At 69.6% G+C, this 55,179-nt stretch carries 51 protein-coding genes and 4 pseudogenes (2 of these 55 running past the window's edge); 30 read left to right on the plus strand and 25 right to left on the minus strand.

The annotated features are described in order from the left end of the window. From AC3AOF_RS30355 to AC3AOF_RS30380, 6 genes are all read left to right on the plus strand, one after another. A protein-coding gene (locus AC3AOF_RS30355) for an HdeD family acid-resistance protein (RefSeq protein ID WP_236993072.1) crosses the window boundary here: on the plus strand, positions 1–531 show its 3' portion. 57 nt of this gene lie to the left of the window's left edge; only the last 531 of its 588 coding nucleotides appear in the window; its start codon lies beyond the left edge, outside the window; its stop codon occupies positions 529–531. Positions 532–592: 61 nt separating this feature from the next. After that, positions 593–865: a hypothetical protein gene (locus tag AC3AOF_RS30360; RefSeq protein ID WP_236993071.1), complete on the plus strand. Its 273-nt coding sequence runs from the start codon at positions 593–595 to the stop codon at positions 863–865. Positions 866–1,243: 378 nt separating this feature from the next. Continuing rightward, entirely contained in the window at positions 1,244–3,358 is a 2,115-nt protein-coding gene (locus AC3AOF_RS30365) for an alkyl/aryl-sulfatase (protein WP_488349311.1), read from the plus strand. A gap of 136 nt (positions 3,359–3,494) precedes the next feature. Further along, the gene (locus AC3AOF_RS30370) at positions 3,495–4,247 is read left to right on the plus strand and encodes a CBS domain-containing protein (protein WP_488349312.1); all 753 of its coding nucleotides are present in this window, start codon (positions 3,495–3,497) and stop codon (positions 4,245–4,247) included. A gap of 79 nt (positions 4,248–4,326) precedes the next feature. Further along, positions 4,327–4,674 carry a phasin family protein gene (locus AC3AOF_RS30375; RefSeq protein WP_488349313.1) on the plus strand — a complete coding sequence of 116 codons (348 nt, stop codon included), beginning with the start codon at positions 4,327–4,329 and terminating at the stop codon, positions 4,672–4,674. 29 nt (positions 4,675–4,703) lie between these two features. Further along, entirely contained in the window at positions 4,704–5,684 is a 981-nt protein-coding gene (locus AC3AOF_RS30380; RefSeq protein WP_488349314.1) for a zinc-dependent alcohol dehydrogenase family protein, read from the plus strand. Positions 5,685–5,706: 22 nt separating this feature from the next. Here AC3AOF_RS30380 and AC3AOF_RS30385 read toward each other — a convergent pair whose 3' ends face one another. Beyond that, the gene (locus AC3AOF_RS30385) at positions 5,707–6,198 is read right to left on the minus strand and encodes an Hsp20/alpha crystallin family protein (RefSeq protein WP_488349315.1); all 492 of its coding nucleotides are present in this window, start codon (positions 6,196–6,198) and stop codon (positions 5,707–5,709) included. Between the two features lie 109 nt (positions 6,199–6,307). Beyond that, entirely contained in the window at positions 6,308–7,123 is an 816-nt protein-coding gene (locus tag AC3AOF_RS30390; RefSeq protein WP_488349316.1) for a universal stress protein, read from the minus strand. A 224-nt stretch (positions 7,124–7,347) separates the two neighbouring features. On the opposite strand from AC3AOF_RS30390, the gene AC3AOF_RS30395 reads away from it, so the two are divergent. The 3 genes from AC3AOF_RS30395 (at position 7,348) to AC3AOF_RS30405 (ending at position 9,767) form a co-directional block, all read left to right on the plus strand. Then, positions 7,348–8,415, plus strand: a complete 1,068-nt coding sequence (locus tag AC3AOF_RS30395; protein ID WP_488349317.1) for an ABC transporter ATP-binding protein — start codon at positions 7,348–7,350, stop codon at positions 8,413–8,415. 63 nt (positions 8,416–8,478) lie between these two features. Then, a complete protein-coding gene (locus AC3AOF_RS30400; protein ID WP_236993063.1) occupies positions 8,479–8,982 on the plus strand; it encodes a DUF892 family protein in 504 nt (167 codons plus the stop codon). Between the two features lie 140 nt (positions 8,983–9,122). Then, positions 9,123–9,767: a hypothetical protein gene (locus AC3AOF_RS30405; RefSeq protein ID WP_488349318.1), complete on the plus strand. Its 645-nt coding sequence runs from the start codon at positions 9,123–9,125 to the stop codon at positions 9,765–9,767. A gap of 31 nt (positions 9,768–9,798) precedes the next feature. Here AC3AOF_RS30405 and AC3AOF_RS30410 read toward each other — a convergent pair whose 3' ends face one another. Next, positions 9,799–11,220: a TAXI family TRAP transporter solute-binding subunit gene (locus AC3AOF_RS30410; protein ID WP_488349459.1), complete on the minus strand. Its 1,422-nt coding sequence runs from the start codon at positions 11,218–11,220 to the stop codon at positions 9,799–9,801. Positions 11,221–11,802: 582 nt separating this feature from the next. Between AC3AOF_RS30410 and AC3AOF_RS30415 the strand changes: the two genes are divergently transcribed. Continuing rightward, positions 11,803–12,261 (plus strand): hypothetical protein, encoded by a 459-nt coding sequence (locus AC3AOF_RS30415; protein WP_236993060.1) that lies wholly within the window; start codon positions 11,803–11,805, stop codon positions 12,259–12,261. 138 nt (positions 12,262–12,399) lie between these two features. On the opposite strand, the gene AC3AOF_RS30420 is transcribed toward AC3AOF_RS30415, so the two are convergent. Next, positions 12,400–12,627, minus strand: coding sequence for a hypothetical protein (locus AC3AOF_RS30420; protein WP_236993059.1), 228 nt, complete (start codon positions 12,625–12,627; stop codon positions 12,400–12,402). Between the two features lie 350 nt (positions 12,628–12,977). On the opposite strand from AC3AOF_RS30420, the gene AC3AOF_RS30425 reads away from it, so the two are divergent. The 3 genes from AC3AOF_RS30425 (at position 12,978) to AC3AOF_RS30435 (ending at position 14,522) form a co-directional block, all read left to right on the plus strand. Continuing rightward, the gene (locus AC3AOF_RS30425; RefSeq protein WP_236993058.1) at positions 12,978–13,328 is read left to right on the plus strand and encodes a GCG_CRPN prefix-to-repeats domain-containing protein; all 351 of its coding nucleotides are present in this window, start codon (positions 12,978–12,980) and stop codon (positions 13,326–13,328) included. Between the two features lie 161 nt (positions 13,329–13,489). After that, a complete protein-coding gene (locus AC3AOF_RS30430) occupies positions 13,490–13,915 on the plus strand; it encodes a hypothetical protein (protein ID WP_488349319.1) in 426 nt (141 codons plus the stop codon). A 178-nt stretch (positions 13,916–14,093) separates the two neighbouring features. Beyond that, on the plus strand, positions 14,094–14,522 hold the full coding sequence (locus AC3AOF_RS30435; RefSeq protein ID WP_488349320.1) for a hypothetical protein: 429 nt from the start codon (positions 14,094–14,096) through the stop codon (positions 14,520–14,522). 121 nt (positions 14,523–14,643) lie between these two features. Here AC3AOF_RS30435 and AC3AOF_RS30440 read toward each other — a convergent pair whose 3' ends face one another. From AC3AOF_RS30440 to AC3AOF_RS30455, 4 genes are all read right to left on the minus strand, one after another. Then, positions 14,644–15,204: a Spy/CpxP family protein refolding chaperone gene (locus AC3AOF_RS30440; RefSeq protein WP_488349321.1), complete on the minus strand. Its 561-nt coding sequence runs from the start codon at positions 15,202–15,204 to the stop codon at positions 14,644–14,646. Between the two features lie 236 nt (positions 15,205–15,440). Beyond that, positions 15,441–15,842: a hypothetical protein gene (locus AC3AOF_RS30445; RefSeq protein WP_488349322.1), complete on the minus strand. Its 402-nt coding sequence runs from the start codon at positions 15,840–15,842 to the stop codon at positions 15,441–15,443. Between the two features lie 205 nt (positions 15,843–16,047). After that, entirely contained in the window at positions 16,048–16,203 is a 156-nt protein-coding gene (locus tag AC3AOF_RS30450) for a hypothetical protein (RefSeq protein ID WP_488349323.1), read from the minus strand. A 170-nt stretch (positions 16,204–16,373) separates the two neighbouring features. After that, positions 16,374–16,604 carry a hypothetical protein gene (locus AC3AOF_RS30455; protein ID WP_488349324.1) on the minus strand — a complete coding sequence of 77 codons (231 nt, stop codon included), beginning with the start codon at positions 16,602–16,604 and terminating at the stop codon, positions 16,374–16,376. A gap of 329 nt (positions 16,605–16,933) precedes the next feature. Here AC3AOF_RS30455 and AC3AOF_RS30460 point away from each other — a divergent pair, with 329 nt between their 5' ends. Further along, the gene (locus AC3AOF_RS30460) at positions 16,934–18,052 is read left to right on the plus strand and encodes an AraC family transcriptional regulator (protein WP_236993051.1); all 1,119 of its coding nucleotides are present in this window, start codon (positions 16,934–16,936) and stop codon (positions 18,050–18,052) included. A gap of 181 nt (positions 18,053–18,233) precedes the next feature. On the opposite strand, the gene AC3AOF_RS30465 is transcribed toward AC3AOF_RS30460, so the two are convergent. From AC3AOF_RS30465 to AC3AOF_RS30480, 4 genes are all read right to left on the minus strand, one after another. Further along, the gene (locus AC3AOF_RS30465) at positions 18,234–19,121 is read right to left on the minus strand and encodes an NAD(P)-dependent oxidoreductase (protein WP_236993050.1); all 888 of its coding nucleotides are present in this window, start codon (positions 19,119–19,121) and stop codon (positions 18,234–18,236) included. Further along, the gene (locus AC3AOF_RS30470; RefSeq protein WP_236993049.1) at positions 19,121–19,447 is read right to left on the minus strand and encodes a putative quinol monooxygenase; all 327 of its coding nucleotides are present in this window, start codon (positions 19,445–19,447) and stop codon (positions 19,121–19,123) included. Before AC3AOF_RS30470 ends, AC3AOF_RS30465 begins: the two co-directional genes overlap by 1 nt. A 121-nt stretch (positions 19,448–19,568) precedes the next feature. After that, positions 19,569–20,930 (minus strand): NAD(P)H-dependent oxidoreductase, encoded by a 1,362-nt coding sequence (locus tag AC3AOF_RS30475; RefSeq protein WP_488349325.1) that lies wholly within the window; start codon positions 20,928–20,930, stop codon positions 19,569–19,571. Positions 20,931–21,105: 175 nt separating this feature from the next. Continuing rightward, the gene (locus tag AC3AOF_RS30480) at positions 21,106–22,011 is read right to left on the minus strand and encodes a LysR substrate-binding domain-containing protein (protein ID WP_236993047.1); all 906 of its coding nucleotides are present in this window, start codon (positions 22,009–22,011) and stop codon (positions 21,106–21,108) included. Between the two features lie 217 nt (positions 22,012–22,228). Between AC3AOF_RS30480 and AC3AOF_RS30485 the strand changes: the two genes are divergently transcribed. Beyond that, positions 22,229–23,254 (plus strand): TRAP transporter substrate-binding protein, encoded by a 1,026-nt coding sequence (locus AC3AOF_RS30485; RefSeq protein WP_488349326.1) that lies wholly within the window; start codon positions 22,229–22,231, stop codon positions 23,252–23,254. After that, a complete protein-coding gene (locus AC3AOF_RS30490; protein WP_488349327.1) occupies positions 23,251–25,119 on the plus strand; it encodes a TRAP transporter large permease in 1,869 nt (622 codons plus the stop codon). The genes AC3AOF_RS30485 and AC3AOF_RS30490 overlap by 4 nt, the downstream gene beginning before the upstream one ends. A 446-nt stretch (positions 25,120–25,565) precedes the next feature. Here AC3AOF_RS30490 and AC3AOF_RS30495 read toward each other — a convergent pair whose 3' ends face one another. From AC3AOF_RS30495 to AC3AOF_RS30505, 3 genes and pseudogenes are all read right to left on the minus strand, one after another. After that, positions 25,566–26,096, minus strand: a complete 531-nt coding sequence (locus AC3AOF_RS30495; protein WP_236993044.1) for a VOC family protein — start codon at positions 26,094–26,096, stop codon at positions 25,566–25,568. A 104-nt stretch (positions 26,097–26,200) separates the two neighbouring features. Continuing rightward, the gene (locus AC3AOF_RS30500) at positions 26,201–27,049 is read right to left on the minus strand and encodes an alpha/beta fold hydrolase (protein ID WP_488349328.1); all 849 of its coding nucleotides are present in this window, start codon (positions 27,047–27,049) and stop codon (positions 26,201–26,203) included. A 258-nt stretch (positions 27,050–27,307) separates the two neighbouring features. After that, positions 27,308–28,171 (minus strand): annotated as a pseudogene (locus AC3AOF_RS30505) (NAD(P)-dependent oxidoreductase); the annotation flags it as partial. Between the two features lie 166 nt (positions 28,172–28,337). Here AC3AOF_RS30505 and AC3AOF_RS30510 point away from each other — a divergent pair. From AC3AOF_RS30510 to AC3AOF_RS30520, 3 genes and pseudogenes are all read left to right on the plus strand, one after another. After that, positions 28,338–29,198, plus strand: a complete 861-nt coding sequence (locus tag AC3AOF_RS30510) for a LysR family transcriptional regulator (RefSeq protein WP_488349460.1) — start codon at positions 28,338–28,340, stop codon at positions 29,196–29,198. 261 nt (positions 29,199–29,459) lie between these two features. After that, a pseudogene (locus AC3AOF_RS30515) lies at positions 29,460–29,585 on the plus strand (IS481 family transposase); the annotation flags it as partial. Positions 29,586–29,676: 91 nt separating this feature from the next. Then, a complete protein-coding gene (locus AC3AOF_RS30520; RefSeq protein ID WP_488349329.1) occupies positions 29,677–31,680 on the plus strand; it encodes an erythromycin esterase family protein in 2,004 nt (667 codons plus the stop codon). 67 nt (positions 31,681–31,747) lie between these two features. On the opposite strand, the gene AC3AOF_RS30525 is transcribed toward AC3AOF_RS30520, so the two are convergent. The 4 genes from AC3AOF_RS30525 to AC3AOF_RS30540 all read right to left on the minus strand — a co-directional run bounded on the left by AC3AOF_RS30525 (position 31,748) and on the right by AC3AOF_RS30540 (position 36,387). Next, positions 31,748–32,590, minus strand: coding sequence for a universal stress protein (locus AC3AOF_RS30525; protein WP_236993041.1), 843 nt, complete (start codon positions 32,588–32,590; stop codon positions 31,748–31,750). 658 nt (positions 32,591–33,248) lie between these two features. Beyond that, entirely contained in the window at positions 33,249–34,526 is a 1,278-nt protein-coding gene (locus tag AC3AOF_RS30530) for an ABC transporter substrate-binding protein (RefSeq protein WP_488349330.1), read from the minus strand. A gap of 350 nt (positions 34,527–34,876) precedes the next feature. Continuing rightward, entirely contained in the window at positions 34,877–35,563 is a 687-nt protein-coding gene (locus AC3AOF_RS30535; RefSeq protein WP_488349331.1) for a cysteine hydrolase family protein, read from the minus strand. Positions 35,564–35,622: 59 nt separating this feature from the next. Then, the gene (locus tag AC3AOF_RS30540; RefSeq protein ID WP_488349332.1) at positions 35,623–36,387 is read right to left on the minus strand and encodes a GntR family transcriptional regulator; all 765 of its coding nucleotides are present in this window, start codon (positions 36,385–36,387) and stop codon (positions 35,623–35,625) included. Between the two features lie 361 nt (positions 36,388–36,748). Here AC3AOF_RS30540 and AC3AOF_RS30545 point away from each other — a divergent pair, with 361 nt between their 5' ends. From AC3AOF_RS30545 to AC3AOF_RS30560, 4 genes are all read left to right on the plus strand, one after another. Next, positions 36,749–37,852 (plus strand): BMP family ABC transporter substrate-binding protein, encoded by a 1,104-nt coding sequence (locus AC3AOF_RS30545; RefSeq protein WP_488349333.1) that lies wholly within the window; start codon positions 36,749–36,751, stop codon positions 37,850–37,852. A 25-nt stretch (positions 37,853–37,877) separates the two neighbouring features. Next, positions 37,878–39,017 (plus strand): ABC transporter permease, encoded by a 1,140-nt coding sequence (locus tag AC3AOF_RS30550; RefSeq protein ID WP_442919387.1) that lies wholly within the window; start codon positions 37,878–37,880, stop codon positions 39,015–39,017. Continuing rightward, complete coding sequence (locus AC3AOF_RS30555) at positions 39,014–39,937, plus strand: ABC transporter permease (protein ID WP_236993036.1); 924 nt, start codon at positions 39,014–39,016, stop codon at positions 39,935–39,937. Before AC3AOF_RS30550 ends, AC3AOF_RS30555 begins: the two co-directional genes overlap by 4 nt. Before the next feature lie 133 nt (positions 39,938–40,070). After that, entirely contained in the window at positions 40,071–41,099 is a 1,029-nt protein-coding gene (locus tag AC3AOF_RS30560; protein ID WP_488349334.1) for a formamidase, read from the plus strand. 8 nt (positions 41,100–41,107) lie between these two features. On the opposite strand, the gene AC3AOF_RS30565 is transcribed toward AC3AOF_RS30560, so the two are convergent. Both AC3AOF_RS30565 and AC3AOF_RS30570 read right to left on the minus strand, forming a co-directional pair. Further along, positions 41,108–41,425 carry a BrnA antitoxin family protein gene (locus AC3AOF_RS30565; RefSeq protein WP_488349335.1) on the minus strand — a complete coding sequence of 106 codons (318 nt, stop codon included), beginning with the start codon at positions 41,423–41,425 and terminating at the stop codon, positions 41,108–41,110. 59 nt (positions 41,426–41,484) lie between these two features. After that, positions 41,485–41,586 (minus strand): annotated as a pseudogene (locus AC3AOF_RS30570) (BrnT family toxin); the annotation flags it as partial. A 45-nt stretch (positions 41,587–41,631) separates the two neighbouring features. Between AC3AOF_RS30570 and biuH the strand changes: the two are divergent. Next, positions 41,632–42,348, plus strand: a complete 717-nt coding sequence (biuH, locus tag AC3AOF_RS30575; RefSeq protein WP_488349336.1) for a biuret amidohydrolase — start codon at positions 41,632–41,634, stop codon at positions 42,346–42,348. Then, positions 42,348–43,862 carry an ABC transporter ATP-binding protein gene (locus AC3AOF_RS30580; protein WP_488349337.1) on the plus strand — a complete coding sequence of 505 codons (1,515 nt, stop codon included), beginning with the start codon at positions 42,348–42,350 and terminating at the stop codon, positions 43,860–43,862. The genes biuH and AC3AOF_RS30580 overlap by 1 nt, the downstream gene beginning before the upstream one ends. A gap of 215 nt (positions 43,863–44,077) precedes the next feature. Here AC3AOF_RS30580 and AC3AOF_RS30585 read toward each other — a convergent pair whose 3' ends face one another. Next, the gene (locus AC3AOF_RS30585; RefSeq protein ID WP_488349338.1) at positions 44,078–45,502 is read right to left on the minus strand and encodes an amidohydrolase family protein; all 1,425 of its coding nucleotides are present in this window, start codon (positions 45,500–45,502) and stop codon (positions 44,078–44,080) included. 139 nt (positions 45,503–45,641) lie between these two features. Here AC3AOF_RS30585 and AC3AOF_RS30590 point away from each other — a divergent pair, with 139 nt between their 5' ends. After that, a complete protein-coding gene (locus AC3AOF_RS30590; protein WP_488349339.1) occupies positions 45,642–46,577 on the plus strand; it encodes an acetamidase/formamidase family protein in 936 nt (311 codons plus the stop codon). Between the two features lie 62 nt (positions 46,578–46,639). Here the strand turns inward: AC3AOF_RS30590 and AC3AOF_RS30595 are convergent. Together AC3AOF_RS30595 and AC3AOF_RS30600 are read right to left on the minus strand one after the other, a co-directional pair. After that, positions 46,640–47,212 (minus strand): annotated as a pseudogene (locus tag AC3AOF_RS30595) (MFS transporter); the annotation flags it as partial. Between the two features lie 140 nt (positions 47,213–47,352). After that, complete coding sequence (locus AC3AOF_RS30600; protein WP_488349461.1) at positions 47,353–48,321, minus strand: SphA family protein; 969 nt, start codon at positions 48,319–48,321, stop codon at positions 47,353–47,355. 639 nt (positions 48,322–48,960) lie between these two features. On the opposite strand from AC3AOF_RS30600, the gene AC3AOF_RS30605 reads away from it, so the two are divergent. Further along, complete coding sequence (locus tag AC3AOF_RS30605; RefSeq protein ID WP_236987753.1) at positions 48,961–50,202, plus strand: IS110 family RNA-guided transposase; 1,242 nt, start codon at positions 48,961–48,963, stop codon at positions 50,200–50,202. A gap of 109 nt (positions 50,203–50,311) precedes the next feature. Here the strand turns inward: AC3AOF_RS30605 and AC3AOF_RS30610 are convergent, their stop codons facing one another. Beyond that, positions 50,312–52,756 (minus strand): arylsulfatase, encoded by a 2,445-nt coding sequence (locus tag AC3AOF_RS30610; RefSeq protein WP_488349340.1) that lies wholly within the window; start codon positions 52,754–52,756, stop codon positions 50,312–50,314. Between the two features lie 29 nt (positions 52,757–52,785). Here AC3AOF_RS30610 and AC3AOF_RS30615 point away from each other — a divergent pair, with 29 nt between their 5' ends. The 3 genes from AC3AOF_RS30615 to AC3AOF_RS30625 all read left to right on the plus strand — a co-directional run. Beyond that, positions 52,786–53,040: a hypothetical protein gene (locus tag AC3AOF_RS30615; RefSeq protein WP_488349341.1), complete on the plus strand. Its 255-nt coding sequence runs from the start codon at positions 52,786–52,788 to the stop codon at positions 53,038–53,040. 652 nt (positions 53,041–53,692) lie between these two features. Further along, positions 53,693–54,481 (plus strand): crotonase/enoyl-CoA hydratase family protein, encoded by a 789-nt coding sequence (locus tag AC3AOF_RS30620; RefSeq protein ID WP_236993518.1) that lies wholly within the window; start codon positions 53,693–53,695, stop codon positions 54,479–54,481. Between the two features lie 466 nt (positions 54,482–54,947). After that, positions 54,948–55,179: the start of an HPP family protein gene (locus AC3AOF_RS30625; protein WP_488349342.1), read on the plus strand. Its footprint extends 902 nt past the window's final position; the window shows 232 of its 1,134 coding nt (coding positions 1–232); the start codon lies at positions 54,948–54,950; its stop codon lies off the right edge, out of view.

Here is a 55,179-nt window from a genome sequence, read left to right on the forward strand (position 1 = left end):
TGGTTCATCGCGATCGGCTGCGCCTTGCTGCTCCTCGGTGCCGCGGGCCTGTTCATGGTCACGACGCTGACGATCGCCAGCACGCTGTGGTTCGGCATCCTGTTGCTCGTCGCCGGCATCGTCGAGATCGTCGAAGCCCTCGCGCGGTCCGACGAGGCGGAAGCGCTCAGCTCCCGCATCGGGCGCTTCCTGGCCGGCCTGATGTATCTCATCGGCGGGCTCTACGCGGTCTTCCGGCCCCTCGAGGCCTCGCTCGCCCTCACGCTCGTTCTCGGGGCAACCCTGATCGCCTCGGGCGTGGCGCGGGCGATCTGGGCCGCCGCCCACGAGATGCGGACGTCCCGCGCCGCCGTGATCCTGTTCTCCGTGCTCTCGGTGCTGCTGGGCGCCGCCATCATCGGGCAGTGGCCGTATTCCGGCCTGTGGGCGATCGGGCTGTTCGTCTCCTGCGACCTCCTGGGCACCGGCCTGTCCTGGCTCGGGGTCGGCCTGTTCGGCGAGGCACAGGCCGCGCCGGCCCTCTCGCGGTGAGACGGCCCCGGTGGCGCCGCCATGCGGGTTCGACATGCAGTCCAACCAGGGAGTGAAGGCCATGGGATCGATGAAGGGAACCCGGGAAACGCTGTCGCGTCGTGCCGTCCTGGCGGGCTTCTCGTCCGCCGCCGTGGCGGCGGCCGGGCTCGCCGTCGCGGCGCGAACCGCCGAAGCCGCGATGCCGAGCGTTGGGATGGCGAGCCTGGGGCAGGTCGGCGGGCCGAACGACGACCCGCTCGTGCAGAAGGCCCAGGCCGTCATCGTGGCCCCACGGCGGCGGCGCCGCGTCTGCTGGTGGCGGGGCGGGCGCCGGGTCTGCACCTGGCGTTGATGGTTTGCACGGACGAGTATCCGGCGCCGACTACGGTACATGAGGTGCAAGAAGGCCGCGGTGATCCTCCGTCCCACCCGCAACCTCATCCTGAGGTGCGACTGAAAGGAGCCTCGAAGGAGGGATCCAGAAGTCTCGGCGATCCCTGGAGCCCTCCTTCGAGGTCAGCCGATCTTCGATCGACCAACACCTCAGATGAGGTCGCGGGTGGGAGAGGTGGGCCCCTCGGATGATCCGCCCCGGCGAGGACCGTGGGTGCCGACGACTTGGCACTTGCGATTCGTCACTAAAGACTTGGCACCAAAGACTTGGCGCGATTGCCTTTGCGCCGACCGAGCCGGGCCTTCCGGCTCGACCCGCCCGGAACGGAGCGAGCCGATGTCGACGAGACGCGCGTTCATCAAGGCGCTGCCGGGCGCGGGGGCCGCCTTCTCCCTCGCCGGCAGCGCCGTCTGGGGCGAGGGCGCCCCTCGGGCGGGGGACGAGCGGACCGTCCCGGCCTTCGCCGACCATTTCCACCCGCAGGGCAAGCCGCCCTCCGCCTTCACCCGGGAGGTGCTGCGGCGGGCGCGGTCCACCCTCCCCTTCTCGGACGAGCGGGACTTCGCGGAGCAGCGCAGGGGGCTGATCGCCCCGATGACCGCGATGACGATCCCGGCCGATGCCGGTCATCTGGCCTGGGACATGCGGCCGTTCCGGTTCCTCGACGAAGAGGACGCGTTCGACACCATCCATCCGTCCCTGCTCAGGATCTCGCGGCTCAACAACAATTACGGGCTCTACGAGGTGATTCCGGGCATCTACCAGGTGCGCGGCTTCGATCTTTCCGACCTCACCTTCGTGCGCGGCCGGACCGGGTGGATCGTGTTCGATCCGCTCGTCAGCCGGGAAACGGCGCGGGCCGCCCTCGCGCTGTTCCAGGAGCATGTCGGCGAGGGGCGGCCGGTCTCGGCGGTGATCTATTCCCACACCCACGGCGACCATTGGGGCGGCGTGCGCGGCGTGGTCGACGAGGAGGACGTGCGCTCCGGCAAGGTGCCGGTGATCGCGCCCGCGGGCTTCCTCGCCCACACCGTGGCGGAGAACGTCTATGCCGGCAACGCCATGAACCGGCGCCTGTTCTACCAGTACGGGCTGCTCCTGCCGTCCGGCCCGCACGGCTATGTCGGGCAGGGGCTCGGCCAGCGCGTCTCGGCCGGGGCGAGCGGGCTGATCGCCCCGACGCGCCACGTCGAGAAGCCGATCGAGGAATTCGAGGTCGACGGTGTCCGGATGGTCTTCCAGAACACGCCGGACACCGAAGCGCCCCGCGAGATGAACACCTACCTGCCGGACATGAAGGCGCTCTGGATGGCGGAGAACGTCATCGCCTCCCTGCACAACATCTACACCCTGCGGGGCGCGCCGGTGCGCGATCCGCTCAACTGGTCGAAATACATCAACGAGGCGCTCTACCGCTTCGGCCGCGAAGCCGAGGTGATGTTTGCCTCCCACCATTGGCCGCGCTGGGGCAACGCGCGGATCCAGGAGGTCCTGCGGGCGCAGCGCGACCTCTACGCCCACATGAACAACCAGGTGCTCCACTTGGCAAACCAGGGCGTGACGATCAACGAGATCCACACTGTCTACGCCTTGCCGAAAAGCCTGCAGCAGACCTGGCATTGCCGCGGCTATCACGGCTCGCCGGAGCACAACAGCCGCGGGGTGATCCAGCGCTATCTCGGCTTCTGGGACTGCAACCCGGCGACGCTGATCCCGCTGCCGGCCTCCGAGAGCGCACCGCTCTACGTCGAGATGATGGGCGGGGCGGGCGCGATCCTCGCCCGCGGCCGGCGCCTGCACGACGAGGGGAAGTATCGCCTGGCCCAGGAGATCGTGAACACGCTGATCCAGGCCGAGCCGCACAACCGAGCCGCCAAGGAACTGCTCGCCGACATCTTCGAGCAGATCGGCTATCAGCAGGAGAATCCCGGCCTGCGCAACAGCTTCCTCTCCGGCGCCTACGAGCTGCGCTCCGGCATCCCCGAGGGCGCGACCGCGAATTCGAGCAGCCCCGACGTGGTGCGGGCGATGACGACCGAGCTGTTCCTGAACTTCCTCGGCATCCGCATGGACAGCCGCAAGGCGGAGGGACTGCGCTTCACGATCAACCTCGTCACGCCGGACAACGGCGAACGGTTCGTGATCGAGATGGAGAACGCGACGCTCACCAACATCGCGGGCTTCCAGGCCGAGAATCCGGACCTGACGCTCACCATCGACCGGGCCGAGCTCGAGCGGACGATGACCGGCGAAAGGACCCTGGAGGCGCAGATCGCCGACGGGACCGCGCGGGTCGAGGGCGATGCCGGGATCCTGGCGCAGCTCGCCGCCACGATGGTCGCGTTCGATCCGCGCTTCGAGATCATGCCGGGCACCAAGCCGGGCGCCCCCCACGGGCAGAGGCAGGCCGACGCCTACCGGGCCGAGCCCCGTGCCGTGATCGCCGAGTAGCCGGACGGCCGGGCGCCGGGGCCGGTGGACCCTGATCCAGATCAAGGCCCGTCAGCCCGGCCCGTCCAGAGTACGGGGCGACGCCGCTCGGGAGCCGATCGGCGCAACGCCCCGGAGGCCGTGAGCGGAGGCCGTGATGATCGTGCGTGACGTGATGACCCGCGAGGTCGCGACCGTGCAGGACGATGCTGCGATCGAGGCGGCCATCGCCCTGATGCTGGAGCGGCGGGTCAGCGGCCTGCCCGTCCTCGATCGCGCCGGCGCCCTCGTCGGCCTCGTCAGCGAGGGCGACTTCCTGAGGCGCCGCGAACTCGACACCGCCCCGCCGCAGCCCGGCTGGATCCAGTACATCGTCGATCCGGGCCGCCTGGCCGAGACCTATGCCCGGGAGCACGGGCGGCGCGTCTCCGACGTGATGACCCGCGCCCTCGTCACCGTCTCGCCCGAGGCGACGCTCGCCGAGGCCGCCGCGCTGATGGCGCGCCACCGCATCCGGCGCCTGCCGGTCGTCGCGCAGGGACGGCTCGCCGGGATCGTCGCCCGGGCCGATCTCCTGCGGGCCCTGCATGCGGCCCTCGGGCGATCCCGCGCGACGACGCCGAGCCCATCCGCCCGGAGCGATGCCGAGATCCGCGCCACCGTCGAAGCGGCCATCGCCGAGACGGGCCTTTTCCCCGCAGGCCGGATCTCCGTCGCGGTGGTGGACGGCACGGTCACCCTGCACGGGACGCTGGTCGGCGAGCGCCAGCGCGCCGCGATCCGGGCGGCGGCCGAGTCGGTGTCCGGGGTGCAGATGGTCCGCGACGGGCTGGCCTCCATCGATGCCCGGACGAACGGCGCCGATCCGCCGCCGGGCGACGGACCGGATGGCGGCGTGCGCGCCGCCTGACAAACCCGTGCGGCGTTCCCAGCGTCCACCCCGCGCGGCAGGACGTCCACCCCGGACGCGACGCGACCAGGAGATCACCATGGCATCCAGAACTATGGGCAGCGAGACGCCCCGGTTCGCCGGCTTCGGCGACATGTCCGCTCTGCTGACCACCGAATCCAAGCTCTGGCGCAGCCTCGGCGTCGACCTGCCGCTGCGGCTCACCGCCGAGATCCTGAGCTTCGGCAGCCGGCGCCTTCAGGCACAGGCCGAGCACGTCGCGGCGCTCGGCCGCTGCGGCTCGCCCGCCGAGACGCTCAAGCTCCAGGCGGACTTCGTGATGAAGACGCTCACCGACTACCAGCGCGAGGCGGACACGCTCTCCCGCGACGTGGTCGACACCGCCGTGCCCGAATCCGGCAAGGCGGCCCGGTCCGTCACGGCCTGAGCCGCGCGAGTGCCGGAGAGGCCGAAACAATGGACGCGATGGTCCTGCACCGGATCGACGGCCCGCTGGTCCGCGAGACCCGGCCCGATCCGGTGCCGGGTCCGGGCGAGGTCCGCATCCGGGTCGAGGCCTGCGCGGTCTGCCGCACCGATCTCCACGTCATCGACGGGGACCTGCCGGACCTCCGCCTGCCGATCGTGCCCGGCCACGAGATCGTCGGCCGGGTCGAGGCCGCGGGCGCCGGCACGGCCGGGCCCGCGATCGGCGCCCGGGTCGGCCTGCCCTGGCTCGGCCATACCTGCGGACATTGCGCCTATTGCGCGGCGGGCCGCGAGAACCTGTGCGAGGCAGCCGGCTTCACCGGCTATACCCGCGACGGGGGGTTCGCCTCCCACGTCCTGGCCGAGGCCGCCTACACCATCCCGTTGGGCGACGGCATCGACCCGGTCGCGACGGCGCCGCTCCTCTGCGCCGGGCTGATCGGCTGGCGCACCCTGCGGATGGCGGGCGAGGCGGCGGCGATCGGCCTCTACGGCTTCGGCGCGGCGGCGCACATCGTCGCCCAGATCTGCCGCCACCAGGGCCGCGTCGTCCACGCCTTCACCCGGCCGGGCGACCGCAAGGCGCAAGACTTCGCCCGCGACCTCGGCGCGGCCTGGGCCGGGGATTCGGATGCCCCGCCGCCGGTCCCGCTCGACGCCGCGCTGATCTTCGCGCCCGACGGCGCCCTCGTGCCGACGGCGCTCAAGGCCGTGCGCAAGGGCGGCAGCGTGGTCTGCGGCGGGATCCACATGAGCGACATCCCGTCCTTCCCCTACGCGCTGCTCTGGGGCGAGCGCCGGATCCTCTCGGTGGCGAACCTGACGCGGGCGGATGCCAAGGACTTCTTCGCCCTGGCACCGCGGGCCGGGATCACGACCCGGACCCGGGTGTTCCGCCTGATGCAAGCCGAGGCGGCCATCGCGGCGCACCGGGCCGGGATCGAGGGAGCGGCGGTGCTCGTGCCGTGAGCGCCGCCGCGGATGTCCGGCCTCACGCCGCCTTGATCTCGATCGCCTTCGGGGTGACGGCGGCGGTCTTGGGCTTCGGCAGCTTCAGGGTCAGGACACCCTTGTCCATCCGGGCGTCGATCTCCTCCGGCCTGGTGCCGGGCGGCAGCTCGATCGTGCGCGAGAAGGCGCCGTAGCTGCGCTCGGTCACCTTGCGGGCGCCGTTCGTCTCCTCCTTCTCCTGACGCTTCTCGCCGCGGATGAGGAGTAGGTCGTCGGCGAGCTCGATATGGACGTCGGCGCGCTCGAGGCCCGGCAGCTCGGCCGTCACCTCGACGTGGTCGTCGCGCTCGACCACGTCCATCCGCGGGAACGGCCCGGCCTGGAGGAAGGCGGGCATGCCCGACAGGACCTTGCCGGACCAGACGTCGCCCAGCATCCGGTCGATCTCGCGCTGGAACGGGAACGTGGCCGGCAGCGCCCGCTCCGCCGCGTCGTCGCCCCGGTTGAAGGCGAGGAGGGATTTGAGGTTCATGGCGGTCTCCCTGTTCGAGGCCGGCCGGGGCACGGCCGGCAGAATCAGAGGAGGCCACCACCGCGACGCGCCCGCGTTGAGGTGCATCAAAGGCGACCGGGACGGCCCGTCAGCGCGACATCAGCACCGGGACCGTCATCGAGGCGAGAATCGTCCGGCTGGTCCCGCCGAGGATCGCCTCGCGCAGGCGCGAATGGCCGTAGGCGCCCATCACCAGGAGATCGGCCCCGCGATCGGCGCAGTGCGAGAGCAGGGCCTCGGCCACCGGCACCCCGCCGGGGATGGTGTGGACCGTGGCCTCGATCCCGTGCCGGGCGAGATGGCGGATCGCCCGCCAGCGCGTCGCCTCCGGCACCGGCTCGTCGGTCACGCCGACGAGTTCGACCCGGGCGGTGCGGCGCAGGATCGGGATCGCGTCGCTCAGGGCGCGCGCCGCGGGCGCGCTGCCGTCCCAGGCCACCACCGCGCAGGCGAGCCGGGGCGGCGCCTCGTGGATGTAGGGCACCACCAGCACCGGGCGCGCGCCCTGGAACAGGAGGTCGTCCAGATAGGCGTCCGCGGGCTTGGGCGCGGTGTCGTCGGCCTGCTCGATCACCGCGAGGTCGCTCAGGTGGACGAACTCGGCGAGGCGCCGCGGCGCGAGCGGGGCCGAGGTGCAGATCACGCTCGTCTCGCAGGACAGGCCCGCGGCCTGGGCCGCGGCGGCCACGGCCGCGACCGCCGCATCGGCCTGCTCGCGGGCATCCTGCTCGGCGGCCACGACCAGGTCGTAGCGGATTTCGGCCTGCGCGAAGGTCTGGAACGGCACGAGCGGCAGGACGCTCACGGCGGAGATGCAGGCCTCGAACTGCGCCGCGAGCCTGATTCCGTACGGCGCGGCGCGCCGGCCCACCCCGTCGACGACGATCGTCAGATCCTTGATCACGGCTGCTGCTCCCGCTGGATGAGGCGCGCTCAGGATCGGCCCGATCGGGCGTCGCCACCTTGATGCAGCGCAAGCCGGGGTTGCCGATCTTGGCCGATCTTGGCCGATCTTGATCCGCCTCAAGGCGGCGGCGGGCCGCCGACGGGTAGACGAGCGCTCGCCGGGGGCGGCTCTCGCCGAGGGTTCGTCCTCGCTCCCGGGGGCGACGGCATCGGGGACGACGCATGCCGACGAGCCTGCATACGGACTTGGCCGACCTCTCCCGGACCCGGCGGCCGGAGCCGTCCGACACCGCCTCCCCCGCCCCGCGCCGCACGGCGCCCAGTCTCCTCGCCTTCATCTGGCGGGAGAGCGCGCTCGCGCAGGCCGGGCTGGCGCTGCTCGCCGTCGCGGTGTTCCTGGCGGGCCTCGCCCCGATCGAGCTCCAGCGCCGCGCGGTGGGCCTCGCCGTGCGCGGCGCCGATCCGCGACCGCTCCTCGGCCTCGCCCTGCTCTACGTGCTGGCCGCGGCCGGCCTCGGCGGGCTCAAGCTCGCGCTCAATCTCGGCCGCGGCTTCGTCGGCGAGCGCGCCGTCCGGCGCCTGCGCGCCGCGATCATGGCGGATGTCCATGCCGCCTCCGGCCCGGATCGGGGCATCGAGATCGCGATGGTGCTCGACGAGGCCGAGCCGGTCGGCAGCTTCGTCGGCGTGTGCCTGTCGGAGCCGCTGCTGCAGGCGGGCGTGCTCGTCTCCACGCTGACCTACCTGGCGCTCCTCCATCCGCCGATGGCCCTGGTGACGCTCGCGGTGTTCTCGCCCCAGCTCGTCTTCGTGCCGCTGATGCAGCGGGCGATCAACCGCCGCGTCGCCACCCGGGTCGGGCTGCTGCGCCGGATCAGCGGCGGGCTGGTCGAACGGCCGGCGGCGCTGCCGGGACCGACGCCGGCGGAGCTGGACCGCCTCGACGGCGTGTTCCGCCTGAACATGGGCATCTTCGGCTACAAGTTTTCGATGAACTTCCTGATGAACCTGTCCTACCACCTCGGCGTCGCCGGCATCCTGGCGGTCGGCGGCTACGCCGTCGCGACGGGCGGGGCGGAGCTCGGCACGGTGGTGGCCTTCGTGTCGGGCCTCGCCCACATGAACGACCCGTGGGGCGACCTCGTCGGCTGGTTCCGGGACGTGAGCGTGACGCGCACGAAATACGACCTGATCGCCCGGGCGACGGCGGGCCCCGCCGAAGGGCCGCTCGCCACGGGACCACTCGGACGTGTCACCTCCGATCAAGCGGGCCGCCGCGAAGCGACCTAGCCTCCAGGGTGGCGCCCGGATCGAAAGCCGGGCCGTCTGTGGAGGTCGTCTTCGGAGGTTACAATGCCGGTCAAGACACCAAGGGAACTCTTCGTGCGGATGCTGAGCGACGCGCGGCACCATGCCGAGCGGGCGACGAAGGTCTACGACGAGCTGAGCCAGGTCGCACAGGATCCGGCCATCCAGGAAGCGCTGCAGTCGCGCGCCTTCATCCAGGACAAGATCATCAAGTCGCTCGACCGCTGCTTCGAGCTGATCGGCGAGAAGCCGATCACCGCCAATGGAAGGCTGCAGGAGGTCTTCATGGAGGACTTCCGGCGCGAGCTCTCCGAGATCCAGGCACCGGCGGCCAAGGCGCTGTTCATCCTCGTCAAGGCCAACCACCTGATGCACCTGCGCATCGCCGAGTACCGGGCCCTGATCGCCATGGCCGACGTGAGCGGGCATTTCGGCGTCGGGGTCCTGCTGGAAAGCTGCCTGGCCGACAAGATGGCCTTCATCGAGCGGACCGGCCGCCTGATCCGCCGCACCATCGAGAGCAAGCACGCGGTCAAGCTCGCGGCCTGAGCCCGACCGGCGAGGCCCCGCGCCGCACCCTCGGCGCGGGGCCTTCGATCGTGGGCGGGGATCGGGCTCGTCCATGCGGGCCGGCGCAGGCCGAAGCCCGGAAGCCGCGCGAGGAGACGGGACCTCCGGAGATTCACGCCATGCCCGCCGCATCCCCCCGACAGGCCGCCCTCGACCCGCAGGACCGTGCCGGTGCCGGCCCGCCGAGGCCGACCCTGGCGCAACGGGCCGCCCGCGAGGCCGGGCGCTACCTGGGCTTTGCCACCTATCTCCTGGTCATCTTCGGCACCCTGATCCTGTTCAGCGTCAACATCTACGCGAGGGCCGACCAGGACGTCCCGCATTTCCCAAGCTATCATTTCTACGCGCTCGGGCTGATCAACGCCCTCGTCCTGGCCAAGTTCATGCTGATCGCCGAGGCGGCGAAGCTCGGCTCGCTGACCGTGGGCCGGCGCCTCGGGGAAGGGCCGCTCGTCTACGCGATCCTGTACCGCTCGCTCCTGTTCACGGCAGTCCTGATGGCCGCCTACGTGCTCGAGGAGCTGCTGGTCGGGGCCTGGCACGGGAAGGCGCCGCGCGCCGTCCTGCCCGAGATGGCGGGCGGCCCGCGCGGCTTCGCCTCCTTCGCCTGGGTGATATTCGTGGCCCTGATCCCCTACTTCACCTACCGGGAGATCGACCGCGCGACCGGCGGGGCGAGGCTGCGCGCGCTCCTCCTGGAACCAGCCGGGCGGCGGGCGGATGCGGCGGCGACGGGCCCCGACGCTCCCCCGGCGCGGACGTGACAGGCCGCGTCGACCGGACATCCTCGCCATGTCACCCGGACCGGGCCGGGGTCGCGGCCGGCCGGGAGGGGGCCTCGGGGCCGAGGACGGCGCGCCGGCTGTCCAGGGCGTGCCGGGCATGCGCGAGCGCCGTCGAGAAGGCCGACAGCCGGTCGGTATCCGCGGCGCCGGGCGAGCGGCCCAGGACGGACGAGACGAGAGCCCGGAACTCGCTCTCCAGCACCGCCAGTTCGGGGCCTGCGGCCCGCGGCGCCTCGTCGGCGATCGCGACCAGCCGCTGGATCGGCCGCCAATCCTGGGCCGACCGCCGCCTCGTCCAGTAGCTCGACAATGCGGCAAACAGCGAGCCGGCGAGGCTGACGACCAGGCCGCCGACGTAGAAATATTGCTGCGCTTGATCGAAGAAGCTCTCGTCCCCGTTGCTGAGATAGGCGGCGACGCCCGGGTGGAGCGGCAGGATCGGGCTCTTGTCGTCGGGATCGGGCGCCTCGATCTGGGCGGCGAGCGGCGTGACCGCCACGAGCTTGGCCTTCGTGGTCAGGATCGAGCGTGCGATCGCGGCCGCGACCACGTTGGGCATCAGTTCCGACGCGGCGAAGCGGTAGGTGACCGCGAGGGTGGTGGTGGTGTCGCTCGGCGTGGCCGGTCTCGCCCGGAGCGCCCCGGCGGGCACGTCGATCGACTCGAAGCCCGGGAAGCGCTTGCCGATGGCCTCCGCCTCGTCGAGGGCGAGGAGGCCCGGCGTCCCCCTGGTCGCGCGCGCGACCGCGGCGACCGCGTCGACGGCCTCGCCCGGGGCGATCGGGCCGACCGCCAGGATGGCGGCCAGCTTCTTGTGGCTCACGGCCTGGGCGAGGTCGTCGAGCGGCATGAACACCCGTCCGACCTCCTTCGCGGGGACGTTGAAGAAGCTCAGCACGGTGTCGAGGATCCGGGCATTGTCGGCCTGCAGCGGGCCGGAGGGGATGCCGACCGTCCGGCCGGCCAGGTTCGCGACCGCGCCGACGGGGCTGTGGGGCGGCAGGACGAAGGCGACCACGTCCCGGCGCAGGATCACGATGGTCTGGGCATTGGCGGGCGGGGCCGCGTCGCTGCGCAGGATCGCGAGATCGGTCCGCCGCTCCTCCAGCGCCTTGGCGCTGCCTGCGAGGCCGTCCACCTGCACCAGTTGCAGGGCGACGCGGGGGTGCTGGACCTTCGAGACCGACGCGAAGGCCGTGATGAAGCGATAGGCCGCGCTGCCGGGCGGGCCCGTGGTGATGCGCAGATCGGCGTGGGGCGACCAGACATGGGCGAGCCCGAACCCGGCCGCCGCCACGAGCAGCACCCCGATCACCGCGATCGTGCGGCCCCATCCCCGCCGCGGCGGCACGACGGGATCGGGGCGATCGGGATCGGGGTGATCGGCCCCCACCCGATCGGGATCGGCGGGGATGAGCCTTGCCTCGTCCATCATCAGCTCGCCTCCGGCTCACCGGCCGCATCGCGCGGCTTTCTCGGCCGCGACCCCGGCGCCAGACGGAGCGGCGCAGATGGCCCAGACTGGCCCGGACGCGCCTCGCCGACTTGATCCGAGGGGACATGATCCGAGCGCACTTGATCCGAGCGCGCTTGGACGATGCGGCAGGCGGCAGTCTTCGGGGTGGGCCCGGCGACTGGGCCGGCAGGACGGCAAGGTCGATCGGCCAAGACCGGATGGGAAAGACCGGATGGGAAAGACCGGATGGACAAGTCCTGCCGGGCCTTCGCACCATCGCGAGCGATTCGACCGGATCATCCGTGCCGCAGGAAGACTGCGCGCGAGATTGTCCTGTTCGATCAAGCCTCTGCCTGCGAGGCGTGCTCCAATCCGATCGATTTCTCAAGACCGAAGCGTGCATGACATCGAATACATCGAATACCGATCGGTTGAATTGTCAAATTTTGTCCGATCGGACAGTATTTTATAAATACCTAAAGATATTTCAAGGCCGATATTTCGATGGCGAATTGCGCGCCTGAAAAAAGACCGAAGCCGGAAACCGGGAGGCTACTCATGATCCTCGACATGCGACGAATGGTGGCCGCTGGGGCGCTCGGATCTGCGATCGCGCTGGGCTCCGGCGCGCCGGCCGGTGCCGGACCGTTCCCGGTCGTGTCCGGCGAGCAGATCGCCGGCCGGTCGATCACGGAATCCGTCTATTGGTACGGATGGGGGCCTGCCTGGGGCGGCGCCTTGGCGGCGGGGGCCATCGTGGGCGGCGCCGTGGGCCTCGCGGCGGCGGCCACCGCTCCGCTCAACCCGTACTGGTATGGATACCCGGCCTATTATCCGGCCTACTACTCCTATCCAGGATATTATCGCCCCTATCGTCGCGTCTATTGGAGAGGATACGGCGGCCCTGGATATTATGCGTATCCCGTCTATCGCTACGGTTACAGACGGTCCTATTGGCGCACAGGCTACCGATGGGGATATCCTCGCGTCTATTATCGTCGGGCATACTGGTATTAGAGCATTTTTCGACGAAGTGGATACCGGTTCGTCGCAGAAAAATGCGCCACGATCGACCACCTGGAGCGGCAACCAGAATCCGGTCCCGCGTATCGGCGCGGGCCGAAGCGGCGGGGTCGGATCCAGGCAGGGCCGCGATCAGGCGCGTTCGACGTCGGAGACGACATCCGCGAGGTAGAGTTCGAGGCGGCGGACGGCCTCGCCGTCGCGGCCGATCACCGCGACCGCGATGGCGGCGCCGCGGGAATGGGCCCGGCGGATCAGGGTCTCGGCCTTGGTGGCCACCGCGCGCTCGGTGGCAGCGCGCAGGATCGCTCCCGCGGCTCCCGTCATGATCCTGATCTCGTAGAATCCGTCATCGGCCATGGTCGGATCGATGCTGCGCCGGGCCGGGTGGCGGCCGCGGAGTCCATCAATGAAATCGTGGCGATCGACGGCGCAAGACCGTCACATCGCCAGCGGTTTTCGACTTTCTGTGCTGTATGACGCTAACTCTTGGCATCCTATATTGCAATCGATCTGCGGCGTCCGTCAGTGATATTGACAATGCCATTCGATCGGGCGCGACCGTCACGCGCCCTGCCGATCGCGTTGCGGGGTCGCGACAGCGCACGATCCATCACGGCGATCGGCGATGCGAAGCTTGATCTCGATCAAGGGCGGCTCGGCGAGATCGCAGTGAACTCGACCGACGACCGAGACAGGGAGGCACGGTCATGAAAACATCCATTCCGACTGCCATAGCCGCGCTCCTCTTCGGGGCATGGCTCGGATTCGGTGCCGCGCCGGCGCAGGCCGCCCAGGGATGCGGCCCGGGATTCCACCGCAACGTCTACGGCTATTGTCGGCCGAACGCCGGCGGATACTACGGCGCGCCGGGCTACTACAGGGGCGGCTACGCCTATCGCGGCGCCTACGGCCGGCGGGTCTATGGCGGGCGCGTCTACGGGGGGCGCGCTTATGCCGGTCGCGCCTATGGCGGCCGTGCGTATGGCGGCCGCGGCGGCTACGGGTACCGGGTCGGCCATTACGGCGGGCGCGGCGTCGGCGGGCGAGGCCGGCGGTAACCGCCCGGCGGGACATCGCCCTGCGGCCCCGATCGCGGCCCGTCCGATCAAGCATGCGCAAGGTCCCGACGCTACCGTCCGACGGAGCCGGCGCCGACGGCCCACGGCCCACGCCGCCGGACGGGCGACCACCATCCGGACACGAGGAAGGAGACGAACCGATGAGACGCTTCATGATCGCGGCATCCTCCCTGGCCGCACTGCTCCTCGCGACCGCCGCCGAGGCGCGCGGTGGCGGCTTCCATGGCGGCGGCTTTCATGGCGGCGGCTTTCATGGCGGCGGCTTTCATGGCGGCGGCTTTCATGGCGGCGGGTATCGGGGCGGCGGGTATCGGGGTGCGGCCGGCTACCGGGGCGGACGCGTGGCCGGTTACCGGGGCGGCTACGGCTATCGCGGGGGCTACGGCTACCGGGGTGGATACGGTCGCTACGGCTACGGCTACGGCCGGTACGGCTACCGGCCCTACGGGCTCGCGGTCGGCGCCGCCGGGGCCGCGGCCGCGGCAGGCTATTACGGCGCGACCCGCGCCAGATGCGGCCCCTACCGGTACTGGGACGCCTATACGGGCCGGTGCCAACCGTATTGAGAGCCCGCTTGACGGGTCGCGCCGATGATCCGGCGCAGAGGCCGACACGTCTCCCCGTCATCCCGGGTTCCGCTTTCGCGGCCCCGGAACGACGGGGAGGGTTTCCCGAGTTTGCAGCATCGTCCGACGAACCGGCATCCACGGCATCGGACGATGCTCCAGTGCCGGAGCGACATTCATGCACACACCGATCGCGATTCTGCTGTTCGCCACGGCCGGGCTGTCCTGTTTGTCCTGCGCGCAGGCGCAATCGAACGGGCACGGGGGAGATCCGTCTCTCCTCGTGCATGGCAACTATTGCGGCCTGGGAAACCGGTTCCCGCTCCCGCCGGTCGACGCGCTCGACGCGGCCTGCGCGCAGCACGACGCCTGCACGCCGGCGGGCGGCCTTCCGTCCCGCTTCTGCAACATGCGCCTGTTCCGGAAGGCGGATCTCATCTCGCGCGACCCGCACCAGCCCGACGACGTGCGCGCCGCCGCCGGCTTCATCGCCTTCGGCGCGTCGGTGATGCCGTTCGATCCCGCGCCTCCCGTGCCCCGCACGGTCGTCGCGGCGCCGTGGTGGGAGGCTCCGGCTCCCTACCGCCGGGCACGGCTCGCATACTGAACAGTCCCGCGGGAGGGCGTCCCGACCGATGACGATCGCAGCGATCCGCAAGGTGTCCCGCGTGCGGGATTCCCCGCGGATCGTCATCGCAACAGGTCGCCCGGTTCGGCGCGGCCGAGGCTCAGCCCTCGTCGTCCTCGTCCTCGATCATCTCCCGCCGGCGAGTCTCGACCACCTCGCGCACCCCGCCGATGATCCGGGCCGCGACCAGCCGCATCCGCTCCTTCTGGTCCGGGCCGAGGGCCTGGTAGAGGGGCTGCCATGCATCGGCGAGCCGCTTGAGCTCGGCCGAGCGCTGGCCGAGCGAGTCGGCGCGCGCCCGCATCAGGGCGACCGGATCGACGTCACCCCGCTGCTGCAGGTGCCCGACCACGGTGGACAGCCGGTGATACCGCCCCTCCGCACGGGCGCGGATCGCCTCCTCGACGGCCGGCCAGTAGCGCTGCTGCTCCGGCGTCAGCTGGAGCACGGCCTTCACGACGCCGATCCGGGCATCGGTCAGGACCTTGAAGTTGGTTTGGCTCAGGGTTCCGTTCTCGCCGATCGCGCCGGTCGTCGACACGTCCGCGGCCCGGGCCGCGGACGATCCGGCCCAGGATCCCGTCCGAGATCCCGTCCAAGATCCCGTCAAGGATCCCGTCATGACGATCGCGATGGCGATGCCGATCATGCTCTTGTGCATCGTTGCCTCCTGATGGGCGGTGTCGGACGCGGGAAGAAGGCGGCCGCCGACGGCTCGGGCGTCCGTTGTCCGAATCGTCTCGCAGCGGCGCGGAGGAGGAGATCGCACGATCGCGAATCCCCTCGATCCGGCCGCGAACGAGGCCGCCTCGATCGATCGGGTGCCGCGCCGGATGTCTCGCCTTTCCGGCCGATGCGGCCCGCGAAAGGCTCGTCCGGCGCGACGGCCGGGTTCGTTCAATGGTTGATGACTCGCATGACCCGGCGGGAACCGAGATCGACCACCACGGCGTGATCGTCCGGCGAGATGTAGTAGCCGTAATATCCGACCGGGTTCAGGCCGGGGATCGAGACGTTCTGGAACGACCCGAGCTCGAGCCAGTCGGGAATCACGCTCCCGCGCCCGACGCGCACGCCGCTCGGCTCGGAGTAGCGGGGCCCCGAATCGAACAGGGTGTCGATCGTGCCGGGCGTGCCGCCGGACATCAGCACGCCGCCTTGAGCGAGTTGCGGGTTGACGCGCACCACCAGCGGCTGAGCCGACGCAGCCGCGCAGGCAAGGCCGCTCGCCAGCGCCAATCCGAATCCGGCAGTCAGGCGCGTCCTGCGCCCGATCCTGCGCCACGTCCATGACAGCATCGTGCTCTCCCTCGTCATGCCATCCGGTCGATCGGACGGTCGCGAGCATTGTGGCGGGTCGCCGGCAACGCGCTTGATCTGTCGAGACAACGGGGCCGGGGGACGGAAAATTTCGACCGCATGCCCGCAATATCGCAAAGCAACAAGACCACGAGACACAGCCGAACCGTGATCTGTGCCTCGGGTCGGCCGGGATGAGGCCGTATCATCGCTTCATCGCTCGCGACGGCGGCGCTTCATCGGCGACGAATTCTTTGTCGGCGAAGAAGTCTTGCACGTCAGAATGCACCGCGCGGCCGACTGCGATCCGAAGCAGAGCGCGACCCTCGATCAAGCACGAGAGGACATCGGCCAGGATCATCGGGCGGGTTGCCCGCCGCGAGCGTGGCACGGCATCCGATCCCCGCCCGGCTTCGGCACCCTCGCGCCAGACTCTCGCCCCGAGGCATCGCAGTCGGCGGAATACGAGCCCAGGCAGGCCTCGCCCCGCCAGCGGTCGCAGTTTCAGCGGGCATCGGATCCACTTCCAGACTACAAAACAACAATACCTTGTTCATTTCCTTGCAATGAAACGACTTTATCGCACATCCTTGCTGCGGATAGCCGCGCCTGAGCAAGATAGTTCTTGATCCATGTCAACGCCGATTGTGCCGTGTCGGCTACCGTTTCGGCATCGAGGAGCAGGCAGGCCGTCGCTCGCATCCCCGCCGAGACAACCGATGGCACGAGCCGCGCAGCATCCGCACGCACGGGCACAGGCATCGGCGACCACGATCGCGACATGCACTCGACATGATATCGCAATCGTCTTACAGTAATTACAGTCCATATTATTTGAATATGTAACAAATTTAAACGAAAGTCAAATCATAATATTCATTTATTCTATAACAGAGGCTCAATTTGAAAGACGAGACATACATCACACCCTGATAGTCCGCCAATTTCGGGCGCCGGCGACGGGACGCCTCGTCGATCGTGCCGGCCGGCATGGCGGCGACCGCGATCGGATCCGGCACACGGCGGGACGGTCGGGAGGCAAGGCTTCGGGAGGCAAGGATTTGGGAGGCAAGGATTTGGGAGGAACGAGCATGACGACGTCGCTCTCCGCCGGCCGCGAGCGATCGCCACGGGAGGCCGAAGGCGACGGCACCCAACGGCCGCCGATGGCCGTCGGCTTCGTCTCCGGCAGCGCCGTCGAGGCGGTCTGCGAGACCCTGGCCGCGCTCGGGATCGAACCGGATCGGGCGCTGGCGCAGAGCGGCATCGATCCGTTCGGCCCCGGGCCTGCCGATCCGATCTCGTTCGCCGCGCTCGGCCGCCTGATGGCCGTCGCCGAGCACCGGAGCGGCTGTCCCCATATCGGGCTCCTGGCCGGCCAGCGCACGAGCCTGGCCTCGCTCGGCGAGCTCGGCCTGCTGATGAGGCATTCGGACACGCTCGGCGATGCCCTGCGGACCCTCGAGCGGCACCAGGGGCTCTTCGACCGCGGCGCCGTCGTCGACGTCGGGGTCAGCGGCTCGGTCGCCATCGCGAGCTACGCGCCCTACGAACCGGATGCGGACGGCATCGCGCTGCATTGCGAGCGGGCGCTCACCGCCCTGACGACAGTCATGCGCGCGCTCCAGGATGCGGACTGGGCGCCCGACGAGGTGCTGGTACCGCGCCGGCAGCCGCCGGACGCGAAGCCCTACGCCGAGTTCTTCCGCGCTCCCGTGCGGTTCGAGCAGGAAATCGCCGCGCTGGTGTTTCCGGCAACACTCCTCGACCGCCGGATCGGCGGCGCGAACCCCGTCCTGCGCCGGATCGCCGAGCGGCGCCTGCGCCGGTTCGAGGGCGGCGACCTCACGGAGGTACTGCGCCGCCACCTGAGGTCGACCCTGATCCGCGGGCGGCTCAGCGCGCAGCAGGCCGCGGAGACGATGGCGGTGCACCGGCGGACGCTGAGCCGGCGCCTGAAGGCCGCGGGGACCTGCTACCGCTCGGTGGCGAACGAGACCCGCCTCGCCGTCGCGAGGCAGCTGCTGGCGGATACCGATCTCGGCCTGGCCGAGATCGCGTCGGCCCTCGAATTCTCCGAGCCCGCGGCCTTCACGCATGCCTTCCGGCGCTGGACCGGCACGACCCCGAGCGCGTGGCGCCGCGATCGGCGCAGTCCCGTGACCGTGGCGGAACGGTTCGCCCCGGGTCAGGGCGGCGAGGCGCCGTGACGGTCGGGATGCCGCTCGCGGAAGGGCTTGATTCAGGGCAACCGCCCCCCGGCGCGGAGCACCTCGGCCGTCTGGCGGCGATACTCCGCCGGGTACGGGGGACGGGTTCTCGGCATGGCAAACACACCTCACGCGAAAGCGTTCTCGGTGCCCGCCGATGGTTCACAATCCGTGGCGCCGCCTATGGAAGAGGCAGGCCGTTGCGGCGGTGAAGCTCGCGGAGGACGGCGCTGTGGTCGAGATCGCCGTCGCCGTGCGCGACCATGTCTGAAAAGACCTGATCGACGAGGGACAGGACGGGAAGCGTCAGACCGAGCGTCGCGGCATGGGCGAGCGCCGTTCCGGTGTCCTTGACCTGGTACTTCGCAGGGCCACCGGGCGCGAAATCGCGTTCGATCATCCGCAGGGCGTGCTGCTTGAGGATCGTCGAGTCGGCGAAGCCACCGAGGAGCGCCTCGCGGACCTTTGCCGGATCGGCGCCGCCGCGCTCGACGAACGTGATCGCTTCCGCCACCGTCAGAATCGTCGAGGCGACGATGGCCTGATTTGCAAGCTTGGCCAGCTGTCCGCAGCCCGCCGGGCCGACATGGGTCGGGCGCCCCATCGCGGCGAGAAGCGGCTCGGCCCGCCTGAACGCCTCCGGGCTTCCACCGGCCATGATCGCCAGCGAGCCGGCGATCGCACCCCGCTCACCACCCGAGACCGGTGCGTCGAGGTAATGGAGACCGGCCTGCGCTGCGGCCGCGGCCTGGCGTTGCGCCGTCTCGACGGGGATCGAACTCGTCACCACGAGCAGGCTGCCATGCGGCATCGCGGAGAGCGCACCGTCCGGGCCGAGCAGGATCTCGTCGCAGACCGGACCGGAACTCAGCATGCAGATCACCGCGTCGGCGCCGCGCGAAGCTGCGCGCGGATCGGCCGCGATGCTCGCCCCCGCCTGCGCGAGCGCGGCGGCCTTGCCGGGCGAGCGATTCCAGGCGCGCACGGCGTGTCCGGCCCGGCACAGATGGCGCGCCATCGGGCCGCCCATGATACCGGTACCGAGGAAGCCGACCGTCAGCGGTGCCATCACGGGGCATCCGTTCCGCTCGACGTGCGGGTGAGGAAGCGCACCGGGCGCTCCTCCTCGATCAGGGCCGGGAAGCCGGCCCGGAACCGGGCGAGGTGCGGGGTCTCGAGATGCGCGTCGAAGGCGGCGCGGCCGTCGTAGACCTCGTAGAACACCACCGTGAGGGTGTCGCTCTCGTCGACCGCGACATCGAAGGCGCGGCAGCCCGGTTCGTGCGCCACCGAGGCGCGGGCATCGTCCCGGGCAAGGGCGAGGAAGGCGTCGAGGCAGCCGGGCTTCACCCGGAACTCGGCGATGACCACGAAGGGCCGGGGTGAGGACGGCATGGCTGGACTCGGCTTGCAGGGGTAGATCTTGCAAGGATAGATCTTGCAGGGGTAGATCTTGCAGGGGTAGATTTGGACGAGCGGGGAGCGGCGCCGACCGGCCGGCGCCGCCCGTCTCGCGTCAGGCCGCCTTCGGTGCCGCCATCTGCCGGGTCGTGTCCTCCATCTGACGGCGCAGCGCCACCACGTCGAGGTCGTTGACGAGTTCCACGTCGTCGACGCTCACGATCGTGTCGCGGGCCACCGGGCGCTTGAGCTTGACGTTGTGGGCGAGCCCGATCGGCAGGGCGCCGAGCGCCAGGCTCCTCGAGGCGGGAATCGCGTTGGCCCAGACCGCGTAGCCGCCTTCACCGTCGAGCATCTCGCCGGGCTGCAGGTCGCGCTTGGCGGTGGCGACCGCATCGCCGCGGAATTCCTTCGAGCAGCCGGTCGGCTCGCCGCGCAACACCGCCGAGAGCACGCTGACGCTGGTCTCGAGCCCGATCATGTGGAACGGCCGCCACATCGAGCCGTACCAGCCGGACGGATCGGTCAGCAGGCCGTACTGCTTGAAGCAGGCCCTGGTATACTCGCTCGTCGCCTTGAAGGTCACGAACACGCCGTAGCGGATGTTGTTGAACACCTCGCGCCCGTCCGGCTCCTGGCTCGCCGCGATGTCGACGAGGCCGCTGCGGGGCAACCGCCCGCCGTCGCTCACCGGCCGGAAGACCCGGGCGAGGTCGTGCAGGCCGGTCGGCGGGAAGGCGAGGCCGTCGTCGGGGCAGTCGAGCCCGGTGCCGTTGGCCACCGCCGCCATCTCGATCGCCGCCTTGGTGCCGTCGGTGAACGAGTTGTACATCTTCGGGTTGAAGTCGCCTTGTCTCACCTCCTCCTCGGACCAGCCGAAGAAGCCCCACACCGTGTCGGGGGTCGAGTAGCGGTAGCGCGGCTCGAAGTTCATGCCCTTGCCGGCCGAGGTCAGCTCGAAGCCGCAGGAGCGAGCCCAGTCGACGAGCTCGCAGATGATCGCGGGCTGGTCGCCGTAGGCCATCGAGTAGACCACGCCCTGGCGGCGCGCCCGCTCGGCGAGCAGCGGGCCGCACAGCACGTCGGCCTCGACGTTGACCATGACGACGTGCTTGCGGGCATCGATCGCCTGGATGGCGTGGCGGATGCCGGCGATCGGGTGGCCGGTCGCCTCGATGATGCACTCGATCTCGTCGCAGGCACTGAGCGCGCCGGCATCGTCGGTGACGAAGGTGCGGCCGCTCTTGACCGCATCGCCCATCGAGGTCGCGGCGTAACGCTCCTCCGGCCAGCCGACGCGGGCGAGCGAGGTGCGGGCGCGGCCCACATCGAGGTCGGCGACGGCGACGACGTGCATTCCCTCGATGCGCTGGGCCTGGGCCAGCACCATCGAGCCGAACTTGCCGGCGCCGATCAGGCCGACGCGGACCGGGCGGCCGGACGCTGCGCGGGCAAGGAGCAGGGTGGAGAGATTCATCGGTTTCCTCCTTTGCCGACCGGCTCTCGCCGCCGGTCCTCGAAGGATGGCGGGGCCGGTCTCGGCGCGATCCCGGCGGCGCGAGCGATCGGCTCGGCGGGACCCAACGGCCGGGAAGCTAGAAGCCGTATCCGTGAAGGACAATCCAGTTTTCCGAGCCGATCATGAAGCAACGCTAAAGGCTCGCGGCGTCCCGCTCCATGGCCCAAGCGTCTCGCTCGCGGCGAATCCAGTCGAGGAAGGCGCGGACCTTGCGGTGGCGCAGGTGGTCGGGCGGGCACGTCACCCACTGGGTGACGAGGGTGATCCGCGGCGGCGCGGCAAGCGGGCAGGCCAAGCGTCCGGCCCGCAGGTCGCCCCACAACATCAGGTCGCTCTCGAGCGCGATGCCGAGGCCGCCGGCGGCCGCGTCGATCGCCATGTGGGTGCGGTCGAACAGAAGCCGGCGCCACCGCGTCGTCGGCACCATGCCGGCGAGCTTGAACCAGTGCGCCCACTGCACCTGCGACTTGACCGAGTGGATCAGGAGGTGGTGGGGCAGGTCGGCCGCCGCGAGGCTGCCGGGCGCGGCCAGCGACGGCGCGCAGACCGGCCGGAAGCTCTCCTCGACCAATCCCTCGGCGAACAGACCCGGCCAGCCGCCGCTGCCGTGGCGGATCTCGACGTCGACGCTCTCCTTCAGGAAGGCCGTCGGCTCGTTGGTGCCGTCGAGGCGCAGTTCGATGTCCGGATGCGCCTCGATGAAGCCGGAGAGACGCGGCAGCAGCCACTTCGTCGACAGGCTCGGGGTCGCCCTGACGGTCAGCGTCGTCACCGAGCGGAAGCCCTGGATGCGCTGCGTCGCCTCCATGATCCGGTCGATCTCGCCGCCGATCATCTCGAAGTAGCGCTCGCCGGCCTCGGTCAGCACTACGTTGCGGCCGGCCTTGGCGATGAGCGCGGTGCCGAGGCCGACCTCGAGCGCCTGGACCTGCTGGCTCACCGCCGAGGGCGTGACGCCGAGATCCTCCGCCGCCCGGGTGATGCTGCCGGAACGGGCGACGGCGTGAAAGACCGTGATGGCGCGGAGCGGGACCGACATCGCAACAGTTTAGCAGCGCTTCATGGATGCGCAAATAATCTGGATTGTCCTACATGGACCTCGTTCCATAGTGTCGCCTCCCAGCGAGACGGGACGCCCCGGAACAGGGGTGCCGCTTACGGAGGATGACGAGCGAACAGCCTCGCGCCTCCTCCGCCTCGACCTGAACGATGCCGCACCGCATGCCCCGCGGATGCCGGCACGCCGGAGGAAACCCATGACGTCCAAGCCCGAATCCGGACCCTCGCGCCGCCTGTTCCTGGCTGGCGCCGCCGCCTTCCCGCTCGTCGCCATCCGCACGGGCCCGGCGCGGGCGGCCGAGTTCACCTACAAGCTCGCCACGGGCCAGTCCCTGACCCAGCCGATCAACGCCCGGCTCGATCAGGCCTGCCAGCGCATCCGCGAGGCATCCGGCGGACGGATGGAGCTGAAGTTCTTCCCGGCGAGCCAGCTCGGCTCCGACACCGATCTCATCACCCAGGTGCGCAGCGGGGGAATCGAGTTCCTCAACATCGCCGGCTCGGTGATCTCGACGGTGGCGGCCGGCGCGGCGATCACCAATGTCGGCTTTGCCTTCTCCGACTACGACCACGTCTGGCGCGGGGTCGACGGGCCGATCGGTCAGTACGTCCGGGTCCAGATCGAGAAGGCCGGCCTCGTCGTCGCGGCCAAGGCCGCCGACAACGGCTTTCGCCAGATTACCTCCAACGCCAAGCCGATCAAGACGCCCGACGACCTCAAGGGCTACCGCATCCGCGTGCCGGTGGCGCCGATCTTCACCTCGCTGTTCTCCAGCCTCGGGGCGAGCCCGACCTCGATCAACTTCAACGAACTCTACACCGCGCTTCAGACCCGGCTGGTCGACGGCGAGGAGAACGGGCTGGTGACGATCGAGGCCGGCAAGCTCTACGAGGTCCAGAAATACGTCTCCGAGACCAACCACATCTGGGACCCCTTCTGGATCGTGGCCAACCGGCGCGCCTTCGGGAAGCTGCCCGAGGCGCTGCAGGAGATCGTCCGGCGCGAGCTCGACCGCGCCGCGATGGAGGAGCGCGAGGACATCGTGCGGCTGACCGGCACCCTGAAGGGGCAGCTCACCGCCCGCGGCCTGGCCTTCGAAGCCGCCGACAAGCCGGCCTTCCGCAAGGCCCTGACCCAGGCCGGCTTCTACCGCGACTGGAAGGAGAAGTTCGGGCCCGAGGCGTGGAAGGCGCTCGAGGCCGTGACGGGGGACCTGGCATGAGCGCGCTCGCCCAGGCCGATGCCACGCCCGCAGCCCTTCCCGCCGACTGGCTCTCGTCGGCCGAGCGGGCCCTGCGCCTCGTCGTCGAGGTGCCGGCGGCGATCCTGGTCGCCGCCGAGGCGGCGATCCTGTTCGCCGGCATCGTCTCGCGGGCGATCGGGCACTCGATCATCTGGAGCGACGAGCTCGCCTCGATCCTGTTCCTGTGGCTCGCCATGCTGGGCAGCGTCGTGGCGGTGCAGCGGGGCGAGCACATGCGGCTGACCTTCGTGGTCGGCTCGCTCTCGCCGCGGGCCCGGGCCTGGTGCGAGGCTCTGGCCGTCGGCATGATCTTCGCCTTCGTGGTCCTGCTGATGCACGCGGCCTACGACTACACCGAGGACCAGTCCTTCGTGGAGACGCCGGCCTTGGGCTGGTCGGGCACGGTGCGGGCGCTCGCCGTGCCGGTCGGCTTCGTGCTGGCGCTGCTGGCCTGCGGCTTGCGCCTCGCGCGCCACCGCCCGGCCGACCTGATCGGCGTCGGCGCGGTACTCCTGGGCCTTGCCGCGCTCCTCGCCCTTGCGGCGCCGGCGCTCGCGGGGATGGGCAATTGGGCGCTCCTGGTGTTCTTCGTCGGGCTGCTCGGGATCGGCATCCTGGCCGGCGTGCCGATCGCGTTCTCGTTCGCGCTCGCCACCTCCGCCTACCTGCTCACCACCACCTCGACGCCGCTCACCATCGTGGTCGGGCGGATGGACGAGGGGATGAGCAGCCTGATCCTGCTCGCCATCCCGCTCTTCGTGCTGCTCGGCCAGCTCGTCGACGCGACCGGGATGGCGCGGGTGATGGTGGCCTTCCTCGCCTCGCTGCTGGGCCACGTGAAGGCCGGCATGTCCTACGTGCTGCTCGGCGCGATGCTGCTGGTGTCGGGCATCTCCGGCTCGAAGACCGCCGACATGGCGGCGGTCGCGCCCGTCCTGTTTCCCGAGATGCGCAAGCGCGGGATGAAGGACGGCGAATTGCTGTCGATCCTCGCCGCCTCGGGGGCGATGAGCGAGACGATCCCGCCCTCCATCGTGCTGATCGCCATCGCGTCGGCCACCGGCGTGTCGATCGCCGCCCTGTTCACCGCCGGGATCCTGCCGGCCCTGGTGCTCGCCCTGGTGCTGGCAGCCGTGGCCCGCTACCGCGCCGGTCGCGAGGAGGACGCGGTCGCGATTCCGCGCGCGCCGATGTCGGTGGTGGGCAAGACCCTGATCGTCGCGCTTCCGGCCATATTGCTCCCGTTCCTGATCCGCACCGCGGTGGTGGAGGGCGTCGCCACCGCCACCGAGGTCTCGACCATCGGGATCGTCTACTCGTTGGTGCTCGGCCTCGTGATCTATCGAGGCGGGCTGAAAGCTCGGAACGTCGTCCCGATACTGGCACGGACCGCCTCGCTCTCCGGAGCGATCCTGTTCATCGTCGGAGCGGCGAGCGCGATGGCCTGGGCGCTGACCCAGTCGGGCTTCTCGCACGATCTCGCCCGCGCGATGGCGGCGGTGCCGGGCGGCAAGACCGGGTTCCTCCTGATCTCGGTCGTGGCCTTCATCGTGCTCGGAAGCTTGCTCGAAGGTATCCCGGCAATCGTGCTGTTCGGCCCGCTGCTGTTCCCGATCGCGCACCAGTTCGGGATCCACGAAGTCCACTACAGCATGATCGTGATCCTGGCGATGGGCCTCGGCCTGTTCGCCCCACCCTTCGGCCTCTGCTATTACGCCGCCTGCATCATCGGCGGGGTTCCGCCCGAGGCAGGGATGCGCCGGATCTGGATCTATCTCGGCGCGCTGTTCCTCGGCCTCCTGGTCCTGACCTTCGTGCCGTGGTTCTCGATCGGGTTCCTGTAAGACCAACGGTCGTTGAAAACGACCTCCGGTTCCGTTCGCGAATTGTCGCCAAGTCTCTGGCTCGGGATCGAAAATTCGAGATGGATCGACGGCCCCGTCGATCTCGGGCCTGCCCGAGATCGAATCGATGCGTCAGCATCTTGGGTTGTTGGCATAAGAGCGTGTTTGACCTGATCGACGGTCTTCATACCCTCCTCGTCGTTCCGGGGCCGCGCGGCGGAGCCCCGAATGACACGGCGGGCTCAGACTCTGTACAAACCAATCAAACAGGCCCCGGGTGATGGGCAACGCGCCTACGTCGCGCGGTGGTGGACTGACGCGACGTCCTTCTCGCGCCCTGGCGATACGGCTTCGGCGGATTCCTTCCGGAAGCCGTATCACCAGCCCGCGCGGCGCGTGAGCGAAGCCGGTTTCCGCATCGCGAAGCGATCAATCGGAAAACCGTATCAGTCCCCGTCCTGCCACCTCCGCAGATCCGTCTGGTCACGATAGCCCATGCGGTCGGGTGTGGTGATGAATTCCATCGTCGTGCCCCAGGGCATCCGGCAGTAGCAGACCTTGTTTCCCGGACCTTTTTCAGTCGCGTAAGGAATGGCGCGCGGCGCGGTCAGGGGCGTGCCGCCAGCCCTCTCGAAGCGCGCGACCGACGCCTCGATGTCGTCGGTGTAGAGCGCGAAATGCGTGATGCCGAAGTCGCTGGCGCGGACCGGCTCGGCCTGTTCGGGGCCGTGCATCTCGAACAGCTCGATGTCGGCCCCGGTGCCGATCTTGACCATCGCCTGGGCACGAACGACCGTTCCGGGGAACGCGCCGACCGCCCGCTCGAATTCGGGTCCCTGACGCGGCGGATCCTGCGGTCCGAAGGACTGGTAGATCACCTGGCCGCCGAAGGCTTCCACCAGGAACGATTGCGCCGCCTCGATGTCGGGCACCGTGATGCCGATATGATTGACGCCGCGAATGACGGATGCGGACATGACGGTCTCCTTGTCTTGACTGGATCCTTCGCGACCCGTCGACCGGGCCTTGCCCGGAGGGTCGCGACCGGCTCGGGCCCGCACTCTCTCGCGGGCGCCGATCCTCAGTCGGTCTCGAGGAACGCGATCAGAGCGGCCGCGACGTCGTGCGGCCGCTCGTCGGCGACATAGTGGCCGCATCGTGCAATCGAACCGCCCGTGACGTTGCCGGCGAATTCTCGCAGCATCGGTACCATCTGCGCCCCGAACCGCTGGTCTCCGCCCAGGCCAAGCACCGGTATCGTGAGCGGTTGCTTCTTGTATTCGAGGGCCGCCGCATGATCGACGGCGAGGGTGCGATACCATTCCATGCCGCCGCGCGTGCGGCCGGAAAGCGCCATCGCCCTGGCGTAAATCTCGATGTCCGCCGGATCGAAGGTGCCGTGATCGTAGAACCGCTCGGCCATGAACGTCGAAACATAGTCGTACTCGCGACCGTGGATCAGGCGCTCGGGCAGATCCCGGTTCATATGGAAGCCGAAATGCCAGAGCCTCGCGGTGGTCGCCTCCCATCCGGTCCAGCCGGGAAGCGGCACGTCGAGCACGGCCAGATGCGTGACCGCCTCCCGGTAGGTCGTCGCCTGCGGCAGCGCCACCATGCCGCCGATGTCGTGCCCGCACACCGCGTAGCGCTGGTGCCCGAGGGCGACCATGACCTCATGCGCATCGCGCGCCATCGTTGCCTTGTCGTAGCCGTCGGGCGGACAGTCGGAGAAGCCCGCGCCGCGCAGATCGATGGCCACCACGCTGAAATGCGCGGCCAGCAGCGGCATCACATGGTGCCATTCCCACCAGGTTTCAGGCCAGCCGTGAAGCAGGAGAACCGGCGGGCCGGCGCCTCCGGTGACGGCGTTGAGCCTGATGCCGTTCACGGGCACGAGTTGCTGGGTAAATCCCTGCAAAGCTGCGATCATGATCGCACTCCGGTCGGATGGTGGGGATAGTATGGCGCTGGCGGCGGGCGCTCAGGGCCGATCGAAATCCGTGGCGATCGAGAGTTCGCGCCAGGCATCGATATCGCTGCGAAACGCCGCCAGCTTCCGCTCGGCGATCGCATGCGCGATCGGGCCGAGCGGCAGATGAAGCGGAGCGTCGTCGGCGTCGACTGCCCGCAGGATCACCGCGATGGCCTTGTCGGGATCGCCGGTCTGGTTGCCGTCGTATTCTTCGAAGCCGCCGCGAACCGTCATGTCGGCCATGATCGACCAGTCCTTGTCCCCGAGGCCTGCCGAGACGGCTCGGCCGAGCCCGTCGTGGACGGCTTCGAGCAGCACAAGCCTGCGTCCGATCTCGTCGCCGGCCGCGATCGCCAGGCGCATGTCCTTGAGGGCGAGCTTGGCTTTGAAACCCGGCTCGAAGGATCGTTCGGTGATCTGCGCGCTGTAGCTCTCGTAGGCGCGGCCCGAGAACAGGGTGCCCAGGATGAGGTCGAAGAAATCCGCACGGTCGAGGCCGACGCTCTCGGTCAGCACGACGCCCTCGGCCATCGCCGCGATCGCCGCGATCGCCATGGCGATCATCATGTTGCAGGCGAGCTTTGCCGCATTCGCCCGAGCGGGGTTCTCCCCCAGCTTCCAGACCTTCTTGCCGAGGGGGGCGAGCAGCGGCTCGATCGCCGCAACGGCATCGGCCTTCCCGGCCGCCAGGATGTTGAGCTGACCGCTCGCCGCGACGGTCGGTCGACCGAGGACCGGTGCGGACACGTAGCCGAGGCCCGCCTCGTCGTGCAGGCGTTCCAGTTCCCGTGCGAAAGCGACCGAGATCGTCGATGTGACGACATGGATGATTCTCGGTTGCGCACTCGCCAGCAGGCCGGCGTCAATGATTATTTCCCGAATGGCCGTGTCGTCGGACAGCATCGTGAAGACGGCGTCCGCCTCGAATGCATCCGCCGCGCGTTCGACCAGCGTGACCCCGGGAACGCTGTCCTTCGCGACCTTGCTCCGGTTCCAGGCCCGCACGTCATGGCCGGCATTCACCAGGTTGATGGCCATGACCGAGCCCATGCTGCCGAGGCCGATGAATCCGATCTGCATGGTCCGTCTCCCGTCGTTCGGGTGGAGCCCGAGCGGCCGTCCTCATGGGCCGGACGATCCAAGACAGGACGCGTCGTCCGGCGATGGCGGCAATCTAGATGATCGGATTTGTACTGAAACTGACATCATTGTACTCTCGCCGTTCATTTTTGTGCGGGTGGTCGCGATGGAATGGAGCGACGTCAGAATCTTTCTTGCCGTCGCGCGATCCGGCACGCTCGGCGGCGCCGCGCGTTCTCTCCAGACGAGCCATCCGACCGTGGGCCGGCGCCTTCGCGCATTCGAGCAGGCGATCGGTCACACGCTCTTCCAGCGCACGGCGGACGGTCTCGTACTGACCGACGAGGGTCACGGGATCATCGCGCTGGCCGAGCAGATGGAAGAGGGAGCCCTGGCCATGGAGCGCCGGCTCGCGGGGCAGGAGCAGAACCTCAAAGGCAGTCTGCGGATTTCGTCGGCGGACTGGTTCGGGGCCTATGTCCTCCCTCCCATCCTGGCGGATTTCTCGAAGGCCTACCCCAATGTCGACGTCGAGATCCTGACCGGCACGCGCCTGTTCAACCTTGCCCAGCGGGAGGCCGACGTCGCTTTTCGGATCGTTCCGTTCGATACGGCCGATGTCGTTCAGCGGCGGCTGTTCAGGCTCGAATACGGTGTCTACATCGCCGAGGAGGCGGCCGACCCCCAATATGGCGACGGGACCGGTTTTCGGCTGATCACCCACGACACGTCCACGGGCCACTTCCCCGACATCGCATGGCTCACCGAGAGTTTCCCCAACGCGAAGCCGGTCCTGCGATCGAACAACCGCAACGTTCAGGGGCGCATGTGCCGGCAAGGCGTCGGCATCGCCGTCCTGCCCCGGGTGGTCGGCGATCAGATTCCGGGTCTCCGCAACCTGGAGATGCCGACGCCGCCGCCGGCACGCGACATCTGGATGGGATATCACCGGGACCTGCGGCGTCTTCAGCGTCTTCGTGCATTCATCTCGACCGTATCGGACCATCTCGCGAACGCCACCGCGTGATGCCGACTTGGGAGAATGTCGACTTGGGAGAATGCCGACTTGGGAGAATGCCGACTTGGGACGACGCGGGTTCGAGCGGTCCGCTCGCAGCCTGTCGGGTTGGGGCGAGATTTCGCGGCTGGCGCATTGCCTGACGAAACAAATGCCGGTTCGTCGAAGAAAATGCGGACAAATCAAGGATCCAGAGAGCTTCGCGATTGCCGCGCGATCGTGACGTGCGCGAGCACAGGAGCGGGCGTGTCGAGCCGGGGCGGCGGGGCAGCCTGCAACTTCGCCGGACACTTCGAGGCGCTGCGCTGGAGGACCCCGTTCCAGACCATCCGTCAGGCCTGGACCAAAGACCCGGACCGGTTCAAGATCGACCCGCACCACGTCATTCCGGGACCATGCAGCCAGGCTGTCCGCCCGACGCGAGTTGGCCCGAGAATGTGGCCCGTGCGGGCGGGAGCCCGACCGCGATGTCAGGCTGGAGGCAGGCATGCGCAAACCCGTCTTTCAGGATCGTGCCGATGCGGGCCGCGCCCTCGCCGGCCGGCTGTCGGCCTACGCCGCCGACCCGGACGTGAGCGTCCTGGCGCTGCCGCGCGGCGGCGTCCCGGTCGCGGCCGAGGTCGCCCGCGCGCTGCATGCGCCCCTCGACGTGTTCGTGGTGCGCAAGCTCGGCGTGCCCGGCAACGAGGAACTCGCCATGGGGGCGATCGCGAGCGGCGGCATCCGCACGCTCAACGCCGACCTCGTCGCGGCTCTGCGGATCCCTCCTTACGCGATCGATGCCGTGGCGGCGCGCGAGCAGCGCGAGTTGGAGCGGCGCGAGCGCCTCTACCGGGGCGGCCGGGCGCCGGCCGACCTGCGCGGCCGCACGGTGATCCTCGTCGACGACGGGCTCGCGACCGGCGCCACGATGCTGGCGGCGATCGAGGCTCTGCGCTTGCGCCGGCCGGCCCATCTCGTCGTCGCGGTGCCGACGGCCTCGCGCGAGACGCTGGCGCGGCTCAAGGGCGAGGCCGACGTCGTGGTCTGCGTCGACAGCCCCGAGCCATTCCACTTCGTCGGTGCGGCCTACGCGGATTTTACCCAGACGAGCGACGCCGAGGTCCGGCGGCTCCTCGGCGACGAGGGCGCGGCGCCCGACGGCGACCCGGTCCCGGCGGAGGATCGCGACATCCTCGCCCTCCTGCGGCAGGAGGCGATCCGCCTGACCGGCGAGGCCCGCGACTACGATCCTCTGATGGCGATGATCGGCGAGGCGCGGCTGGTCCTCCTCGGCGAGGCGACGCACGGCACGCAGGATTTCTACCGTGAGCGGGCCGAGATCACGAAGCGCCTGATCCGCGAGAAAGGCTTCGGGGCCGTCGCGATCGAGGCCGACTGGCCCGACGCCTGGCGGGTCAACCGCTACGTGCGCGGCGAGAGCGAGGATCTCGACGCGGTCGAGGCGCTCTCGGGCTTTTGCCGCTTCCCGACCTGGCTCTGGCGCAACACCGAGATGGCCGCCTTCGTCGAGTGGCTGCACCGTCACAACGCGACGCAGCCGGAGGGAAGCCGGGTCGGCGTCTACGGCATCGACCTCTACAGCCTACACGCCTCGATGAAGGCGGTGCTGGCCTATCTCGACGCGATCGATCCGGCGGCGGCGGCGAAGGCCCGCGACCGCTATGCCTGCTTCGACCGGTTCGGCGACGACAGCCAGGTCTACGGCTTCATGACCGGCATGGCGCTCGCACCCTCCTGCGAGGCGCAAGCGGTCGCGCAGCTCGCGGCGCTGCGGCGCCGGGCCGCCGACAGCCTGGCCTGGACCGGCAGCACCGAGCGCGACGAGCTGTTCTGCGCCGAGCAGAACGCAGGCGTGGTCCGGACCGCCGAGGAGTATTACCGGACGATGTTCCTGCGCGAGGTCTCGTCCTGGAACCTGCGCGACACCCACATGGCCGACTGCGTCGGGGCGCTCGTCGCGCATCTCGGCCGCACGGGCCGCGCCACGAAGGTCGCGGTCTGGGCCCACAATTCGCATCTCGGCGATGCGCGCGCGACGGGGATGGGCGAGCGCGGCGAGATCAACCTCGGCCAGATCCTGCACGAGCGCCACGGCCGCGCCGTGGTGCGGATCGGCTTCACCACCCATTCCGGCACCGTCGCGGCCGCCGCGGACTGGGGCGCGCCGGTCGAGCGCAAGCGGGTCCGCCCGGCCCTGCCCGGCAGCCACGAGGCCCTGTTCCACGCCCTCGGCCTCGGCCGCTTCTGCCTGATCCCGGCGCCCGGGACGCGGGCTGCGCAGGCCCTGCGCGAGGGCCGGCTCCAGCGGGCGATCGGGGTGATCTACCGACCCGACACGGAGCGGGAGAGCCATTACCTCCGGGCTCGCCTGCCCGACCAGTTCGAGGCGGTGGTGCATCTCGACGAGACCCGGGCGGTCGAGCCCCTGGACGCCGGTGCCGCCTGGGAGCCCGGCGAGGTTCCGGAGACCTTCCCGGCCGGCCTGTGACGCCGACGCGCCGCCGGACGGGTCCGTCCGGCGGCGCGTCCGTCGATCGTCTGGAGTCCGATCCGGCTCAATGCGCCATCAGGAGCGGGACGGGGCAGGCGCGCAGCATCTCCTGCGTCACCCCGCCGAGCACCGTCTCGCGCAGGAGGGAGTGGACGAAGGCGCCCATCACGACCATGTCCGCCCCGGTCGCGGTCGCGTGGCGGCGCAAGGTCCCGGCGACATCGCCATCCGCGGCCGGCAGATCGGTAACGGTCACGGCGACGCCGTGATGCGCCAGGCCCGGCGCCGCCTCGACCCCCGGGACCGAGCCGGACAGATCCTTCTCGCCGGTCACCGCGACGATCTCGACGATGTCGGCCTGTCGCAGGAACGGCAGGGCGTCGCGCAGGGCGCGGGCCGCCTGGGCGCTGCCGTCCCAGGCGACCAGGATGCGGCGCACCGTGAACGTCGCGCAGCCCGGCGGGACGACGATCAGCGGGCGTCCGCTCTCGAACAGGAGGGTCTCGATCAGGCCGCGATCCCCCGTCAGCGCCCGCGGCTCGGCGTCGATCACCGCGAGGTCGTGCAGCCGCCCCTCACCCGCGAAGCGCGCGAGCAGGCGGTCGTAGGACAGGTGCTCGGCCTCCGCTCTGCACAGGATGCCGGCGGCGGCCGCGTCGCCCCAGGCCCGCTCGGCCACCTCCTGCGCCAGCTCCCGCAGCCGCCGGTTCTCGGCGGCAACGACCATGCCGACGAAGCGGCTGATCCAGGCATGCGGCAGGACCAGCCGGACCGAGACCGCCTGGACCGTCACCCGCGCCTGCGCGCGCTCCGCCAGCGACAGGCCGTAGGCGAGCGCGCTGGACGGCATCTCGTCGCCGAGCCGCTCCGTCAGGGCGATCAGGATGGTCCGCAGGTTCTCGATCATGGCCGCCCCGCCCGTGTCCAACGCCAAGTTGAGTCTGCGAGCGAGTCTGGCAGCCCGGCCCGGGGGCACGTTGCGCTGGATCAACGACGACCCTCGTCGACGACCGGACCGGTCAGGCGCGGCAGTCGATGGAAAATCGACGGACCTCGAAGGAGGGCTCCAGGGATCGCGAGACTTCTGGATCCCTCCTTCGAGGCTCAGCGACCTTCGATCGCCCGCATCTCAGGATAAGGTTGCGGATGGGAAGGGAAAATTTTTCTGCGAAGCCGATCTCGTGCAGACAAACATAATATCGGCATAATATTACGGTAAAAGAGATTTATAAATGCCTTCTGATGCCTTTCGTAAGAAAAACCAGCCCCGATCCTTGCACAAGTCGTCCGGTTTCGCGCACCAGAGCACTATTTTTCGACTGCTCGCGCCACAACTCTGGATTTCGACGACGCATTGCCCTTGCCTGCCGGCCGAGCAAGCCCCGGAACCGGAGCCCGTCGCAACGATCTCCGGTCCCTCTCGGCCGAGGAAGGATCGTCTTCCGGAAAGATGATCGATCGGCCCTAGAGCGCCTCACGATCGCGTTGCCATCGCGAAGCTCTCCAGGACTTTGTTTTGACGCATTCTCTGCGACGAACCGGTTTCCACTTCGTCGGAAAATGCTCTAGGCGTTCATCGGCCACAGCAGGCGGGATGATGCAAACTCCTTCGGGAAGACGGTCACGAATTGGCCGTCCTGGTACTGGATGAGGACCGGATCGCACAGGGTATTCTGCCCATCGGGCCCGAACTTGATGCCCCGCCAGGGCATGATGGTCTGCTCGGCCGGCGTGTCCGTCGCCATCAGGGCGTCGCGGATCTTCGCGCCGTCGGTGGACTTGGCCCGGTCGACCGCATCCGCCATCACCAGCATCGCTTCGACGAGCCGGGACGTGTTGTCGTTGAGGTCCCGGCCGGCGCGGGCCTTGTACATGCCGTTCACCGCGCCGATGGCGGGGCGTTTCGCGGCCAGGTCGAGGGCGAAGGACGCGCGGCTGATGAGGCCGTTGAGCTTGTCGCCGACACTGTCGAACGTCGCCTTCTCGGCGAACCCGGCCGCCTGCGCGATGATGTTGCGCGGCCTGTATCCGAGTTCCGCCATGGTCTTGACGAGAAGGATGGCGTCCGTCGTGTAGCTGGACGGCAGCAGCACGTCGGCGTCGGCGCTCTTGAGCTGCTGGACCTCGGCGGTCAGGGACGGCGAGCTTGCGCGGTACTTGACGTCGGCCGCGACCTTGTAGCCGCGCTCCTTCGCCAGCTTGCGCTGCACGTTGGACGAGTCGGTCCCGAAGATCGTGTCTTCGTAGAACAGGGCGACCGTCTCGATCGTCTGCCCGGCCTTCTTCTGGGCATCGAGGAAATCGAAGATGGCGACGGAGAACATCTCGTCGTGGGCGGCGGGGCGGAAAAAATACTTCAGATTGCGTCGATGCAGGCTCGGCGACGAGCTGTCGGCGGCGACGAAGGGCACGCCGTAGCGCTCGCAGGTGACGCTCACCGTCGCGGCGACCGAGGAATGATAGGTGCCGACGACGCCGACGACCTTGTCCTGCGTGATGAGGCGCTCGGCTTCCGAGCGGCCCTTCTGCGGATCGCCCTGGTGATCGGCCATGACCAGGCGGATCTTCGCGCCGCCGAGACCGGCGAGCCCGGCCGTGCGGGCGCCCGGCAGGTCGAGGTCGTGGACGCCGTTGACGATCTCGATCGCGGTCTCGAGGGCGTGGCGGCCATCGACCCCGACCTGAGCGCTCGACCCGGACATCGGGTAGACGGCACCGATCAGCACCTCCCCCGCCGCCCGGGCCGGGCCCATGCCGGTCAGGCCGGCGGCCAGGGAAGCGGCGCCGCCGACAAGGATATCCCGCCTGTTCACGATCTCGTCCCTCCGATCGACAGCCGTCATCTGATCGCATCTCCTTCGTCTCGGAAGACACGAGACACCGGCCCCCCCCAGCGCGATTCACGTCCCGGTCCGCCGACACCGTTGCTTCCTGAGGCGGCATCGGCCGGCCCGCAATCGGCGGCGGCTGCGCGGGAGCGGGTCGCACGGTGTCCTCGCCCCGCCCCGACGGCACAGGAAAGTCACGCAAGGAGTGTGCCGCGGCTCCTACCTTCATCGAAGCAAGAACGGTCGCCGAACGGCAAATTTTACTGACCCGGGTTTTGCTCGGCCCAATGTTTCATCGACCCCAAGTTTTTCAGGCCTCGGAGGCGGCCGTCGGGGCACCCCGGCCGCGCGGCTGTGCCCCCCGGCTACGGCTTGCCCACCCGTGCGACGGCCGGGAGCACGACGGCGCTCGGCGCCACCCAGCCGAAGATGCCGCCCTGCGCGACGATCATCGCGAGGCCCGCCGCGTGGAAGGCCGGGATGTACGAGCCGCAGGCATCCGACACGACGAGGCAGCGATAGCCGCGGTCGTTCGCCTCGCGCACCGTTGTGTGGACGCACACCTCGGTGGTGACGCCGCAGACGATCAGGTTCGCGATGCCGTGCTCCGCCAGCACCGCCCCGAGACCGGTGGCGTAGAACGCGCCCTTGCCGGGCTTGTCGATCACGATCTCGCCGGGGGCGGGCGCGAGGTCGGGGACGATGTCGTGCCCGGCCTCGCCCCGGATCAGAATCCGGCCCATCGGGCCGGGCTCGCCGATCCGGGCGCGCGGGGCGCCGCGGGCGACCTTGGCGGGCGGCGCGTCGGACAGGTCCGGCGCGTGGCCCTCGCGGGTATGGACGACGAGGAGGCCGGCATCCCGCGCCGCCGCCAGCAGCGCCCCGCACGGCGGCACGGCCGCGGCGAGGAGCGACACGTCGTTGCCGAGGCTCTCGCCGAAGCCGCCGGGCTCCAGGAAGTCGCGCTGCATGTCGATGATGACGAGGGCCGTGGCGTCGAGGTCGATCGTCAGCGGTCCGGGCTCGGCGGGGATGGTGAGGATGCGCGGCATGGGATGTCCTCGAGGCGTCTTGCCGCCATCATGTATGCACGCAAGCAAAAGCGCCTGCCTCATCGGCGCGCGGCGTTGCGCGAGTTTCGGGCAGGGCGCGCATCGGGCGGGCCGTCGTCCCGGCGCGGCGCCCCGCGCCTCCCGGGAGGCGGGTCACCGGGCCACGGGGCCTCGCGCTGGCTCGCCCCCGTCATGTCGACGACCACGTCCTCGACCACGCTCATATGGACGAGCATCGCCGCATTGGCCCCGGCGGCGTCGCGGGCGAGGACCGCGCGGACCACGAGGTCGTGCTCGGCATGCGAGCGGGCGAGCCGCCCCGGCGCCTGGAACTGCGCGCGCCGGTAGGGCATCAGCCGCCGCCGCAGGGCCCGGGCGACCTCCTCGATCGGCGGGTTGTGGGCGCCCGCGTAGATGAGGCCGTGGAACTCGAGATTCGCCTCGACATAGGCCTCGCGGTCGCCGGCGGCGGCGAGCCCCGCCATCGCCTCGTGATGGGCGCGCAAAGCCGCCCGCTCGGGCCGGGTCATGCAGAGCGTCGCGAGGCGGGCGCAGCTCGCCTCGATCTCCCCCATGGCGACGAACAGGGTGTCGAGCTCCTCGGTCGTCACCGTCCGGACGGTAGCCCCGAGCCGCGGGCGGATGTCGATCAGCCCGGTCCCGCTGAGCAGGCGCAGCGCGTCGCGCACCGGCGTGCGCGACACCCCGAAGCGCCGGGCCAGCACCTGCTCGTCGAGATGCATCCCCGGCGGCAGGATGCCGGCCAGGATCTCGTCGGCGATGCGCTCGGACAGGAGGTCGGCGCGGGTCTTCGAGACGGCCACGGGAACGGACGCCCTCCTCACGATGACACGATCCCCGACATCGGGGTCCGGCGCGGCCGCCTCCTCCGGCTGCGCGAGCCGGGTTCCGCAGCCACCGCCGTGCATACATGGCGATGCCGCGGAAGGCCATCCTGCGAACCGCTATGGCCCCCGGGTATCCAGCGCGAAACCCGTCCGGGCCCGCGAGACCTGGCGCGCGATTGTGCATACAAGGATGCGAATTTGGGCGAGGGCGTCCGAATCCTTCGCCCGCCCGAGCGCGGCGGCGGCGGCGCGGTGCCGAAATTCCATGCTTCGCCGCCGGAACACCTGGTTCTAGTCTTCGGTCTGCACGGATTTCTTGCCGGCGGAGCGCGACGCTGTGACGAAGATTGATCTCACCCGGCGGCATCTTCTCGGCGGCGCGGCCGCAATCGGCCTCGCCGGCCTGCCCGGGCGGGCGCGGGCCGCCGGGCCCCTGACGGTCGGGTTCATCTATGTCGGGCCGAAGGACGATTACGGCTACAACCAGGCCCACGCGGTCGCCGCCAAGGCGCTCAAGGGCCTGCCCGGCCTCGAGGTGATCGAGGAGGAGCGGGTGCCCGAGACCAACGCCGTCGAGAAGACCATGGAGAGCATGATCAATCTCGACGGGGCCGGCCTGCTGTTCCCGACCTCGTTCGGCTACTTCAACCCCTTCGTGGTCGCCGAGGCGAAGAAGAACCCGAAGGTGCAGTTCCGGCATTGCGGCGGGCTGTGGACCGAGAAGGACCCGAAGAATGCCGGATCCTATTTCGGCTACATCGCGCAGGGCCAGTACCTGAACGGCATCGTGGCCGGCCACACCACGAAGTCGAAGAAGATCGGCTTCGTGGCGGCCAAGCCCATCCCGCAGGTCCTCAACAACGTCAACGCCTTCCTGCTCGGCGCGCAGAGCGTCGATCCGGGAATCACCTGCCAGGTGATCTTTACCGGTGAATGGTCGCTCGCCGTCAAGGAGGCCGAGGCCACCAACGCGCTGATCGACGGCGGCGCCGACGTGATCACCTGCCACGTCGACAGCCCGAAGGTCACGGTCGAGACCGCCGCCCGCCGCGGCGCCTTCGTGTGCGGCTACCACGTCGACCAGTCGCCGCTCGCCCCCAAGACCTACCTCACCGGGGCCGAGTGGGACTGGCTGCCGATCTACAAGAGCTTCGTCGCCGACGTGCAGGCCGGCCGCAGCCCGCCGAACTTCTTGCGTGGCGGGCTCGCCGACGGCTTCGTCAAGATGAGCCCCTACGGGCCGGCGGTGAGCGACGGGGCGCGGCGCAACGCCGATGCGGTCAAGGCCGAGATGATGAAGGGCGGCTACGAGATCATCAAGGGACCGCTCAAGGACAATACCGGCAAGGAGGTGCTCGCCGCCGGCAAGGGCCTGCCCGAGAAGGCGATCGAACTGGAGAGCACGAATTATCTCGTCGCCGGGGTGAAGGGGGCGGTGTGAGCCGCGGTACCGGAGGGTTCCCCCCATGGTCGCCGATGCCGCCCCATCGGGCATGACGGCCGCCGAGACGCGGCACGCGCCCGCGATCCGGGCCCTGGCCTGGCTCGCCCGGCGCGCCGAGGCGGTGGCGATCCCGCTCGGCGCGGTGCTGGTCGGGCTCGCCCTGTTCAGCCTGTTCCTCGTCACCCTCGGCAAGTCTCCGGCCGCCCTGGTCGATCTCGTCTGGCGCGGCGGCTTCGGCTCGGCCTTCGCGTGGCAGAACAGCCTCCAGCGCGCCGCGCCGCTGCTCTTCGCGGGCCTCTGCGTCGCGCTGCCCGCCCGGCTCGGGCTGGTGGTGATCGGCGGCGAGGGGGCGATCGTGCTCGGCGGCCTCGCGGCGGCTGTCGCGGCCCCTCCCCTCTCGGGCGCACCGGCGCCCTTGGTCATCGCCGCGATGGCTCTCGCCGCGATGCTGGCGGGGGCCGCCTGGATCGGCGCGGTCGGGGCGCTCAAGGCCTATCGCGGCGTCGACGCGACGATCGCCAGCCTGCTGATGTCCTACATCGCGATCGCGCTCGCCAACCACCTGATCGAGGGGCCGCTGCGCGATCCGACGAGCCTCAACAAGCCCTCGACCCTGCCGGTCGGCGAGGCCAACATGCTCGGGGCCATGCCGGGAATCGGCGTGCATTGGGGGCTCGGTGCCGGCGTCGTAGCCTGCCTCGCCGCCTGGCTGCTGATGGACCGCACGACGCTGGGCTTCTCCGTCCGGATCGCCGGCGGCAACGTGCGGGCGGCGCAGATCCAGGGCCTGCCGGTGCGCCGCCTGATCGTCGGCTTCACGGCGCTGGGCGGCGCCGCTGCTGCGCTCGCCGGCTTCTTCGAGGTCGCGGCGGTTCAGGGCAACGCCAACGCGACGCTCGCCGCCGGCTACGGCTTCACCGGCATCCTGGTCGCCTTCCTCGCCCGCCACAACCCGCTGGCGATCCCGCCGGTGGCGCTGGCGCTGGGCGGCCTGGAGGCGTCGGGCGGGCTGATCCAGCGCCGGATGCAATTGCCCGACGCCACGATCCTGGTGCTGGAGGGCCTCCTCTTCCTCTGCCTGCTGGTCGGCGAGACGGCCTATGGGCGCTTCAAGATCTTCAGCCCGCATCTCTGGGCGTCCAGGAAGGCCTCCGCGACATGAGCCAGGATCTCGGCCTCTGGACGGTGCCGCTCGCGGTGATCGGCGGCGCGATCCGCGTCTCGACCCCGTTCCTGTTCGTCAGCCTCGGCGAGACGATCACCGAGCGGGCCGGGCGGATCAATCTCGGCCTGGAGGGCACCCTGGTCTTCGGGGCGATGGCGGCCTACGCCACCGCATTCCTCACCGGCTCGCCCTGGGCCGGCGTCGCGGCGGCGGGCCTGGCCGGCGCCGGCTTCGGCCTCCTGCACGGGGTGATCTGCTCGCTGCCGCGGGTCAACGACGTCGCGGTCGGCATCGCCCTGATGCTGTTCGGCCTCGGCCTCGCCTTCTTCCTCGGCAAGCCCTTCATCCAGCCCTCGGCGCCGCCCCTGCCGTCGATTCCGTTCGGGTTCTGGTCGGACCTGCCACAGGTCCAGGCGGCCTTGCGGGTCAACGTGCTATTCCTCGTCGGCGCCGCCTTGAGCGTCGTGCTGTGGTGGGCGTTCCGCCACACCAAGGCGGGCCTGGTGGTCCGGGTCGTCGGCGACAGCGCCGAGGCGGCGCGGGCCATGGGCACCTCCGTCACGCGGGTGCGGGTGCTCGCCACCATGGCGGGGGGCGTGCTCGCGGGCATCGGCGGCGCCTACCTGTCGCTGTATTATCCGGGCTCGTGGAACGAGGGCATCTCGTCGGGCCAGGGGCTGATGGCGGTGGCGCTCGTCATCTTCGCCCGGTGGAATCCGCTCGCCTGCTTCGGCGCGGCGCTCCTGTTCGGCGGCGCCGGCGCCCTGGGCCCCGCCCTGCAATCGGTCGGCGTCTCCTCGGGCTACTACCTGTTCTACGCCGCCCCCTACGTCCTCACCCTCGGGCTCCTCGTCGCCACCTCCTCGCCCGACCGGGCGCTGGCGGGCGCGCCGGGCGAGCTCGGCCTGTCGCGTTGAACGCAATTCGCGGCGTTGTCGAACGGCTTCGGTCGACCGCGCCGGGCAAGCCCGACCGGGCGCCGGCGCCGATGCGCCGAACGCTCCTGCATCGCCATGGCGATGCAGGAGCGCAAAGGAAAAGGAGTACCGCATGAATGGCCTCGGCGGATTGAACAAGGCGCCGGACGGCGTCGTCATCGGCCTCGTGCAGCTGCAATTGCCGGTCGTCGCGACCCCGGCCGACCTCGCGGCCCAGACCGCCCGCATCGTCGCGATGGTGGGCAAGGCGCGGGGAAACCTCGCCGGGATGGACCTCGTGGTCTTCCCCGAATACGCCCTGCACGGCCTCTCGATGGACACCAATCCCGAGATTATGTGCCGCCTCGACGGGCCGGAGGTCGCGGCGTTCAAACAGGCCTGCCTCGACAACCGGATCTGGGGCTGCTTCTCCATCATGGAGTACAATCCCCACGGCAATCCCTATAACGTCGGCCTGATCATCGACGACACCGGCGAGCTGCGGCTCTATTATCGCAAGATGCACCCTTGGGTGCCGGTCGAGCCGTGGGAGCCGGGCGACACCGGCATCCCGGTGATCGACGGGCCCAAAGGGGCCAAGCTCGCCCTCATCATCTGCCACGACGGCATGTTCCCCGAGATGGCGCGGGAATGCGCCTACAAAGGCGCCGAGATCATGCTGCGCACCGCCGGCTACACCGCGCCGATCCGCGAGGCCTGGCGCTTCACCAACCAGTCCAACGCCTTCTGCAACCTGATGGTGACCGCGAACGTCTGCATGTGCGGCTCGGACGGCACCTTCGATTCGATGGGCGAGGGCATGGTCGTCAATTTCGACGGCACGATCATCGCCCACGGCACCTCCGGCCGGCCCGACGAGATCATCACCGCCGAGGTGCGGCCCGATCTCGTCCGCGAGGCGCGCCGGCACTGGGGGGTCGAGAACAACATCTACCAGCTCGGCCATCGCGGCTACGCCGCCGTGAAGGGCGGCGCCGGCGACTGCCCCTACACCTACATGCACGACCTCGCCGCCGGCCGCTACCGGCTGCCCTGGGAGGCGGAAGTCAGGATCACCGACGGCACCTCCTGCGGGATCCCGGCGCCGACGCGGAGCTACCGGCCCGGGGCGGCGGCGGGCGCGAAGGAGGCGGCGGAGTGAGCGGTGCGTCACTCTTCCCGCTTCAGTGCCGCCAGCATCTCGCGGCGCAGGATCGCATTGATGCGGGTCTGGTAGCCGCGCCCTTGCGCTCGCAGCCAGGCCAGCACGTCGGAATCGATACGGACCGTCGTCGACGTCTTCGTCGGCCGATCGTATCGACCCCGCACCGCATCGGCCCAGAACGCATCCGAGAGCGGCGGGATCTCACTGTAGTCGATCTCGTCGTCGGGCCGCGCGGCCAAGGCTTCGAGCCGGGCGTTCTGCTCCGCCGTGAGCGGCGGCAGATCGGCGGCATCGATCGTGACGCTAGAGTGCTTCGTTCGCATATCGCTTTCGCTCGGCCCGTCCGGCGCGTCGTGCGGAAATGATGTGGATGATCTCGATCGTCTCTGAACACGCGCGCCGCTTCCTCGAAGCTCACGCCGTGCTTTCGGAGGTTCGATGTGGACTTGACCGGGTCCCATTCGAATCGCGTCGTCACAACCATGATGTTAATACAAAATCGTCCCGGCACCAAGATCGCGGAGGCCGCATGAGCATCGCCACGGACAGCGCGGAAGCCCCCTCCACCGGCACCTTCGTCGCCGCCGAGCCCTATCCCTGGCCCTACGACGGCAGCCTCTCGCCCCGGACTACGGCGCTCGTCATCATCGACATGCAGACCGATTTCTGCGGCAAGGGCGGCTATGTCGATGCCATGGGTTACGATCTCGGCCTGACCCGCGCCCCGATCGGGCCGATCGGCCGGCTGCTCGCGGCCGCGCGGGAGACGGGCTACACCGTCATCCACACCCGGGAGGGCCACCGGCCGGACCTCGCCGACCTGCCGGCGAACAAGCGCTGGCGCTCGCGCCGGATCGGTGCCGGCATCGGCGATCCCGGCCCCTGCGGCCGGGTGCTGGTGCGGGGGGAACCGGGCTGGGAGATCATCCCGGAACTGGCGCCGCTCCCCGGCGAACCGGTCATCGACAAGCCCGGCAAGGGCTCGTTCTGCGCCACCGACCTCGAATTGATCCTGACCCAGCGCGGCATCCGCAACCTGATCCTGACCGGGATCACCACCGACGTCTGCGTCCACACCACCATGCGCGAGGCCAACGACCGCGGCTTCGAATGCGTCATCGTCTCGGACGCGACCGCGGCGACCGATCCGGGCAACCACGCGGCGGCGCTGAAGATGGTGACGATGCAGGGCGGCGTGTTCGGCGCCGTCGCATCCTCGGCGGCGATTCTGGAGGCGTTTCGCTGATGGGCGCCCTCGCGGTCGAGACGATCGGCATGACGAAGCGCTTCGGCGCCTTCGCGGCCCTCGACGACGTGTCGATCAAGATCGAGGCCGGCGGCTTCCACGCGCTGCTGGGCGAGAACGGGGCCGGCAAGTCGACCCTGGTGAAATGCATCATGGGCTTCTACGCCCCGACTGCCGGCAGCCTGCTCGTCGACGGCCGCGAGGTTGCGATCGACGGCCCGAAGGCAGCCCAGGCCCAGGGCCTCGGCATGGTCTACCAGCATTTCACCCTGGTGCCCTCGCTCACCGGGGCCGAGAACCTGGTGATCGCCCGGGCCGACGTGCCGCGCCTCATCGATTGGGGCCGGGAGCGGGCGGCGCTCGCGGCCTTCATGGCCGGGATGCCGTTCCGCCTCGACCTCGACCGGCCGGTCGCCACGCTCTCGGCGGGCGAGAAGCAGAAGCTCGAGATCGTCAAGCAGCTCTATCTGAAGGCGCGGTTCCTGATTCTCGACGAGCCGACCTCGGTGCTGACGCCTGGCGAGGCCGAGGAGGTGCTGGGCTTGCTGCGCGGCATGACCGATGCCGGGGCGCTGACCGTGCTGATGATCAGCCACAAGTTCCGCGAGGTCGAGACCTTCGCCCGCTCCTTCAGCGTGCTGCGCCGTGGCCGGCGCGCCGGCGGCGGCGCGGTCGGTGCGGTCTCGCGCGACGACATGGCGGCGATGATGATGGGCGAGCGCCGGGTCCGCGCGGTCGCCGCCCGGTCAGGCGCGCCGGATCCGGACCGCACCGTACTGCAGCTCGACAGCGTCACCGCCACCGATGCGTCGGGCCTGCGCCGCATCGCGATCGACGACTTGCGCGTGCGGGCCCGGGAGATCGTCGGGATCGCGGGCGTCTCCGGCAACGGCCAGAAGGAGCTGGCCGACGTGCTCGGCGGCCAGCTCCGCGCCACCGGCGGCCGCGTCGCGGTGGCGGGCGCGCCTTACGCGGGAACCCGGGCCGAGAGCCGGAGCCGAAAGGTCCGGTTCATCCCCGAGGAGCCCCTGCGCAACGCCTGCGCGCCGCAGATGTCGGTGACCGAGAATATCGGCTTTCGCGCCTTCGACCGGCGCGACGACGGGCGCACCGGCCTCTGGCTCGACAAGGGCGCGATGCGCCGGCGCGCCCGCGACCTGATCGCCCGGTTCGGGGTCAAGACCGCCTCCGCCGAGGCGCCGATCGCCACGCTGTCGGGCGGCAACGTGCAGCGCGCGGTGCTGGCCCGGGAGCTGACCGACCCGGTCGATCTCCTGATCGTGGTCAATCCGTGCTTCGGCCTCGACTTCGCCGCGGTGTCGGACATCCGGTCGCAGATCGTGGCAGCCCGCAACGGCGGGGCGGCGGTGCTGCTGATCAGCGAGGATCTCGACGAGATCCTCGAATTGTCGGACCGGATCGTGGTGATGTCGGAGGGCCGCCTCGTCTACGAGACCGAGGCGGCGGGGGCCGAGATCGGGGTGATCGGGCAGCATATGGCCGGGCATCACTGACATGACGCTCATCAAGTAGGATTTTTACTCAAGTCGGCGGCGAAAAACAATATTCAATCAGATTTTTGAAAAATAATCCGACAATCCTATCCAACCACCTCATCCTGAGGTGTCAGTTCATCGAAGATCGGCCAACACCTCAGGATGAAGTGAGAGGGTGAGACAACACTGCTCATATCAAGCCTCCAGTCGAGAGAAATGCTCGAAACAACCCCTCAGCAACACCCGACACGACGGTAATACCCGGCCACCGCCGCCTCGAAGCCCGGCATCGCCCGCCACAGGCCGGCGCGTCCGGGCATCGCCGCCCGGCACGCGTCGCGCAAGGCCTGATGCGCCGCATCGAGATCGACGCCGAGCACGACACCGTCCCGCACGACCGTGCGCCCGGCGACGATCAGCTCCCGGACATGGCTTTTCGTGGCGCGGGCGAAGAGCAGGTCGAGGGGATCGACCTCGGCCAGGGCGTCCTCGTCGAGCGCCGCGCGGTCGAGCACCAGGAGGTCGGCGGGAGCCCCCACGGCGATCCGCCCGCCCTCGGGCGCGCCGATCGCGGCGCGGCCGGTCTCGAGCGCCATCGCCAGGGCCTGGCGGGGGGAGACCTCGCCGTCGAAGCCCCAGCCGCCATGGAGCGACCACAGCAGGCGCAATTCGCGCAAGGCGTCGTCGTCCTCGTCGAAGGCCTGGCCGTCGAGGCCGAGCGCGACCCGGCAGCCGCGGCGCACCATCTCGGCGACCGGCGCGATCCCGGAGCGGAGCGCGAGGTTGGACGAGGTGTTGACGGCGATGATGCAGCCGGCCTCGGCGATCATCTCCAGTTCGTCCGGCCGGGCATGGACGCAATGGGCGAGGGTCAGCCGCGGCGAGAGCAGCCCGATCTCGCGCCAGCGCCGCACGAGGCCGCCGGGATAGGTCCGGTCGGCCCAGTCGCGCTGGTACCGGGTCTCGAAGAGATGCGTCGTGACCCGGCGCCCGGTGCGGGCGGAGGCCTCGGCGACCGCCTCCCAGAGCGCGTCCGAGCCCCATTGCGGCCCGTTCGGGGCGTATTGCACGTCGACCATCGGGCCACCGACCGAGGCGGCGACCGCCTCGACGCGGGCGAGCTGCTCGGCGAGCGGCAGCATGGGGGCGAGGAAGCGCGCCTCGATCTCCGCCCGCGCCTCGGGGTCGAGGGCGTCCAGCACCGGCCCGTGGTCGCCGTAGACCAGGGGGTTGCGGTCGCGCAGGCCGATGCCCAGCGCGATGCGCACACCGACGTCGCGGGCGGCGCGCGCCATCGCCTCCACTTCGGTCGGGTAGTCGGTCAGCCCGACCGGACGCACCTGGTGGATCATCACCGCGCCCTGGCCGCCGAGCGCCGCGCGCGCGAGCGGCGCCAGCGTCGCCAGATAGGGATCGACCGGCGCGAGGAGCGCGAGCCGGTGCAGCCAGGTCTCGAGCGGCTTGTTGAAGCCGCCGACCGAGCTCGGCCGCAGCGGGCGGGCATGGTCGTGGGCATTGGCGAGCGCCGGCAGCACGACGAGGTCGTCCGCCGCCGCCGCGGGGCCGATCGCGGCAATCCGCCCGTCCTCGATCGTGAGTGCGAGGTCCCGGACCGCGCCCTGCGCGTCGAAACCGTGTCGGGCCGCAAGCTGGCGCACTGGCTTTACGTCTCCCCAAGTCCTGACGGCGGCGAGGATACGCGCGGGTCCCGGCGCCGGGAAGGCGCAGCCGACGGTCTCGACGCAGCCCCGGCGCCGGGCGATGCTGCGGCCTCCCGCCGATCCCGGATTTTTCCGCATGACGCATCGCCTGACCGCCTCGCCCGAGACCTGCCGCTGGGGCTACCTCGACGCGGCCGTGCCGCCGGTCCTCACGGTCCGCAGCGGCGAGCGGGTCACGATCGAGACGGTCTCCGGCGGCCCCGACGCCCTGCCCCCAGCGGGCTTCCACGTGCCGCCGGAGCTCTTGGCGATCCACGCCGCCGAGACCGGCATCCCGCAAGGCCACATCCTGACCGGTCCGGTGGCGATCGAGGGCGCGCAGGCCGGCGACGTGCTGGAAGTGCGGATCCTCGACGTCGGTTTACGCCAGGATTGGGGCTTCAACCGCCACCGGCCGCTCGCCGGGACCCTGCCGGACGATTTTCCCGTCTTCCACCAGATGAATATCCCCCTCGACCGGAATCGCCTGACCGCCCGGATGCCCTGGGGTCTCGACATCCCGCTGTCGCCGTTCTTCGGAGTGATGGCGGTGGCCCCGCCACCGGAATGGGGCCGCTGCACCTCGATCATCCCGCGCGCCTTCGGCGGCAACCTCGACAACAAGGAGCTCACCGCCGGCTCGACGCTCTTCCTGCCGGTCTTCGTCGAGGGCGCCCTGTTCTCCTGCGGCGACGGGCATGGGGCGCAGGGCGACGGCGAGGTCAACGTCACGGCGATCGAGACGGCGCTCACCGGCACCTTCGAGTTCCATATACGCCGCGATCTGCGGCTCACCACCCCCCGGGCCGAGACGCCGGACCACGTCGTCACGATGGGTCTCGATCCCGACCTCGACCGCTGCGCCGAGCGGGCCTTGCGGGAGATGATCGATCTCGTGGTCGCCCGCACGGGCATCACCCGCGACGAGGCCTATGCGCTCTGCAGCATCGCCGCCGACCTGCGGGTGACGCAGACGGTCAACCAGCACAAGGGCGTGCATTGCATGCTGCGCAAGGAATACCTGGTGCGGTGACGCACCGAACTCTTTCCGGGACGGCCGGTCGGGCTCGTTCCGCGCGCCGGGAGCGGCGTCCGTCAGGCGTGCCCGGCGAGGAGCCGGCGGGCGGAAACCGGCCGATCGTCGATCGGAAAGTGGAGCGGTGCGGCCAGCAGCCCCGCGAGGGCGGTGGCCGCCCACAGCGCGTCGTAGGAGCCGGTGACGTCCAGCAAGACGCCGCCGAGCCACGCCCCGAGGAACGATCCGATCCGGTGGCTCAGGAAGACCATGCCGAACAGCGTGCCGAGATGACGGACCCCGAAGACCCGCGCGACGAGCCCGCTCGTCAGCGGGATGGTGTCGAGCCAGGTGAGGCCCATGACCGCCGCGACGACGACGGTGTCGGATTTCGGCGCGACGACGAAGAGGCCGGTCGCGACGCCCCGGACCACGCAGAGCCAGCCGAGCACGTGCCGCGGCCGGAAACGGCCGCCGAGCCAGCCGCAGGCCCATCTGCCGACCATGTTGAACAGGCCGATCACCGCCAGGGCCGTCGCGCCGAGGCCGACCGGCATGTGGCAGAGGGCGAGGATGGCGTGGCTCGCCGCGCTGGGCGTCACGTTCAACTCGGCCGCCGCATGCGCGAAGCTCAGATGCCGGCCGGCCGCGTCGAAGAGCCTGAGCGTCGACTAGGGGGGCAGGCGCGTCCGCATGGTCCTGCCCCCTCCCCCGGTCGACGCTGCGCGGGCGCGAGGCCTGCGCGGCGCGCCCGACCCACGGGGCCTGCACGGCCAAAGTCTCGTGAAGTAACCTAAATTTTCGTGATCGCGGGCTTCTTTTCGGCAGCCGGCTTCGACGGGGCGACCCAGAGCGGCGCCGATATCGTCAGGTAGGCCGCCGTACCGGTGAACCGGTTCTGGACGTCGAACTCCCGGAAGAACCTGACATTCGTCGAAACCGGGATGTCGCCTACCTTGAACGTGTAGCCGACCTGGCCGCCCAGCGCCGTCACCCGGCCCTTGAGCGGACCGATGCGGTTCCCCGCGCCGCTGTCGCCCGTGAGCTGATCGTAGAAATAGCCCACGACCCCCACCGACAGCTCCTTGCTCAGGTATTTCGACGCCGACCACTCGAGGTGGAACTCGGTTCCGGTGAGATACTGGGTCGCCGGGTTGACCCAGTTGAAGGTGATCCCCGGTACCACCGAGAGTTCGTAGCCGAGCACCGGATCGAGATAGGTCAGGGCGCCGCTGAGATCGAGGGCCGGACGGTTGAGCGCGACGTTGGACAACTGGCCGGGCTGGTAGGAGCCGGACGGCACGACGCCGAGCAGCGTGGCGCTCCAATGGAGGTTGCCGGAATGCCACCCCACGAACGAGGTGAGATAGATGTCTCCCACGTTGACATTGGCATCGTGCTCGCGCCCGGCAACGATGCGGTCGATGCGCGGCGAGGACAGAACGGCCCCGGCGCCGACATTCGGCGTGCCGAACGGGAGGGTGATAGAGAGGCCGAGGTTCCCGCCGAGGATCTCGGCCGGCGTCACCCAGACCGGCGTCACGAAGTCCGCGCTGAAATCGAGCTTGACGTTCGCGGCAGCGACGCCGCCGCTCTGAAAGGTGCGGTTGCCCCCGAGGTTTCCCGAGTAATAATACGTCTGGCTTCCGACGTAGAACCCTGGCGGTGGGGTCACGCCGGCGAGCGGCCCGCGATTGCCCAGCACGTACACGCCCTGCGCCGATTCGGCGGCGCGGGCGGCCTCCGTCGCCGCGAGACTCATCGGTGCCAGAATGGCGGCGACGATCCAGTGTCTCGACCGGGCTCCAGCTTGCATTCCCACGTCCCCCTCCCATGGTGCATGAGCGAGAATTTGACGAGGGAAAGACAGTAAAACCAGGCTATTCGCTCACGTCGTATCATTTGAAAATTTCGATGATTGGTTTCGATACGTGATGCAGATCGGCAACGACGTCAGCGAAAAGGCGCGGGCGGCCTTGTCTGGATAAAGCCCGCTCGTCGGCACCGCTCCCTGCGCCGACCGCACAGAAATCGTCTCATACGCTTTCCGATTGATCGCTTCGCGATGCGGAAAGCGGCTTCGCTCAGGCGTGTGAAGCCTACGGCTTCACCGCGCGGGCTGATGATACGAAATCCGGAAGTGATCGTCCAGATTTCGTATCAGTTCGTCACCGGCTTCGCGGTCCCTTGCGGATGAAACATATGGCAGAGTGGACTTGCCGTCGGCGGAGAGATCGGTTCGTCTTTGGTGTGCCAGACCCCGCGTATCAGTTGGATCCGGGCTCCTCTTCAGTCCCCTCGCTTGCGTCACGGGCCGGTCCTCGGGCCAGCCCCGGAGCGCGTCATTTAGATTTGATCTCACGGGAGCCTGCGCCGGCGGCCTGACGGCAAGGAGATCGTGATGGAGGTCCTCTACCCCCGCTGCGCCGCCCTCGATGTTCACAAGGACACCGTCGTCGCAGCCATCCGTCTGGCCGAGAGCAGCGAGGTTCAGCGTGAGGTGCGTACGTTTGCCACCACCACGCCCGCTCTGCTCGACCTCTCCGCCTGGCTCGACGAGCACGCCTGCACCCATGTCGCCATGGAGGCGACCGGCATCTACTGGCGCCCGGTCTGGCAGGTCCTCGACGCCGACAGCCGCACCCTGATCCTGGCCAATGCCGCCCATGTCAAGAACGTGCCCGGCCGCAAGACCGACGTCGCCGACGCGGTTTGGCTCTCCGACCTGCTCGCCCACGGCCTGATCCGCGCCAGCTTCGTGCCCGAGGCCCAGACCCAGGCGATGCGCGACCTGCTGCGCACCCGCAAGCAACTGGTCCGCGAGCAGGCCAGCCACGTCCAGCGCATCCAGAAGACCCTCGAGGAGGCCAACCTCAAGCTCGCCTCGGTGCTCACCGATATCATGGGCCAGTCCGGTCGCGCCGTGCTCGACGCGCTGGTCAAGGGCGAGCGCGATCCGGCTGGGCTGCAGGCGCTGGTCAGCCCACGGGTGAAGGCGGCGCCCGAGGCGATCCGGGCCGCGCTCACGGGCCGGATCGGGGATCACCACCGTTTCCTGCTCGGTGTGCATCTACGCCAGTACGACGGGTTGGGGCGAGCGATCGCGGAGATCGACGCGCAGGTGGAGCGCGACCTCGGCCCTTTCCGGGAAGCGGTGAAGCTGCTGGTGACGATCCCGGGCATCAGTGACCTCACCGCGCAGGTGATCCTCTCCGAGATCGGCCCCGACATGAGCCGCTTCCCGACCGCCGGCCATCTGATCTCCTGGGCCGGGCTGTGCCCGAGGAACGACGAGAGCGCGGGCAAGCGGCGCTCGACGCGGCTGCGCAAGGGCGCGCCCTGGCTCAAGACGGCCTTGGTGCAGGCCGCCTGGGCCGGAGTGCGCAAGAAGGCGAGCTACATCAGGGCGCAGTTCCAGCGCTTGCGCGGCCGGCGCGGCCCCAAGAAGGCGATCTGCGCGGTCGCCGCTTCGATGTTGACCGCGATCTATCACATGCTCAAGGCCGGCACGGCTTACGTCGATCCCGGGCCTGATCACGGCCGCAAGGCGGCCCCGACCATCCGCGCCAAGGCGCTCGTGCGGCAGATCGAGCGCCTCGGATTTGCGTGCGAAATCAAACCCGTAGAGCCAGTTTCTATTTAGTCGGCGAGGTCCGGTCTGCTGCACGTCTCCCTGGAGAATCGATCATCCTCCGTATCTTCGTTCTGCCTCATAAGCGAACCGCGATCGACAGCCCGGCTTCCTTCGCGATCTAATCAGCCAAGCCTTTCTTCAAGGCCCCGGTTTCGCGGGCGCGCTCGGCGTCGTCCTGTTCGGCCTTCTCGATGTCCTTCAGCGCGATCGTGACCTTGTCGATCCTGCCCGTGAAGGTGAACGGCACCCGGTAGGCCTCTGTCACCGGCGTGCCCTCATCGGCGCCGACATCCGCGCCCTCGTCGGCCGAGAAGGCGCAGCACTGGGTCTGCGCGATGCGTCCCGTGGCGACGTTTCGCCCATTGACCGAGAGGGTGCCCGTACCGCCCTTTCCGGGGCCGCCGCCGTCATACGCGAAATCGAAGCGCAAGCTCGCTTTTCCGGGAGGCAGGGGTTCATCGGCGGCGATCGTGTAACGCTCAAGGCCGAGCCAGTTGTAGGTGTAGGTCGGCCTGCCGTCGTCGAGGTAGAGGCTCCAGCCTCCGAAGCGCCCCGCCTGGGCCAGGATGGCACCGCTCGCGCCGCCGGCAGGAACGTCCAGGTCGGCCGTGATCGAGTGGGAACGATTCTTCACGTTGATGAAGGCGTGCTCCGACATCCCGGTCATGCCCGCGTGAACGGTCAGGGAGGTACGGCCGGCCATCAGGTCGGGCCGTCCGACCAGGGACGCGGTCAGGCGCTCCAGGGTGCGATCGTCGAGGGGAAGCACGGAATACTTGACCGCCTCCTCCAGGAACACGCCCTGCAACTCCTTGAGCTTGGCCGGATCGGCCGCCGCCCTGTCATGCGCGAGGCTGAAGTCGGAGCGGGTGTCGTACAATTCCCAGACATCGGTCTCGAGCGATCGGCGCGGCGTGTATTCCCAGGCCGCCCGGTGGACCGTGCCGGCGAGCCAGCCGTCCCGGTAGATGGCGCGGTTGCCGAAGATCTCGAAATACTGGGTCGTGTGCCGATCGCGGGCGCCCGGATCCGCGAAGGTGTAGACGAGGCTGGTCCCTGCAATCGGAATCTGGGCCGTTCCGTTCACGCTTGTCGGCTCGGGCAGCCCGGCCGCTTCCAGCACGGTGGGCGCGATATCGATGACGTGGTGCCACTGCGACCGCACTTCACCGCGTGCCGCGATGCCCTTGGGCCAGTGGACCACCATCCCGTTGCGGGTCCCGCCGTAGCTCGAGGCGATCTGCTTGGTCCAGGTGAACGGCGTGTCGCCCGCGACCGCCCAGCCCGCAGCGTAATGACCGTAGGTCGTCGGGCTGCCGAGCTCGTCATAATGCTTGAGGATGTCCCCCGTCTTCTCGGGCACGCCGTTGAAGTAGGTCATCTCGTTGAACAGGCCGTTCATCCCGCCCTCGGCGCTCGCGCCGTTGTCCCCGACGATGTAGAAGACCAGGGTATTGTCGAGCTGGCCGGCCGCCCTGATCGCCTCGACCAGTCGGCCGGTTTCCGTGTCGGCATATTCGCCGAATCCGGCGAACACTTCCATCTGGCGGGAAAAGAGCTTCTTTTCATCGTCGCTCAAGGCGGCCCAGTCCTTGATCGCCTCGGGCTTCGGCGCGAGCGTCGTTCCCGCGGGAACGATGCCCATGGCGATCTGGTGCGCGAGCGTCTCTTCTCGCAACGCATCCCAGCCCCGGTCGAACTTCCCCTTGTACTTCGCAATCCACTCCTTCGGCACCTGATGGGGGGCGTGGGTGGCGCCCGGGGCGAAGTAGATGAAGAACGGTTTATCGGGCGTCAGCGACTTCTGATAGTTCATCCAGGCGATGGCCTGGTCGGTCATGTCGGCCATGAAATGATAGTTCGGATCGCGCGGCGGCTCGACCTGGTTCATCCCGTCGTAGAGCCGCGGGGCCCACTGGTTCGTCTCGCCGCCGATGAAGCCGTAGAACTTGTCGAATCCGGAGCGGGTGGGCCATCGGTCGGTCGGGCCGGAGGGGCTGACCTCCCAGGCCGCGGTCTCGTGCGACTTGCCGAACGCGGCCGTGCTGTACCCGTTCAGGCGCAGCATCTCGGCGAGCGGCGCGACGCCGTTGGGGCGCTGCCCGGTCTGGCCGGGGAACGCGGTCGCGGTCTCGGTGATCGAGCCCATGTTGTTGGTGTGATGATTGCGCCCCGTGAGCAGGGCGGCCCGCGTCGGCGAGCACAGGGCCGTCGTGTGGTACTGGTTGTAGCGCAATCCCCCGGCTGCGAGCGCCTCCACGGTGGGCATGGCGATCGGGCCGCCGAAGGCCCTCGACTGGCCGAAGCCCATGTCGTCGATCAGCACGATGAGGACGTTCGGCGCCTGCGCGGGCGCCTTGACCTCGAAGCGGGGCGGCGGCGTCGCGTTGCGGACGTCGAAGACGGTGCTGTGCGGAATGCGGGGCTCCGGGATCGGCAGCACCGTGCGGTCGGTGGGGAGCACGACGGCGTTCGGTCGCGACGGCGCCTGCGCGGAGACGGGACCGATCCCGATGGCCAGCATCAGCGACAGGGACGACACACCGGCCGCATGGCGCAGCATCGGTCTCATGACAGGCCTCCCCTGGAAGCATGCTGGAGTTCTTCGGATCCGGCGCGACCCCGGCGACCGGGACGGGCGAGCGGTCGATCCCGATCTCGCTCGACGCAGGGGGCTCGCACGCTCGGCTCGGCTTTCCGCACGTCGGACGGTCCTCGATGTCGTCGATCGGGACGATCCCGTCGACGCGGGGGTTGCAGCCGCCACGGGTCCGGCGGTGGAACACCGCGACGGCGATCGATGGGCGCGGCCGTCCGATCATCGGTGGTTTTGCAGGCGCCGCTTGATCGATCGGGACTCCATCCCTGTGCAAGTTCGCATGCTTCCGCCGCTTGGGGCCGGTCTCGTCGACGGGCGAGCGCTGGAATCATGGCAACGGCCCAAGATGCTGACGCATCGATTCGATCCCAGGCAGGCCCGAGATCGACGGGGCCGTTGATCCATCTCGAATTTCCGACACCAAGCCAAAGTCTCGGCGAGAAAATTCGAGAACGGAACCAAAGGTCGTTTTCAACGACCGTTGGTATCATAGGACCGCCGACGCGATCGTGATCGCGAGCGGCATGCCGTCGAGGCGGCGGCGGGTCCCGGCGATGGTGTCCGGCTTTCGCCTTCGGATCGTCGCTGCCCAGGGTCGCGGCGGCCCGCTCCACGAACGGCGGCACCCGCCCGGCTGCAGGGACGCGGACATGATGGACATCCGGACGGACATCGATCCGGCCAGTCGGCAACCGCGCCGGCGAGCACCATTTCGACGAGGTGGTGTTCGAGGACGTCCCCCGTCCCGAGGACGCGCTCCTCGGGCGCCAGGGCGAGGACGGGGCACAGGTCACCGGCGAGCTCGCGCGTAAGCGCAGCGGGCCGGAGCGATTCCTGTCGCCGTTCCGGCTCCTCGTCGCATCGCCCGCGGGCTCGGGCATAGATGATCGGAGATTTCCCATGACCGATGCGGTGCTCTACGAGCAGGATGGCGGCATCGTCACCCTGACGCTCAACCGGCCGGAGACGCGCAACCCGATCTCCGAGCGCGACGTGGTCGACGGCCTCGTGGCGGCGCTCGGGCGGCTCGGCGCCGACCCGTCGGTCCGGGTGGCGATCCTGACCGGGGCCGGCAGCGCGTTCTCGTCCGGCGGCGACCTGCGGGCGATGCAGGACGCCCTGGACGCGCGTGCCCGCGACCCCCACGCCACGATCGCCTATTACACGCAGGGCATCCAGCGCATCCCGCTGGCCTTCGAGGCGCTGGACGTGCCGGTGATCGCCGCCGTCAACGGCCCGGCGATCGGCGCGGGCACCGACCTCGCCTGCCTGTGCGACCTGCGCATCGCCGCCGACACGGCACGCTTCGCCGAGAGCTTCGTCAAGATCGGCATCATCCCGGGCGACGGCGGCGCCTGGCTCCTGCCGCGGATCGTCGGCTGGTCGAAGGCCTGCGAGATGGCGCTGACCGGCGACGCGATCTCGGCCGCGGAGGCCCTGGCCTGCGGGCTGGTCTCGCAGGTGGTGCCGGGGGCCGAGCTGATGACGGCGAGCCGCGCGCTCGCCGCGCGCATCGCCGTCAACCCGCCCCAGGCGGTCCGGGCGACGAAGCGCCTCCTGCGCGAAGGACGCTCCACCACCCTGCCGACCCTGCTCCAGCTCTCGGCCACGGCGCAGGCGATCGCGCATACCAGCGCGGAACACCGGGACGCGCTCGCCCGCGCCCTGGCGCGGAGGTCGAAGGGCTAAGCAGACTTGCGTTGGCAGGCCAACGCTTCGTCCGCTTAGGTTGTTGAATTATCGCAGATTTTTGTCGCAAAACCGGCCGCCACTTTTGCGAAATCTGCTTAGATCATTGTCCGACGAAGTGGATGCCGGTTCGTCGAAAGAGAATGCGACGAGGCCGGAGACCTGGAGAGCTTCGCGATCGCAACGCGATCGTGAAGCGCTCTAGCTACTCCCCTGCCCGCCGGGGGTCGGCCGGGGCGACCGGGCGTTCGTCACGCGGGTCTCCGCCATACCCGGCACGGGTCCGATCCTTCCTCGCTTCCGCGGGTGGCGTGGAGACGTGCAGCCATCGGCTGCCGTCATGGCGAGCACGGTGCCCCGAATCTTTGCAAGCGCGAGCGTGGCGCTTAGAGCTACGCGCCGTCGGCGCTCTTCCGTCGGCCCCGTCACGCTCCGCTCGTCCAAGGATCCAGCCCGCATGTGGGGGATGTCGCGCCTGTCACGGATCGTCCGGCCGCTGCGTGCGGGCGGCAGGACATGGGCAGGACGGCTGTCGACGCCCATGCTCCCGGGCGCGAGCTTACGCGAGCGCCTGCTCGCCTGCCTGGGCGCCCTCATCGGCATCGCGCTCACCGGCCTGATCAGCGGCTGGATCGTCGGCCAGGGGCCGCACATCCCGATGATCGTCGCGCCCATGGGGGCGAGCGCCGTGCTGCTCT

It is taken from the genome of Methylobacterium sp. 142-1Y (assembly GCF_057747795.1).

Excerpts from the sequence above, each read along its gene's own strand:
- AC3AOF_RS30475 (WP_488349325.1), bottom strand. The coding sequence starts at position 20,930 with ATGAATCTCTCCACCCTGCTCCTTGCCCGCGCAGCGTCCGGCCGCCCG.
- AC3AOF_RS30490 (WP_488349327.1), top strand. The coding sequence starts at position 23,251 with ATGAGCGCGCTCGCCCAGGCCGATGCCACGCCCGCAGCCCTTCCCGCC.
- AC3AOF_RS30375 (WP_488349313.1), top strand. The coding sequence starts at position 4,327 with ATGGCATCCAGAACTATGGGCAGCGAGACGCCCCGGTTCGCCGGCTTC.
- AC3AOF_RS30465 (WP_236993050.1), bottom strand. The coding sequence starts at position 19,121 with ATGGCACCGCTGACGGTCGGCTTCCTCGGTACCGGTATCATGGGCGGC.
- AC3AOF_RS30560 (WP_488349334.1), top strand. The coding sequence starts at position 40,071 with ATGAATGGCCTCGGCGGATTGAACAAGGCGCCGGACGGCGTCGTCATC.
- AC3AOF_RS30480 (WP_236993047.1), bottom strand. The coding sequence starts at position 22,011 with ATGTCGGTCCCGCTCCGCGCCATCACGGTCTTTCACGCCGTCGCCCGT.
- AC3AOF_RS30605 (WP_236987753.1), top strand. The coding sequence starts at position 48,961 with ATGGAGGTCCTCTACCCCCGCTGCGCCGCCCTCGATGTTCACAAGGAC.
- AC3AOF_RS30470 (WP_236993049.1), bottom strand. The coding sequence starts at position 19,447 with ATGCCGTCCTCACCCCGGCCCTTCGTGGTCATCGCCGAGTTCCGGGTG.
- AC3AOF_RS30590 (WP_488349339.1), top strand. The coding sequence starts at position 45,642 with ATGACGCATCGCCTGACCGCCTCGCCCGAGACCTGCCGCTGGGGCTAC.
- AC3AOF_RS30450 (WP_488349323.1), bottom strand. The coding sequence starts at position 16,203 with ATGATCCTGGCCGATGTCCTCTCGTGCTTGATCGAGGGTCGCGCTCTG.
- AC3AOF_RS30460 (WP_236993051.1), top strand. The coding sequence starts at position 16,934 with ATGACGACGTCGCTCTCCGCCGGCCGCGAGCGATCGCCACGGGAGGCC.
- AC3AOF_RS30400 (WP_236993063.1), top strand. The coding sequence starts at position 8,479 with ATGCCGGTCAAGACACCAAGGGAACTCTTCGTGCGGATGCTGAGCGAC.
- AC3AOF_RS30500 (WP_488349328.1), bottom strand. The coding sequence starts at position 27,049 with ATGATCGCAGCTTTGCAGGGATTTACCCAGCAACTCGTGCCCGTGAAC.
- AC3AOF_RS30525 (WP_236993041.1), bottom strand. The coding sequence starts at position 32,590 with ATGATCGAGAACCTGCGGACCATCCTGATCGCCCTGACGGAGCGGCTC.
- biuH (WP_488349336.1), top strand. The coding sequence starts at position 41,632 with ATGAGCATCGCCACGGACAGCGCGGAAGCCCCCTCCACCGGCACCTTC.
- AC3AOF_RS30620 (WP_236993518.1), top strand. The coding sequence starts at position 53,693 with ATGACCGATGCGGTGCTCTACGAGCAGGATGGCGGCATCGTCACCCTG.
- AC3AOF_RS30610 (WP_488349340.1), bottom strand. The coding sequence starts at position 52,756 with ATGCTGCGCCATGCGGCCGGTGTGTCGTCCCTGTCGCTGATGCTGGCC.
- AC3AOF_RS30495 (WP_236993044.1), bottom strand. The coding sequence starts at position 26,096 with ATGTCCGCATCCGTCATTCGCGGCGTCAATCATATCGGCATCACGGTG.
- AC3AOF_RS30485 (WP_488349326.1), top strand. The coding sequence starts at position 22,229 with ATGACGTCCAAGCCCGAATCCGGACCCTCGCGCCGCCTGTTCCTGGCT.
- AC3AOF_RS30565 (WP_488349335.1), bottom strand. The coding sequence starts at position 41,425 with ATGCGAACGAAGCACTCTAGCGTCACGATCGATGCCGCCGATCTGCCG.
- AC3AOF_RS30510 (WP_488349460.1), top strand. The coding sequence starts at position 28,338 with ATGGAATGGAGCGACGTCAGAATCTTTCTTGCCGTCGCGCGATCCGGC.
- AC3AOF_RS30385 (WP_488349315.1), bottom strand. The coding sequence starts at position 6,198 with ATGAACCTCAAATCCCTCCTCGCCTTCAACCGGGGCGACGACGCGGCG.
- AC3AOF_RS30445 (WP_488349322.1), bottom strand. The coding sequence starts at position 15,842 with ATGCTGTCATGGACGTGGCGCAGGATCGGGCGCAGGACGCGCCTGACT.
- AC3AOF_RS30405 (WP_488349318.1), top strand. The coding sequence starts at position 9,123 with ATGCCCGCCGCATCCCCCCGACAGGCCGCCCTCGACCCGCAGGACCGT.
- AC3AOF_RS30520 (WP_488349329.1), top strand. The coding sequence starts at position 29,677 with ATGCGCAAACCCGTCTTTCAGGATCGTGCCGATGCGGGCCGCGCCCTC.
- AC3AOF_RS30440 (WP_488349321.1), bottom strand. The coding sequence starts at position 15,204 with ATGCACAAGAGCATGATCGGCATCGCCATCGCGATCGTCATGACGGGA.
- AC3AOF_RS30360 (WP_236993071.1), top strand. The coding sequence starts at position 593 with ATGGGATCGATGAAGGGAACCCGGGAAACGCTGTCGCGTCGTGCCGTC.
- AC3AOF_RS30425 (WP_236993058.1), top strand. The coding sequence starts at position 12,978 with ATGAAAACATCCATTCCGACTGCCATAGCCGCGCTCCTCTTCGGGGCA.
- AC3AOF_RS30380 (WP_488349314.1), top strand. The coding sequence starts at position 4,704 with ATGGACGCGATGGTCCTGCACCGGATCGACGGCCCGCTGGTCCGCGAG.
- AC3AOF_RS30615 (WP_488349341.1), top strand. The coding sequence starts at position 52,786 with ATGCTGGAGTTCTTCGGATCCGGCGCGACCCCGGCGACCGGGACGGGC.
- AC3AOF_RS30430 (WP_488349319.1), top strand. The coding sequence starts at position 13,490 with ATGAGACGCTTCATGATCGCGGCATCCTCCCTGGCCGCACTGCTCCTC.
- AC3AOF_RS30370 (WP_488349312.1), top strand. The coding sequence starts at position 3,495 with ATGATCGTGCGTGACGTGATGACCCGCGAGGTCGCGACCGTGCAGGAC.
- AC3AOF_RS30395 (WP_488349317.1), top strand. The coding sequence starts at position 7,348 with ATGCCGACGAGCCTGCATACGGACTTGGCCGACCTCTCCCGGACCCGG.
- AC3AOF_RS30530 (WP_488349330.1), bottom strand. The coding sequence starts at position 34,526 with ATGACGGCTGTCGATCGGAGGGACGAGATCGTGAACAGGCGGGATATC.
- AC3AOF_RS30410 (WP_488349459.1), bottom strand. The coding sequence starts at position 11,220 with ATGGACGAGGCAAGGCTCATCCCCGCCGATCCCGATCGGGTGGGGGCC.
- AC3AOF_RS30435 (WP_488349320.1), top strand. The coding sequence starts at position 14,094 with ATGCACACACCGATCGCGATTCTGCTGTTCGCCACGGCCGGGCTGTCC.
- AC3AOF_RS30555 (WP_236993036.1), top strand. The coding sequence starts at position 39,014 with ATGAGCCAGGATCTCGGCCTCTGGACGGTGCCGCTCGCGGTGATCGGC.
- AC3AOF_RS30535 (WP_488349331.1), bottom strand. The coding sequence starts at position 35,563 with ATGCCGCGCATCCTCACCATCCCCGCCGAGCCCGGACCGCTGACGATC.
- AC3AOF_RS30455 (WP_488349324.1), bottom strand. The coding sequence starts at position 16,604 with ATGCCTGTGCCCGTGCGTGCGGATGCTGCGCGGCTCGTGCCATCGGTT.
- AC3AOF_RS30550 (WP_442919387.1), top strand. The coding sequence starts at position 37,878 with ATGGTCGCCGATGCCGCCCCATCGGGCATGACGGCCGCCGAGACGCGG.
- AC3AOF_RS30580 (WP_488349337.1), top strand. The coding sequence starts at position 42,348 with ATGGGCGCCCTCGCGGTCGAGACGATCGGCATGACGAAGCGCTTCGGC.
- AC3AOF_RS30365 (WP_488349311.1), top strand. The coding sequence starts at position 1,244 with ATGTCGACGAGACGCGCGTTCATCAAGGCGCTGCCGGGCGCGGGGGCC.
- AC3AOF_RS30420 (WP_236993059.1), bottom strand. The coding sequence starts at position 12,627 with ATGGCCGATGACGGATTCTACGAGATCAGGATCATGACGGGAGCCGCG.
- AC3AOF_RS30415 (WP_236993060.1), top strand. The coding sequence starts at position 11,803 with ATGATCCTCGACATGCGACGAATGGTGGCCGCTGGGGCGCTCGGATCT.
- AC3AOF_RS30600 (WP_488349461.1), bottom strand. The coding sequence starts at position 48,321 with ATGAGTCTCGCGGCGACGGAGGCCGCCCGCGCCGCCGAATCGGCGCAG.